This is a genomic window from uncultured Murdochiella sp. (assembly GCF_902488755.1).
Classification (GTDB): Bacteria; Bacillota; Clostridia; order Tissierellales; family Peptoniphilaceae; genus Murdochiella.
Genome location: NZ_CABTXF010000005.1, coordinates 1 through 57,671, shown reverse-complemented (window position 1 = coordinate 57,671; position 57,671 = coordinate 1). Strand labels below are relative to the sequence as shown.

The following is a 57,671-nucleotide window of genomic DNA, read 5'->3' as shown; positions in this document are numbered from 1 at the left end:
TTTGATGTTCGACCAGCAAGATGCGGTTGCAAACCTGATTTAGGAAATAACGGTCATGGGAAATGAGCAAAACCGTTCCGCGAAAGGCGCTAAGCATCTGCTCCAAATAGGCGGTGACCGCCATGTCAAGGTGGTTCGTCGGCTCGTCCAAAAGAAGAATGTCCGGTCTGCCACACAGCATGGTGGCAAGTTCTAAGCGCGATTTTTCGCCGCCGGAAAGCACATTAACGGGAGTAGAAAAACGGTCCTCTTCAAACCCCATTCCTTTGAGAATGCCGCGAATTTCCGAGTCGTAGGAAAGCCCCCCTTCGTCGACAAAACGCTCCGTAAGCAAACGGTGCCGCTCCATAACCGCTTCCAACTCTTTCGGTCGTTCTGCCAGCTCGCCCATCTCGCGCTCAAGCGCACGAAGTTTTTCTTCCAACATAAACGCCCGTGCATACCCTTTTTTACACTCTTCGTACAGACTCTCTTCGCTCTCGATATGCACATTTTGTCGAAGATAGCCCATACGCAGATCTTCGCGGTGATAGATTTTCCCCTGATCCGGTTCGATTTCATGAACCAAAAGACGCATCAGCGTCGTTTTGCCGGAACCGTTTACGCCAACGATGCCAATCTTCTCTCCCTTTTCCACCAAAAAGGAGACATCCTCCAGAATGGAACGCACGCCAAAATGCTTATGTAATTCTTGTACGTTCAATTCCGCCATGGTTATTCCTCGAAACCTTTATAATCCTTCCAGTTGCCCATATAGTAGACTAAGGTAAACAGACTCTCGTTCAAATAGACGTTTTCCAAAACGATACCATGCGGAAGATGCAGATCCGTTTGCGCATAATTCCATATTCCGCGAACACCGGCCTCCACTGCCCGATCCGCCAATTCCTGCGCCACATCGCGCGGTGTCGTTATCGTTAAAATTTCAATTTGTTTTTCCCGAAGGACGGTTTCCATTTCGGAAACAGAATAGACTTCTGCGCCGGCAATCTGCTTGCCGATACATTCCGGACGAATGTCAAAAAGGGCTTCAAGATGGAAGCGATTTTCGTTGAAAATATCGGCATTGGCAAGAGCAACACCCAAATGTCCGGCACCGGCAATGGCCACACGATGAGGACGATCCAGCCCGATAATATGTATAATCTGTTCACGCAGCGACTGCACATTATAGCCATACCCCTGCTGCCCGAATCCGCCAAAGTGATTGAGATCTTGACGAATCTGCGATGCGGTAAACCCGGTAATCACGCTTAGTTTTTGGGAGGAAATGCGCTCTTCGCCCTGCTCATGCAATGCCGTAAGATAACGCAAATATTTAGGCAATCGCCGGATTACAGCGCTTGAAATTGCTTTTTTCATCCGTTCCTCCTCCGCTTTATTCAACAGAACCGTCTTCGGTTATATTCTGAATGTCTTCCAGAGTCAACGGCGGTTGGGTCTCTTTCTTTAACCATTTCGGACCGACGAATTTGACCAGCAGCACAAAAAACGTCACCATGCGTGCCAACACCCAGAAACGGAAATACAACGGTTCGCGAAACAGTCCGAATAACAGGCTAGGATCCTTCGTAAACGCCTGCCAAGCCGTAAAGATTTCCGGAGTCATGCAGCAGAGAAGAATCGCTTCTGCCACGCCAATGAGTACATCGCCGCCGTCCGCCTCCCGACGCAGAAAAATCGCCGTCACATGTACGGCAAGCAGCGCCCAAATCACCGCGCTAAGCGGATAATTCAGCGAAAGCAACACAATGGACCACTGCGCATTGCCCCAGTTCATAAACACCAAAACAAGAATGCTGCCAAACAACAGCAAACTGACCAATAGCAAAAGAGAGAGCAGTTTTCCCAATCGGGTCGGTTCGTGTGCAGACATGATTTTCTCCTCCATTTCCGGTTATTCCTACAACAAGGGAGCAAACAGCCGACAAATCGGCTCTTTAATCTTGAGCATGATGCCGCGTGACGCATATACGCTTGGCGTAAGCAGGGTGCTTACTCGAATATCTTCCTGAAATGCTCGCTTGAGCGCGGCATTAATCTTTGGCGAATAAATTAGTTCTGACGCTTCGAAATTCAGCGAGAAAGAACGCTCATCCACATTGCACGAGCCAACCAAAGCGACATAATCGTCAATAATCATCACTTTGCTGTGCAAAAATCCCTTTTCATAGCGATAGACATTTGCGCCCGCGCGCAAAAGAGCACCGGCAAAAGACATGGTCGCCGGAAACACGACCGGATGATCCGGACGGTTGGGAATCATCAAATTGACTTCTACCCCTTGCTGCAAAGCAAGAACCAAAGCCTCAAAAATGGACTGGTCAGGAATAAAATACGGCGTTTGAATGTAAATCACGTCATCCGCAGAAGCAATCATTTTGAGCATGGAAAGTTTAATGTTCGCCAAAGGCGTATCCGGACCGCTGTACACCAGCTGGCAAAAAGCGTCTCCCTTTTCGCTCGGATGCGCGGTCACCTCGCATTGCGCCGATTCCGGCTCTCCCCGGACAAAGCTCCAGTCCTGCAAGAACCGCATTTTTAAGTCGGCGACAGCAGAGCCGACAATGCGCAAATGCGTATCCCTCCAATAACCGAAGCGGCTATAACGACCGATGTACTCGTCCCCCACATTAAAGCCGCCAATGTAGCCGATTCGTTCGTCAATGGTGACAATCTTACGGTGATTGCGATAGTTTAGACGCAAATTGATATAGCGCAGAAACGAAGGATAAAAGATGCCGATCTGGATGCCTACTTCCTGCATCATACGTCGCATCTCTTTGGACAAATCACGTCCTCCAACGCCATCGGTTAATACACGAACCGTCACGCCGCGTCGAGCAGCGCGCATCAGCGCCTCAATAACAATCGATCCCAGATTATCCGACTTCAGAATGTAATATTGAAAATTGATTTCTTCTTGTGCTTCATCAATATCGCGGATCAGACGCATAAACTTGGTTCGTCCGTCAAAAATGGCTTCTACCTCGTTATCACCCGACAAATTCGTCAATCCCGTGCGCACGTTAAGGCGGATTAATTCCAAATAATCCTGAAAGCGTCCCTCGTCTTCGAGTGGAACATGCGTAGTCGCTTCATCCCATTTGATAAGCGCATATTGCAAAACATCTACATCCAGCGACTCTTTCTGATGAAACAGCTTTCGACGACGCGTGTCTTGCCCCAATAATAGATAAGGAAAAAAACCGATGATGGGGAAAATAGCAATCATCATGACCCAAAGCATGGTGGAGCGTGGCGGACGACGACGATTGGAGTAAATAATAATCAACGCCAACACAATATTAATCCACAGCGAATTCTGTGCTATCCAGTTGAAGAGTATGCCGATATCCATTGCGTTCCCCTTCTTCTCTAAACGTCCACTCTATTTCTTGTATTTTGCTGCCTTATAACGTGCCTGACCGCTCAGCACTGCCTTACGCATACGATACGCCGCCGGTGTGACTTCAATGCGCTCATCGGCTTCGATAAATTCCATCATCTGCTCAAGACTCAGACGGTTGGGCGTCACGAGCTTTAAGGCATCATCTGCTGCCGCCGAGCGAATGTTGGTCAATGCCTTCTTTTTGCAGACATTCACTTCCAAATCTTCGCCCTTGGGATTCGATCCGATAATCTCGCCTTCGTAGACCTCTTCTCCGGCGCCGAGGAAAAGCACACCGCGTTGTTGCGCAGCAAATAGTCCGTACGTCGTTGTCGTGCCTGTTTCATAGACGATGAGAGAGCCGACGGCGCGCGTCGGAATCTCTCCTTTATACGGCTCATAGCCGGCAAATTCATTGTTTAGTACGCCCGTACCGCGCGTATCCGTCATCAGCTGCTGACGATACCCAATGAGTCCTCGCGCCGGAATCCGAAAGACGAGGCGTGTATAACCGGAAGGCGATGTTTTCATCTCCTGCAATTCGCCTTTACGCTGGCCGAGCGCTTGAATTACCGCCCCGGAATATTCTTGGTCAACATCTACTGTCGCCTCTTCCATCGGCTCAAGGCGATGTCCTGCCTCATCCTGACGATACAGAACCTCCGGTTTCGAAACCATGAACTCGTATCCCTCGCGGCGCATTTTTTCAATAAGCACCGACAGATGCAGTTCTCCGCGTCCACTGACGTAAAATGTATCGGTGGAATCGCCCGGATGCATCCGCAAGCTAACATCGGTGTGCAGTTCTTTTTCCAAGCGTGCGCGCAAGTGACGCGAGGTGACATACTGACCGCTGCGTCCGGCAAAAGGCGAATCGTTCACCGAAAAAGTCATCTGCAGCGTCGGCTCGGAAATTTTAATAAAGGGTAATGGCGTTACCTCTTCGGGAGAGCAGAGCGTATCCCCCACTTCAATGCCTTCCACACCGGAAACCGCCACGATGGATCCAACGCCGGATTCCGTTACCGGTACGCGTTTAAGACCGTCAAACTCAAAAATCGTCGTCACGCGAATCTTCATTTTCTTGTCGGGTTCATTATAATTCGCAATGACCGCTTCATCGTTGACGTGCACAACACCCTGTTCGACTTTGCCTATCCCGATGCGCCCGACATAATCGTTATAGTCGGCAGTCGAAATGAGCAGCTTAAACGGCACTTCTTTCTCTCCGCTTGGCGCCGGAATCGTTTCAATAATGCACTCTAAAAGCGGACGCATGTCTTCGCCGACGGCATCCGTGTTTTGCTCCTCCGCCTGTTGCCACGTCGCTTCATCCACTGCCCAACCATTTTTCGCGGAGGCAAAGACCACCGGACTGTCCAAATAGGACAGCGGCGCATCAATCGATAGAAACAGATCGTAGATTTCTTCACGCACTTCCGCAATTCGTGCATCAGGACGATCGGCTTTATTGATGCAAAGAATCGCCGGAAGGGAAAGCTCAATCGCTTTGCGCAGAACAAACTTCGTCTGCGGCATAGGCCCTTCAAAAGCGTCCACCACTAAAATGACCCCGTCACACATTTTCAGGACGCGCTCGACTTCGCCGCCGAAATCCGCATGTCCGGGGGTGTCAATGATATTAATTTTGGTTCCGTTATAACGAACGGCGGTATTTTTCGAAAGAATCGTGATGCCGCGTTCCCGTTCCAAATCGCCGGAATCCATTACGCGCTCCACCACGTCCTGATTTTTACGTATCATCCCGCCGGTGCGCAAAAGCGCGTCCACCAGCGTGGTTTTTCCATGATCAACGTGCGCCACAATGGCGACGTTGCGAATCGACTGCCTGTCTTGCATTCTTTACTACTCCTTTGATCACAATCGCTATTATTTTAACACATGGACTGCAACACCATAAAAAAATCAGGGCACGCCCTGATTTGTCTTTCGTATTTTTCTTGCTCTTTTCAACCCTACGAAGAAATGTACCTGCTGCGATGCAAAATGCAATCCACCTCATTTTGCCTGACGTCCATTTTATCCACTAATTTAGCGACAATCCGCAGTCCCCGTCCACCACAGTCCAGATGATGCGGCGCATTTTTTTCCAAATTGAGTTCGAAACCGCTGCCTTCATCACGCACGCGAATGTGAATAAGCGTATCGGTAACCGTAAGGTGCAGGTGCACCTGCTTATTATGCTCATTGCGGTTGCCGTGTTCACAACCGTTAATCATCAATTCGCTGAGAATCAGACGCAAATCCATCAACTGGTCATTATCTAACGCACACTGTTCTCGGATTTTTGCAATTTGTTCACGAACCGCCGCGCATACCGAAGCGATTTCGCTCGGTACGGCACAAGAATAATCATACAGCACGAAATCCTCCTTTCGCGTTTGCGTTCGACCGAAAAGTGCCTGCCCACAAGAAAAGACAACTCTCCGTTTTATTCCTTATGCTTTCTTCTTTGTCCCCTTCATACCCCAACAACCGACAATCGTAACGCCTTACACAACGCACATTGCGCATCGTCGCTTTTCTTCTCGATGAATCGAAATTCTTCTTTGTTTGAATTGTCGGAAGAATGGTATACATACAGTAACGCTGACAAACAGCGTGCGATAAGAATGGATGGAGGAAAAAACATGAAAAAATACGAATGCACCGCTTGCGGTCACATTTATGATCCCGAACTCGGCGATCCGGAAAACGGCATCAAGCCGGGCACCGCTTTTGAAGACCTGCCGGAAGATTGGGTCTGCCCCGTCTGCGGCGTAGGCAAAGACGAATTTGAACCGGTGGAATAAGTAACCAAACTGGAAATAAAGCGCGACCGCTCCCCTTTTGAGGAGCGGTCGCGCTTTATGTTTATCATAGAGACCGAATGCCATAAAATGCGCTGTTTACTTTATAAAACCACTCTTTAACCAACGCAGTACTTCACCGCCCTGCTTAAACGCATAATCCAAGAAGAACGTGTAGATGAAAAGTGCCGGAACCTTCGTCCACGCTAAATGCAGGGCAAACGTCTTAAACGACATATTGGTTAAACCCATCACCATACAGATGACGTCGTCCGGCATTCCAGGAAGCACCATCGTCCAAATAAAGAACTTTTTAATCTTCTCATCATTGGCATCCAGCCATTTGCTGTATTTCTCAAAAGTTTCCGGTTTTACCGCCGCATGAACAAAAGTCGGGCCGAAAAAGCGAGCCAGCAAAAACACGATCACTTCGCCGACACAAATGCCCAAATAATCGAGCAAAAAGCCCGGTAGCGGTCCAAAGAAGTAAATGCCGAAGAGCGAAGTCACATTGCCCGGAATGATGGGGATAATGCACTGAACAATCTGCAACAAAAAGAAAAAGAAAGCGCCCCAAACGCCGGAACGAGAGATGAACTCCTGCATCTTCTCGGTGCTGGTGAAAATGCCCAGCCGCCAGCCATAAAGTCCAAGAGCCACGCAAGCGAGAATGCCGATGATCGTGGCTATGGTCATCAGACGGCGAAGTTTAGCCGCCTTGACCGGATCCACGGGATGCTTCTTGCGCCATTCCGCCAATCGATGGGCTCTTTCCTTCTTCTCCTCTTTTTGTTCTTCGTTTATTTCTGGTATTTGGCTTGTCATCCATCCTCCTTCGAGGGGTTGTTTCCTATCGGATCGGACGCTATGCTTTCGACGAAACGTCGGTAAAACCGTTGCCTAACTGCTCACAATAGAGGGAAAATACCCGTTCGCCAAAGCGTTCTTTACTGAATTGTTCTCGACTTTCCCAAGCCCCGTTCTTCCATTGCTCATACAATTGCGCATCGGAAAATAGCTGCAAAAGCACACGCTCACATTCCTCCGGCGCATCGTATTGATAGCCGTTGACGCCGCTCTTTACCACGTGCGTAATCGCTTCATCCCGACGGGCAATTACCGGCCGACCGTTCGAAAGCGCTTCAATATACGTGAGACCCTGCGTTTCGGATACCGATGCCGAGATGAACACATCCAACAGTTGATAATACGAGCCCACTGTCTCTTTCGGCACCATGCCCGTCAAAAATACGCTGTCGTTTACGCCCCGTGCATCAATCTGTTTTTTTAGTTGCTTCATCCCTGCACCATCGCCGACGATGAGCAAGCCCAAATCATTACGCTTTTCCCGCACACGCTGATGAATCGCCAGAACTTCGTCCAAATTTTTTTCCTGCGCGACACGCCCCACACTGCCATATAGACGCCAATCTTTCGGAACACCCAGATGGTTGCGCAGCGCCACTCGTTCTTCCGGCGAACCGGCACGCGAAAACGAATCCAGATCAATACCGGTAGGAATCACCCGAACACAGGAACAAATGCCTTCGTTCAGCAAATAGCGCTCGGTTTTTTCCGTCGGCGCAATCACCACATCCGCAGAACGCAAGCGAAGCGCCATCACACGAGCCAACAGCCCATCCCAGTTTCCCGGCAAAACATACTTAGTATAGTACTCATATTGTGTGTGGTAAGTATGGATAATTGGGCAGGAGCAATGTTTCGCTATGCGCTGCACAAAAGAATAGGTGAAAAACTCGCATTGGGAATGGATAATGTCCGGTTTCCAAGCAATGAGTTCATCCACCAGCGAGCTGTGCGTATTAAGGGACGCACGCAAATCGGGATAGATTGCCCCCAACGGAATGGAACCGACATAATAGACATCCCCTTCGCGATACGTTTCGCGCGTGGAAGAGAGGGTGAGTAACTTGACTTCGCACCCATGCCGTTCCAACTCCTGCTTAAGCATGAGCACAGAAACGATAACGCCATTGACGGAGCCCGGATTCAAATCGCTGGTAAGTAATACCTTCATCATGTTCCCTTTCTTCTCTCTCCATGCAACAGCAATAACCGGAACGACCTTTGCCCAAAAAGAGAATGTAAATACTATAGACCAAGCAAACGGCTGTACTTAGCCAAGCAATTCGCAGAACAACGCCCGAATCGCTTCAATGCCAAACGATTTTTTCGCGACGCTTCCGGCATAAGGATAAATGTCCGCCGGGGGGATGGCTAAGACTTTCGCCATTGCGTTGCGCTGCGCAAGTACTTTCGTCGTGGGCAACTTATCCGCCTTGGTGGCAATCACTAAGCCCCGATATCCCTTTGCGCGAATCCAGTCTAACATCTGCACATCCTGCGCTGTCGGCGCATGACGCAAATCGCAGAGAAGAAGCACTTCCCTAAGACCCTTGCGTTCTTCAAGATACAAATTGATGCTTTTTGCCCATTCATCCTGCGCCTGACGGGCGACTTTGGCATAGCCGTAGCCGGGAAGATCCACTAAGCGAAACCGATGACGCTCCTCCGCCCACTCGGCTTCGACCCCATAAAAATTAACCGTGCGCGTTTTTCCGGGGGTGGCGGAAGTATACGCCAGCTTTTTGCGCTGGCAAAATGTATTGATTAACGTGGATTTGCCCACGTTCGACCGACCGGCAAAGGCAATCTCCGGCAACTCCTCTTTGGGATACTGCGCCGGCTGAACTGCCATAGCTTCTAATTCCGAAGTGATGACCTTCATCTCTATCTCCCGTCCGCAACACGAAAGCCGAGATCGTGCGTCTTTTCTTCCGCCTGAAATACGATGGGCTTTTTGCTTTCCATCGGTTCAAGCAACGCCGCCTGAAGGACTTCATCAACGTGAGAAATCTCCACGAATTGCAAGCCTTCTTTTACCTCGTCTTCCATTTCCATCAAATCGCGATGGTTCTCTTTTGGCAGAAAAATCGTCGAAATGTGATAGCGTCTTGCCGCCAGGATTTTTTCTTTCACGCCGCCGATGGCAAGCACTTGCCCCGTTAGGGTCATTTCGCCTGTCATGGCAATGTCGTTACGCACCGGACGCTTCGTTAACGCCGAAACCAATGCCGTAAGGATGGTCACGCCGGCGGAAGGTCCATCCTTCGGCACCGCACCCTCCGGCATGTGGATATGCGTATCATAGTAATTATAGAATCCCGGATCGATTCCGTAGCGTTTCGCATTGGCGCGCACAAACGACAGCGAAAGCTGCGCCGATTCGCGCATGACATCTCCAATGGATCCCGTCGTCAGTACGCCGCCATGACCGGTCATGAGATTGGCTTCCACCTTGAGGATTTCGCCACCCACCTCTGTCCACGCTAAACCGTTCACGACACCGATTTGCGGCGTTTTGGCTATGGGTTCATCCGCATACTTGGGCATTCCCAGAAAATCGGGTAATGTTCTCTTTCCGATATGCACCGTTTTTTCGCCCAACACAATGCGTTTCGCCGCACGACGGCAGACTTTTTCAATCTGACGCTCCAATTCACGCACACCTGCTTCACGGGTGTAAAAATGAAGCACATCCTCCAGAATAGCCGGTGGGAAGGAAATCTGTTTGGTGGTCAATCCACTTTCTTTGCGCGCTTTCGGAAGCAAATGGCGCTTGGCAATGACCATTTTTTCGCGGTCCGTATACCCCTCAATGCGAATGACTTCCATACGATCCAGCAACGGACGCGGAATGGTTTCCGTCGTATTGGCGGTTGTAATGAACATCACCTGCGATAAATCAAAGGGAATCTCCAAAAAGCGATCCTGAAACGCCGTATTTTGTTCCGGATCCAACACTTCCAGCAACGCGCTCGCAGGATCTCCGCGAAAATCGCTGCCAATCTTATCCACCTCATCCAACAAAAACACCGGATTCATGCTTTTCGCTTTAGTCATGTGATAAATAATGCGACCCGGCATAGCCCCCACATACGTCTTGCGGTGTCCGCGAATTTCTGCTTCATCGGAAACGCCACCTAAACGCATCGACACGAATTTTCGTCCGATGGCGGCGGCAATGCCACGCGCAATGGAGGTTTTGCCCACGCCCGGAGGCCCCACGAAACAAAGAATGGAGCCTTTGGAGTCCTTGCGCAGCTGTCTAACGGCAATAAACTCCAAAATGCGTTCTTTGACTTCTCGTAAACCGTAATGGTCTCGATCCAGTATTTTTCGACTGTAGGACAAATCTTCCACGTCTTCGGTATACTTGCCCCAGGGAAGGGCTGCCAACGTATCCAAATACGTGCGCGATACGTTCACATCCGGAGACATCGGCGACAGATACGCGAGTCTGTCCAATTCACTTTCGACCGCTGCCCGTGCTTCATCCGAAAGAGGGAGCTTGTCAAAGGTTTCCTTATACTCCTCCACCAACGAGTCCGGATCCCCTTCGGCTTCCCCCAACTCTTCACGCAAAATATTGATCTGCTCACGCAGAACAAATTCCTTTTGCGACTGCTGAAGGCGTTCCTGTGCCTTTTCATTGATTTCTTTATCCAAACGCGACAGCTTCGTCAGCAGAGAAATATCCGCCCGCAGTTTATACAGTCGCTCTTGTAAATCCAGTTCTTCCAATAAATCCAGTTCTTCGTCGTGACGAAGATCTAAATGAGAAGCCAATTCATCGCTGAGCATTCCCGGGTCTTCTGCGTCCAAAAGGGGGAAAAGAAAAACTTCCGGCACTTGCATGGATTCTTTCAGATAATTGACCGCGGCATTCGCCGTCAAGCGCATCACATTTTTCAGTTTCTCGTCCTGCTCGACGCGGTTCGGAGAATACGTGTATTCCAGCACTTCTCCTTCGATGTATGGATCGGTGCGCACAATGCGCGTGATTTTGGCGCGCGCATTCCCCTCGACGACAACCTTGCTCGGTCCACCGGGAAGACGGAAGGACTGGCGAATGGTCGAAATCGTGCCAAATTCGGCAAAATCGCCCAATTTTGGTTCCTCAATGGTGGGATCCAGCATCGAGACGACCACCACCGGCGAATGATTGCGCGTTGCCCACTCCAGAACGCTTTCCGCCTCTTCGCTCTCCAAATCAAAATGAATCACCTGATTCGGAAAGACCACGGAACCACGTGCCAGTAATATGGGCAATACCGTTTTTTTCGCTTCATAATATTGAGGTAACATGGTTTCTCCTAACAAAAACAGCCGGTTGCCCGGCTGTTCATCGCCGCTCAATTCTTCTATGCCTGTCGTTATTCTTTCGCATGGAGCGCCATTTTCTGCTGTCCCTGCATTTCAGTCTGCTTCAATAACGCAAGCGGCGTATCGTTTGTAATATTGTCCTCGTCCACCACAACCTGACGAATGCGATGATCGCCGGGAACGTGGTACATAGCGTCCATCAATACCGATTCCATTATGGAACGCAAGCCGCGTGCGCCCATCTTACGGGAAAAGCTCTTTTCCGCAATCGCATGAATCGCTTCGGGCGTAATGGTCAACTCGCAATCGTCCATGCGGAACAGTTCCTGATATTGCTTAATCAGGGCGTTCTTCGGTTCCGTTAATATACGCTCCAGCGTCTCCACCGATAACTCGTTAAGCGCCACCAATACCGGTACGCGCCCGATGAGTTCAGGAATCAATCCGAATTTCATAAGGTCTTCGGGGATAGCGTTGTGCAGCGTCTCCGAAACACTCTCGTCGGAATGGTTTACCACCGTTTGATTGAAACCAATAGGGTTCTTTTCACGACGATCCTTGATTACCCTCTCAATGCCGGCAAAAGCGCCTCCGACGATAAACAGAATATTGGAGGTATCGACATGGAGAAATTCCTGATTGGGATGTTTTCGTCCCCCTTGCGGTGGCACATTGGCAACCGTTCCTTCAATCAGCTTCAGTAGCGCCTGTTGCACACCTTCGCCGGAAACATCGCGCGTAATGGAAGGATTCTCGGACTTTCGGGCTATCTTATCAATTTCATCAATATAGATAATCCCCCGCTCGGCAAGTTCAATGTCATAATCCGCTGCTTGTACCAGTTTGAGGATAATATTTTCCACATCCTCACCAACATAGCCCGCTTCCGTCAGCGTAGTCGCATCGGCGATAGCAAACGGCACTTGCAGCGTTTTTGCCAGCGTCTGCGCAAGCAATGTTTTGCCCGAACCGGTTGGCCCGATCAAGCAAATGTTGGACTTTTGGATGTCCACCGCCGTCTCATCCTGACGATAGATGCGTTTATAGTGGTTATACACCGCTACCGAAAGCACCTTTTTCGCTTCTTCCTGCTCAATGACATAATCGTCCAGCGCCCGCTTAATTTCTTCGGGCGTAGGCAGCCTGCGCGTAGTCGCTTTCGCCTTTTTTGTCTGTTTCGCACGTTCCTGCGTCATTTCATGACACAGGTCAATGCACTCGTTGCAGATATAAACGCCCGGTCCGGCGACAATCTGTTCGACCTCATCCGCCGATTTTCCGCAGAATGAGCAGCGCACCGGATCTTCGTGAAAATCCGCCATTTCGCCTCCTTGTTCTCCTCACTTCATGGAGGTAATGACTTGATCTACGAGACCGTATTTCATCGCCTCTTCCGCATTCAGCCAACGGTCACGGTCGGTGTCCCGCTCAATGACTTTGAGCGTTTGCCCCGTCGCATCTGCCAGAATCCGATTTAGCTGTTTCTTGGTCTCGATAATCTTCTTTGCTGTAATTTCAATATCCGACGCCATACCTTGTGCGCCGCCGGACGGCTGGTGAATCATCACATCTGCGTTCGGCAGAGCAAAGCGCTTGCCCTTTGTGCCGGAGGCGAGCAATACTGCCGCCATGCTGGCTGCCATGCCGACGCAAATCGTCGAGACATCGCTTTTAATGTAGTTCATGGTGTCGTAAATCGCTAAACCCGCGGTTACTTCTCCGCCGGGTGAGTTGATATACAGCTGGATATCCTTGTTGGGCGCTTTATGTTCCAGGAACAAAAGCTGCCCAACAATCAAATTCGCCATTTGTGTTTCAATCGGACCGGTCACAAAAATAATACGTTCTTCCAGCAAACGCGAAAACAAATCGTAAGCACGTTCACCGCGTCCGGTCGTTTCAATCACCGTAGGAATTAAAGGCATATTTTCCTCTTTTCCGTTTGGATGCTTGGATCCGTTTTATTTCTCTTCTTTTTCTTCTTTCACCGATTTCTTCTTGCTGTCTTTTTTTGCGCCTTTTTTTGTTGCCTTCGGCTTTTCCGCTTCTGCCGATTCTTTTTTCTCTTCTTCCGGCGCATCTACCCACTTTACCTGCTCCAGCAAGTAATCGAGGGCTTTCTTCTTGCGAATATCATCGGCCACCAAGTCTTCTTGGTGCATTTCTTTCATGCGACGAAGGAAGTCTTCTGGGTCTTTCGCGCCGTAGGTTTCGGCAATTTCCTTCATCTCGTTTTCGATTTCTTCTTCGCTCGCTTCAAACTTCTGCTCTTCTACAAGGCTTGCCAAAACGAGATCCGCCTGAACGCGCGTACGAGCGGACGGCGTATAATTCGCACGCAGCATCTCGATGCTCTGTCCGCTGTATTGCATATACTGCTCGAAGGAAATGCCCATCTGCTGCATTTGATTCGCCATATTACGCAATTCCACATCCACCTGGTCATCAATCATGGATTGCGGTGCTTCGACATGCGAAAGCTCGGCGAGCTTTGCCAAGGCATCCGACTGACGACGGTTGAGATCCTGTTCCTCTGCCTTTTCCAGCAAATTCTTGCGTACCGATTCACGGTACTCTTTCATGGTGTCAAATTCAGAAACATCCTGGGCAAAGTCATCGTTCGCTTCCGGAATCTCTTTTTCCTGCACTTCATGCAGCGTAACCGCAAAAACTGCATCTTTTCCTGCTAAATCTTCGGCATGATATTTCTCCGGGAAGGTCACGTTCACATCGAACGATTCTCCGGCTTTGTGACCGACAATCTGGTCTTCAAATCCCGGAATGAAGGCGCCGGACCCCAGCTCCAACGTCTGCTTCTCGGCAGTACCGCCTTCAAAAGCAACGCCGTCGACGCTTCCGGCATAATCCATCTGCACGGTATCGCCCAACTTCGCTTCTCGTTCAACCGGACGAATCACCGCATTTTTCTCTTGTTCCGCATGAATCACGCGATCTACATCTGCCTCATCAACCGTTACAGGATGGCGTTCGACTTCCATTCCCTTATAGTCGGCAAGTTCGGGATGCGGCATGGTATCGGTGGATACTTCAATCACAACCGGCTGTTTCTTTTCAAGCGTTTTGACGTCCACATCCGGACGACCAATAGCCTCAATCTCCAGCTCTTTGGTCGCCTGCTCGATTTGTTCCGGCAAAAGGCTGTTGAGCGCATCTTCGTAGAACACGCCTTCACCATAATTCATTTCAATAACCTTGCGTGGTGCTTTGCCCTTGCGGAAGCCGTGGATGGGAAAACGGTGCTTATTCTTTTGATACGTTTTCTCGATCTCTGCATTAAAAGTGTCCCAAGCAATCTCCAACGTGTAGACGGCTCGATTGTTCTCTTGTGATACCAGTTTCGCCATTCCTCATTACTCCTTTACGCTTTGTTTTTCAATCAGATTTTCTCATTATAGCACAACGAGAAGGGGACGACTAAAAGCCAACCACGATGCCACCCCGGTTCGCATAACACGCATTGAGTCCTCCGCCTTCTACGATTTCCACCCGTCCAAAGGGCGCGCGGGCAAGAATTTCCCGTTTCACTTGTTCCGCTCTTTCCGCGTCCCGAATGTGGGTGATAAAGAGCGTTCGCTCGGCAAACGGAACCTCTTCTGCTGCAATGTGTTCCGCCATACGCATCACCGCGCGATCCATGCCACGCGCAATGGACTTTAAGCCAATGTCTCCATTTACGCCACAGCAAATCGGACGAACCGAAAGGGTGGTGAGAATGTTGCCGGCGAGGCGCAGCAAACGTCCCGATTTCATGAGCGTTCCATAATTGTTTAACACAAAATAGGTGTGGTTGGTTTGGGCAATCTCTTCTTCTTTCGCCAAAATTTCCTCGAAAGATAATTCTTGCTGTATCAATTGATGCAAGCGAAACAGATAGGCACTTTCGCCTGCCGCTGCCGCCTTGCTGTCGAAAACGTGGGCTTTTCTGCCCTCCTCACGCAATTCACGAGCGGCGATTTCAGCACTGTTATTTGCGCTACTCAATCTTCCGGAAATCGTTAAGAAAAACACTTCCTCGGCATCGCCTGCGGCATCCAGGAAATGCTGTGGAGACATGGCGGCACTTTGCGCGACCGTATCCGACGCATCCACATCCGCCAAAAACGCATCAATGTCCATGTTTCCGTCGTCGATATAATGATTACCGTTGCAGGTCAGCGCAAAGGGAACACGTTGAATCGCGATCTCTTTTGCTAAAGCGTCATTCATGTCGCAACTGGAATCCGTCACCACGATTCTTTTCATTCGCGCTCTCCTTCTTCCCTCTTCTGTCGAACCGCACCGGCTAATACAGAAGCCTCGTTTTTCACGTTTCCGTCAATTACCTGTTCTAAAAGCCACGATAGCATTTCGCCCACCGGCTTTCCGGGTTTCATCCCCATGGCAAGGAGATCCGCCCCGCCAAGGGCAAGATCCTTCTGCTCCACGGGCAAATGGTGTTCTTCAACAAAGTGTATTTCTTTCTCGACGCGCAAAACCGTCGAAAGACGCTTCTCTCTTTCCTGCGAGGATATAGGTAGCGTCTCGCTTGCGGCGTGAAGAAAAGTAAGAAGATCGTGGTGCAGTGGTTTTGTTCGCCCCATCAAACGTTTTGTATCCGCGAGCGTCTCCGGTAACGGACGATATGCCTCTCGAAGAAGAAGGCGTACTTCTTCCCGTAAACGAGTAGACGTTTTTAATCGGCGTAAAATGCCATCGATGCGCACCATTCGAAGTGCCGCTTCCTCGTCCGAGGAAGCAAAAGAGCAGCCGAAACCCAAGGCAGCCCAACGCAGGGCAGGAATGGGCGGCAAGGTGCAAAGAAAAGGCATGCATACCTCGTTTAGTGAAAGCGACATCTCTTTGCCCTTCTCCGATTGTTCGCCAAAAAGGGACACCCAAAGTTCCGTTTCTTCCAATAAAACAAGCGCCTGATCGGGATGTTTTCCCGTCAACATACGCTCCAACTCTTCATAGCAGCGTTCTATCGACACAAAGCGAATGCGTTCATGCTGCGCTTGAATAGTCTCCTTCAAAGAAGACTCCATTGTCCACTGAAAGCGAGACGCAAAACGCACGGCACGAAGCATACGCAAGGCATCTTCTGCAATACGTTCCTCGGCACAGCCGACCGCACGCAGAAGCCCCTGCCGCAAATCCCGCTCGCCACCAAAGGGATCGCGAAGCCCCCGTTTGGGATGCCACGCCATCGCATTCATCGTAAAATCACGCCGCTTCAAATCTTCTTCTAAATGCTGCGAATAGCGAACTTCCTGCGGATGACGACCGTCACGGTAGTCCCTTTCCGCCCGAAACGTCGTTACTTCGTATACTGCTTTGGGCATTACCACGCGAATGGTGCCAAACGATTTGCCCACATCCAGCGTGTGCTCGGCAAAAAATACGTTCTCAATCTGTTCCGGCGTCGCATTGGTCGCCAAATCGATATCGGAAGCGGTATTCCCCATCAGCCCATCGCGTACTGCGCCGCCTACGATCCAGGCTTCATAACCCGCATCCTCTAAACGGTGCAAGACGAGAAGTGCCTCGTCCGGAAAATTCATGCGGTGAACCCTTCATCGCGAAACGCCTGTACAATATGGTCTGCCATATCAACACACAAGTCATTATCAAGATGCTCCACCATCACGCGAATCAGCGGTTCTGTGCCCGAAGCGCGCACCACACTGCGTCCTTCTTCGCCCAAAACGCGATTTGCCTCAGCAATCGCACGCTGCACTTTTTCATTTGCCAGAGCGCCTTCTTTATCTTCCACCATTAGATTACGCAACACTTGCGGATAGTGAATCAAATCTTGATGCAACGAAGCAAGATCGGTTTTGTTTTCCACCATAATTTCCGCCAGACGAATCGCCGTTAATACACCGTCGCCAGTAGTGGCATATTTGGAAAAGATGATGTGTCCGGATTGCTCTCCACCGAGAGCATACCCGTGTTCAAACATTTCCGCAGCAACATTTTTATCGCCAACAGGCGTTTTGACATAGTCAATGCCTGCCCGTTCAAATGCTTTATACAAGCCAAAGTTGGACATAATGGTCGTCACAACGGTATTGCCCGGAAGCGCATCATTCGCCTTCATTTCTTTTCCGCAAATGTAAAGAATTGCGTCACCGTCCACCACTTTGCCGTGATTATCCACCGCAATACAGCGATCCGCGTCGCCATCGAAAGCAAAACCGCAATCAAGCTTTTGCGCCTTTACCAAATCGACCAGACTTTGCATGTGGGTGGATCCACAATCTAAGTTAATGTTGAGGCCGTTGGGATGGTCGTGAATCACATGCGTCTCTGCTCCAAGAGCGTCAAAGACGTTTTTGGCAACCGTAAAAGATGCGCCATTTGCGCAATCCAATCCTACGCGCATCCGCTTAAACGAACGACGCACCGTCTGAATCAGATAGCCGATATAGCGATTGCGTCCACGGGAATAATCCTCCACCATGCCGATTTCTCCACGCTCGGCAAGAGGCAAGTCGTCGGTTTCGGCGTCGATATACCGTTCGATTTCTTCTAACAGTTCCTCTTCCATTTTTCCGCCGGCGCTGTTGATGATTTTAATGCCATTGTCATAAAACGGATTATGGCTGGCGGAAATCATAATACCGCAGCAGAAATTATCCGCGCGCACCGCATAGGAAACGGAAGGCGTGGTCGTAACGTGCATGAGATTGACATCGCATCCACTGGATGTGATGCCGGCTGCCAAAGCATTTTCCAACATATAACTTGAGCGGCGCGTGTCTTTGCCTATCACAATGCACGGCCGTTTTTCTTCTGCCCATTCGGGCATATTATGCCCTGCGCCGAGAGATACGCGCATTTCTTTCTGTAATTTCAGAAAATGCGCACCGAGATATCGTCCAATTTTCATCGCGTGTATCGCGGTTAACGACTGATTCGCTTCTCCGCGAAAGCCGTCTGTTCCAAAGTATTTCATGGCTACCTCCCTTATCGCTTCATGATACCGATTTCGCAGTCGTGGTGTCAAGAACCGCCACGGGGAACGGAATGCGACGAGACACCGGCGACTGTCTGTGAACAGAGCACGACGGAGCGCATCGGATTGCCGAAGAAGCGAACGGAATCGGATGCGACTTCGGCAAGTCGAAAAAAGGCGTCCGACCCGTCCGCATTATATTTCTCAATTTCTTAATGGAAGGAAAGGCGCGATCGCACCTGCCAACCCCGAAATGGGCATCGTCTGGAGCCAGATTTTTCCGGGGCCCGTTAATACGGTATGGAAAAAGCCTTCTGCGCCCAACAGCTTATTCTTCATCCCCTTAACCTGTTGAATATCCAGCGAAACACTGCCTTCCATACCAAGAACATTGCCGGTGTCCACGATCATCTGCTGACCGCTCTGCAGTTCATATTCAATGTACTCGCCATCCACTTCAACAAAGAGCATACCGTTTCCGGAAACACGCTGCATAATAAAGCCCTCGCCGCCAAAAAAGCCGGCACCTAATTTTTGTTGAAAATGCATCGCCAGCTGCACGCCGCTTTCGGCAGCAAGAAATGCCCGTTTTTGCAAAATGATTTCTCTCCCATTTTCCATCGGAATGGCTAAGATTCTTCCCGGAAAACTGGAGCCGAATGCAATCATACCGTCTCCACGCGCCTTATAAATGTTTTGAAAAAGATTTTCACCCGACAGCGCACGGGAAAACATACTTCCTAAGCCGCCGCCACCGGACGTGGACATCTCCATGTTCGGCGTCATCCACACCATGGAGCCCGCTTCCGTGAACATCTGTTCGCCATTCGATAACTGACAAATGACCACGGGAAAATTATCCCCTTTTATTTCGTACTGCATACTTATCCCCCCTTTTTCCGGAAATGCCGATTTTTCTTTACCCATCGTACCATTTTTTCGCACAAAAAATCCCACCTTGTTTACAAGGTGGGAGTACGCTTCGTCTGCCAATTCCAGAACGATTCGCCGTTCAATACCGCTTATTGCACGTAAACATCCAGATGGTTACCACTCGTTCCACGGTCATAAATCTTTCCGTAATGACCGAACGGCGTGGGATATACCGTGCCGAGCGGAGCACTGCCTGCTAAGACGATGTAGCCGTCTCCATCGCAAACGTACCCGTTGGCGTTGACATGGCGACCGGGAATGGAAAGTCCACCGCCGGGCAATACGCTCTGGGAATAGTACGTGTATTTGTAATCGGAATAGTAAACAACCCCTTGGAATTGAAACTCGCCCAGCGTATACAGCATCGGGCTGGTCGGCGAAGGATCGTGCGTGCCCTTCAGTACGACTTCCTCTTCCGCTTTCTTGGTGACAGTGTCGGAAAGAACTACTTTTTCAACGGTCTTGCCATTTTTGAGCACCATCTTCGTCACTGTCTGCCGATTTCCGGCAACGCCGGCTTTCTTCACCTTGGTTTCACCGATGTTCATCTCGTCAGTTTCCTTGGTCTTCGTCTTGAACGGAATCGCTTGGTTGTCAATAATCATGCGCGTCTCAATGTGATCCACATGTACGGTATCGTCATTATGCAACGCTTCGGAACGCGCCGGAGAAATGACGTCATCCTGATCGACAGCAATGTCATTTTCTTCCAGAAAATCCCCCACCGTCGTCGCATAGGTGACCTTGGTCTGACGATTTTCGCCGTCATGGAGAGTAACGGTCTTTTTCGTCTTGATTTGTAAGTGCATTCCATCAAAGACATCATCGTCCATCTCTACGCTGAGCTTAGCATCTTCCAAGTCCGCCAACTGTGCATCGGCAAGCGCTTCTCTCAGCGTTTCTTTGTTGGTAACCAGCTCGATGGCTTCTCCATTATAATTGAGATGTACGGTTTTCGGACGCTGCGCGTAGACAATACCGCCGGTAATGGCGCTCAACGTCAAGACGCCCGCCAAAAAAAGCGCACGTCGCTTTGCTGCGTGTTTTTTGTTCATGTTGCCTCCCTCCTCGTGGTCAGCGAGGACGCTCGATACCACAGGATGGTCAGTCCTTTTCGGATGGTCGAGATCCGAAAATGGTAACGGCGCTGTTATCTTTGTAATCTTTTTGTTACTAAATTCTTTCCCATTATAGAGACGTTCTTATTTCTTTGCAAACGCAAACCCGTTTTTTGCGCAAAAAAGGGGCGATTTATTACAATAATGTAACAATTCGTCCCTTTTTCCACGATTATTTCCGTGCTAAAACGGTTATTCAAAAATAAACCTACCTATGAATGGCTGCCGCGCGACGCTTCCCGCAGCTGATAAACCTCGTTGCGGCTTCTGCCGGAAAGCGCGATCACCTCTTTCATCGCCGCTTTTGCGGAAAGTCCCTGTTCCTCTTTCTCCCTCAAGGCTTCGATGACCTCTTCATCCTTCCAAGAGGAAGGCTCTTCAGCAGGGGCAATCACTACGGCAAATTCGCCTTTTTCCGTTATCTCTGCCGTTTGCGCTTCTTCGCCGGTAAAATGCAGAATTTCTTCATACTGCTTGCTCCATTCCCGAAGAACGGCAAAAGATCGGTTTTTCCAGCGTCCGCCAAGTTCTGCCAATGTTTGACGAATGCGATGGGGCGATTCGTAGCAAATGGCGGCAAGAGGAAAAGTATCCAACAGCTTTAGCATCTCTTCACGCGCTTTGCCTTTTCGTGGCAAAAAACCGAAAAAAGCAAAACGTCCATCGCCGAGTCCGGCAGCCACCGCTGCCACCGGCACCGCCGATGCGCCCGGAAGTACCGTATAGGGAATGTCCTTGGCAATCGCCTTGCCCACCAATACACCACCCGGATCGGAAACGCCGGGCATACCAGCATCCGAAATCACCGCCACATGCTCCCCCTGCTGCACGCGCCTCAACAACTCCTCTGCGCGCGCCTGTTCATTATGTTGGTGGTAGGAAAGAAGCGGACGATGAATGGCGTAGGATTCGAGAAGCAAAACAGAATGGCGCGTATCTTCACACGCAATGACATCGGCCTTGCGCAGTACGTCCAAGGCACGAAGCGTCATGTCCCGTCGGTTGCCAATAGGGGTCGGCACAAGATAGAGCATTCCTGCTCCCTTTTTCGATACATGCACATCGGTCATCGTTTCCTCCTTTCCGGTAGAGATGGTCTACACGAAAAACGCACCCTGTTAAGGAAGCACAGAATGCGTTCCTCCTAAAACGCGGATTTGGGCATAAAAAAAGGAAGTGCTCATTGAGCACCTCCTGTCTGCGCTTAGGCTTCCGGTTCGATGGCGCCTGTCGGGCAAGCACCGGCGCAAGATCCGCAGTCAATGCAAGCATCTGCATCGATTACGTAGATATCGCCTTCGCTAATCGCGCTGACCGGGCACTCGCCAATGCAGGTGCCGCAAGCAATACACGTATCATGAATTACATAAGCCATGTTTCATCCTCCTCCAAGAAATTTACTCCATCGACAGCCTACGCTGTCACAAAATTATCATAGTCATTCCCCAAAGCCCTGTCAAGAATCAGCGCCGCCGTCCTCTTCGACGGGGACGCGCCTTGACGCGCCCTTTTTGGGCGTAACGCTCCGGAGAGGAAGATTCAGCGGTTGCCGCTGTATCCCCTTCCGATGTCATCACCACTACGGCATTGTTTTGGGACGAAGAAGCACAGTTTCCGCAGCAGCATGGCATCGGTGCTTCATTATTCTGCAGATTTTGGGAATCCGATTGCTCCGACGGCATCTTCTGCCCTTCGGGAATAAATTCATGTTCTTCCAAATCACGCTCATCGCGCAATTCGGGACGGGGCTGTCCTTTTTTACGCTTTGCCAGCACTTCAATGGCACTAACCGCATAATACTTCTCGTCTTCGGAACCATCCGCCTTGTATACATGCACGCGAACGCGCGTTTGCAAAACATCTCGATCGACCACATACCCCTGACCGTCTTCGGTCAAAACCAGTGTTCCCTTTGCCGGAACACGCTTGGTATTGCGCAGATAATGATCCTGTTCGTAGTTGAGGCAGCACATGAGTCGTCCGCAAACGCCCGAAATCTTCGTCGGATTCAGCGAAAGCCCCTGTGTTTTTGCCATTTTTATGGATACCGGCACAAAATCGCGCATGTAGCGACGACAGCACACCGGTTGTCCGCACTGTCCCAAACCGCCAATCATCTTTGCCTGATCTCGCACCCCAATCTGACGCAATTCTATGCGGGTATGAAAACTTTGGGCAAGATCGCGCACCAAGGAACGAAAATCTACACGGTCTTCTGCTGTGAAATAAAAAATCAGTTTATCACGGTCAAAGGTATACTCCGCATCTACGAGCTTCATTGCCAAACCGTGTTCCTCAATTTTTATGGCGCAAATTGCCAGCGCATCCTGGGCAAGACGGCCGTTTTCTGTCATGGTTTCCGCATCGGCTTCATTCGCTTTTCGCACGAGCGACGCCACTGCCGGCGGAAGCAACTCCTCCGGAAGCGTAATATTCTCTATACAAATCGTTCCGTATTCAACACCACGATCGGTTGCAACGATGACATTTTCATCCTTCGCGACGACTTCACCCTGCGGATTGGCATAGGTGATTATACCGGAGCGTTGAAAACGAACGCCGATCACTTCTGTCATTCGTTATTCCCCACTATCTATTTTTATTCTCTTCTCTACCGAGATGCAGAAAAAAGTGTTCCCAAGCCATCGTCGCATTGACGTTGCCTTCCAAAAGGCGACTAAGTTCTTCCCGTTGCATAAGGGCGATACTGATCGCTTCCGTGGTCACCTTTTCTGCACTTTCCCGGACGCGCGCACGGCGTCCCGGTGTCAAAAATGAATCGTTTCCTACGCTTTTATATTGTAGCATATCCGCCAAAAGGGCATGGAGCGCATCAAGAGAATCGTTCTTGCGTTCCACCAGCGAAAGAAGCGTGTCCCGACGATCAAATACCACGGCTCCCTGCCCGGCAAATCCGGCGCGAACCAGAGCAAATAACGCCTTTTCTTCCTCTTCGGTCAATAACGCGGACTTGGAAAGCTCTTCCGACAACGAAGGCGAGACTTCATCAGACAAAGCGTTCGCCATCGTTCTATGCGACGGAACAACGAGCACGCGACAACGGGAACGAACGGTGGCGAGCAGCTTTCGACTGTTTTGCGCCACCAAAATCCAAACCAGATAGGCAGGCGGTTCTTCCAGTGCCTTTAACAGTGCATTCTGCGCCTCTTGGCGCATATTGTCCGCATAATCCAACAAAAAAACACGATAGCGACTCGCTAACGGCTGTTGATACAACGAAGCCGTCAGCGCGCGCACCATCGCGATAGAGATTTTCTCTTCGATTTGCTCCGTCAAATCGCGAAACGCCAACGCTTGTTCGGTATCCACGGAGCCGTCCTTTGTCTCTTTCAACAGATGCCCTGCAAAAGCACGAGCAAATGCGATCGCTTCCTCTCGATTGCCTTCTATAAGATAAGCATGAGAAACCTCTTCGGAAGAAGAAGGAAACAACTGCCGCCAATCCGGCGGCAAAGAGGATGAAGCAAGTCTGCTCATAGTCGATACATCTGGTCAATATCCAATTGAAATACGGTGGCACCGCCCACCTCAATTTCAATCGGAATGGACGAATAGGAGCTGGGATCAATTTGCGGACTCATCATGGGCGCAATCGTCTTACGACGAGAGCAGTTTCGGCGAATGATATGCAATGCCTCTTCTACCTGCATCTCTTCCACGCCGAGAAGCAACGTTGTATTTCCGCTCTTAAGAAATCCGCCGGTAGAGGGCAGGCGTGTAACGCGGAACTGATTTTCCACAAGATCTTCGGTTAACGGTGCAGCATCGCTGTCCTGAACAATACAGACCAATAGTTTCATCGCGTGGCTCCTTTCTTGGTGCGTTATTGGTTTCGTCCGGTCGATAAAGCATCCTCAATAGCTTGCCATGCAGAAGAAATGACCACCTCCGCCGACTGAGACGCATCTACGACCACCACGTTTTCCATCGTGCGTAATGCCTGTTGGTAACCATTATAAACGTTTTGAAAAAATGCGTCACCCGCTTTCTCCAAGCGATCCTGTTCGACACGTCCGGCTTTTCGCCGCAGGACGGTCAAAGGATCCACATCCAAGAACAACGTTAAATCCGGCACTAAACCGCCTGTCGCATAGCGATTGATGGCAGAAACTTCTTCCAGACCAACCCCGCGCGCAATGCCCTGATAAACAAGAGAACTTAATACAAAGCGATCGCTAAGAAGAATCTTTCCTTCCTCCAACGCCGGCAAAATCACTTCGCGCACATGCTGCGAACGAGAAGCGGCATAGAGGAGCGCTTCCGTCATGGGTGCCATTTCCTGATGCGCAGGGTCTAACAAAATAGCGCGTATTTTTTCGGCAATGGGCGTTCCGCCCGGTTCGCGCGTGTACAGCACCGGAATCTCTTTCTGTGCAAAACGCGCTTTAATGCCCTTTAGCACCGTGGTCTTTCCCGACCCGTCAGAACCCTCGAGAGCGATGAAAAAACCGCGCATTACCATTCCCCCTCTTCCTCTAAACGATCCACCGCTGAAAGCCAAGCGGTCGCCTGCACATCGGAAGGCATACGCCATCCGCCGCGCGGAGAAAGCGAAATCGGTCCCACCGAAATGCCATCCACCATGACCGATCGCTTAAACTGACTGGCGAAGAAGCGCGACAGCATTTTACGCAAAACAAAGAGCAGGGTGGCGGTAGAATAGCCGTCCGCGAACGCTTTCTGCGCTAATGCCAGCAGCTTGTCAGGCGCATAGCGATAGCGCAGGAAATAATAGAGATAAAAATCATGAATGGCATAAGGACCGATGACTTCTTCCGTCTTTTGCGCAATCTCGCCTTCCTCGCCCGGTAACAGCTCCGGAGAAATCGGCGTTTGCAGTATATCTTCCAACACCGTCCGGAAAGCAGGAAGACGCTTTGCCTCATAGGCGACGAGTGCCTGCACCAGCGTTTTGGGAATGGATCCATTTACCGAGAACATCGCCATATGGTCGCCATTAAAGGTAGACCAGCCGAGCGCACTTTCCGAAAAATCACCGGTGCCGACGTGAAGTCCGCCGTGCAAATTCGCCAAATCCATGAGAATCTGGGTGCGTTCCCGCGCCTGTGCATTTTCAAAAGCAACCGAGCGGTCTCCTTCCGCAAGACCGATGTCCTGAAAATGACATTCCAACACCGGCGTAAGCGATATCTCCCGAAAATCGCAGCCGGAAAGCTCGCCCAACGCCGCCGCATTGCTTCGCGTGCGCTTACCCGTGCCAAAAGCCGGCATACTGATGAGATGAATGCCTTGTTTATCCCATCCGTCGAGGGCAAACGCGCGCAAAGTCACCAAGAATGCCAACGTGGAATCTAAACCGCCGGAAAGACCAATCCACGCCTGACGGGTCTTCACGTGCCGCATCCGCCGCGCCAGCGCACGAGCTTGTATCTGAAGAATTTCTTCGCATTCTTGTGCAGTATGCACCACAAACGGCGCGGAATCGACAACACACCATTCGGCGTGCCGACGTGGTGTCAAGGGCAGGGAAAGCGGATCTTCTTCTGCGTTTTCCGCCTCTTTGCGTATCGTTTCTCTTATTGTGCTGTCCATTCTTGTCGCTTCGCCATGCGTGGTAAATACGATGTCGGTATTTTCCTGTTCCGCACAGCTTGCCGCGATTTCATCCAAATCAAAATCATAATAAACGGCACTTTCCCCCAACACCGCATCGGGAAGCGGCTGTTTTGCGCCAAGACGAGACTTTGCGTCAAGATTTATCTCGTCAAGATTTGCCTCATCACGATGCGCCGCATCCTTAGCAAGAGGGGCTTGCGCAATGCGCTCCGTGCCGTAGAAAAACGGATCGCGTCCCAGTGTTCCGCCATCTGCCACCAATCGTCCGTTTTCCGCTAAAAGGCGATCCCCGGCGTATAGCGTATCTATGCCGGTTTCCTGTTCTCCTGCACCGGCAAGCGCCACGCCCAAACCACGAGCGGAAAATGCCGTAATCTGTTGCGCAAGGCGACTCGCCTGCCCTACCTGCGCAGGAATGGCTGCCGGAATCAGCAGCAGATGGGTCTCTTCTTGCAACACCTCGTCCATCTTGGCAGAGGGCAAAGAATACAGCGTAGACACCGCACAGCGACAGAGCAATGAACCGTCATAGCGATTTCGGAAGGAAAAACGATCCGTATTCCGACACATCCCGTTTTGCACCACCACAATTTGTTCCGTCCATTGGTTCTCTACAAGGCGAACAACGCTTGTCACCAACGTGGGATGGGTGTTTCGACTGGCTTCTACGATAGCGTCCAGCGCATCTTCCGTTGCTGTCTGCAGCGTCTGCAACGAAAAAAGATCGCCGAGGGTGGCTCCCGTGAAAGCACACGCCGGAAGCACAACAACATCCGCCCCTCGTTCGTCCGCTTCGCAAAGCACCTGCCGAATTTCTTCCGCATTCGCCTGCGGATCGGCAGGATGCAAAGGAGGCGTCGCCGCCGCTACTCGTATCCAACCTCGCATAATTCCTCCTCCATCGTATCCCTTACTGCGGCTTATTGCCGAGACAGTACGAGTAAATCCAGCCTTCCTGTTTTGTGCCGTCCTTTTTTACGGCAATGCCTTGCACCCAGGCCGCATCATCCACCATTTTTGCCTGTTTGACGATGAATTTTTCGCCCGGATTTACCGTAAAGAGAATGCTGTTCTGTGTACCGCCGTCACTGCGGACATTGGCATCATCTTCCACCAAGAACGTCTTTCCGATCCAGGTGTCCGGTTTCTGATAATCCGCGTCGCCTTCCGTAAGCGGCTTGATGCTTTCCTCTTCTTCGCTGGATTGTGCAGCGTCACTACTTTGCGCAGCCGAGGACTCTTGTGGGGCTTCCGTATCACTTTCCTGTATCGATGAGGATTCCCGAACGTCTCCGACCGTGTGATCGCTCATCGCATCAATAAAGAACGACGCAGCAAACCAAAGAATCAGCAACAAAAAGGCGACGCTCGCCACCGAAATCAGCATACGGGAAGATCCTGATTTTTCATCGGATGCGCCCTTTTTGGCATCCATTCGTTGGGACGGATGCCCATTCGGGGACTTGCCGACTTGGTTGGTTCGGCTCTTCGCCGCGCTCACGCCGGCTTGACGATGGCACTTTTCTGCCTCTTGACGGCGTTTTTCCGCTTCACGCCGCTTGCGCAGCTCTTCGGCTTCGGTTTTACGAATCAGCGCATCCATTGCCGGTGTATCGCTTTGCGAACCGCGCGGAAGAGGCTTGGGAGCAGCATTCTTTTTTGTGCCTGCCGCCGGTTTCTTCTTTGCCGCCGTCGTGCCCGGCGCATCCGGACGAATCGGTTTTATCTTTTGCAGATACGTTTTATTGCCTGCCGCCTTAACCGTCGGAGGACGTTCCATGCGTCTCGTTCGATCCTCTCTTGCGATGGGCTTATACTCTTCGTTTCGCAACCTCTTCCTCCTTTCGTTTTCGTTTTGCTTTGTTTACTCGTCGTCTTCCGACCCGAAGCTAATGCCCACCGATCGCGCTTCGCGAATGAGCGGATGATCCGTCGGCACCGCCTTTAATTTCCCTGCTGTCTCACTGAGCGGAATCGTGCTGGTTTCTCCCTTTTTGAACACTACGAGAACACCAAATTTTCCTTTCATGACAGCTTCTGCGCCTGCCGCGCCGCAGCGTGTCGCAACTAAGCGATCATACGGGGTCGGCGATCCGCCGCGCTGCATGTGCCCCGGAACGGTGACACGCACTTCCGCTTGAATATGCTTTTCAATCTCCTCTGCTAAATGATACGCCACAGAGGTCGTTGTTCGTTGCGAAAGAGTCTTTTTGTATTCCTTTTTGCTTAGCTGCGCCTCTTCCACTGATTTTGCGCCTTCCGCGACGGCAATGATGGTAAAACGATGATCCTGACTGCGGCGACGGGCAATGCCACGACAAATGGCATCTACGGAATACGGAATCTCCGGTAACAGGATGATGTCCGCTCCGCCCGCAATGCCGGCGTATAGCGTCAGCCAACCCACTTTATGCCCCATTATTTCGACGATAAAAACACGGCTGTGCGAGGCGGCAGTGGTATGCACGCAATCAATCGCATTGGTCGCCACTTCCAATGCGGAGTGGAAGCCGAAGGTCAGCTCTGTCCCGTATAAATCGTTGTCGATGGTCTTGGGCAAAGCAACGACATTTAAGCCGTTTTCGGATAGAAGCTGCGCCGACTTAATCGATCCGTTTCCGCCTAAAACAACCAGCGCATCCAACTTCAGACGAGCATACGTGCCTTTCATCAGCTCGATTTTATTCATGCCGTTTTCATCCGGATTGCCCATTTCCTTAAAACTCTGGCGGCTGGTACCCAATATCGTTCCGCCGCGCGTCAATAATCCGGAAAACTGATCGGCACTCATCTCTACATATTCGTTATACATCAGCCCCCAATAGCCGTTCACAAAACCATAAATGGTTGCGTCGGGGTTCAGGCGAAACAGCGCCTTGGCAAAGCCGCGCATGGTGGCATTGAGACTCTGGCAGTCGCCACCGCTGGTTAAAATTCCGATTCTTTTTTTCATAGCTTCCTCCGTGTTCCCTGCCCAATGATGCTGTTATTTTATCATAGCCCCCGCGTCGCCGCACCCTGCATACGCCGCAAGGGGAAGAGATTGCGCATCCCTCGGCAGGTCGAACTAACACGCCCCGTCTGCGCCCTTCGGCATAAAACGCAGAGCAGAGAGACGTGCTATACTGTGAAGAGACAAGAAAAGCACCAATCCGGAAGGGAGTAACGTATGGCGGCGAAAGATTTGCGTCACAAAGGATTTGAAGAGCGGCGTGAAGAAGCAATGGAAAAGATTCTTCATCTTGATCCATGGCTGAATACCTATCGGAATGACCTCAAGCTCCGCATGGATAACCTCGAAACCAAACGGCATCTTTTGTTGGGCGAGGACGGAAGCCTGCGTGAATTTGCTAACGGACATCATTATTACGGCTTTCATCGCACGGAAACCGGCTGGGTATACCGCGAATGGGCACCGGCTGCGCATCTCCTGTTTTTAGTAGGCGATTTCAATCAATGGCAGCGCTATACGCATCCCTTGCATCGCAATGAAAACGGCGACTGGGAAATCCGTCTTGAAGGGCATGATGCTCTCAAGCATGGACAGCGCATTAAAGTGATGGTGCAATACGATTACGAAGACCACTTTAAGATTCCGCTCTATTGCCGTCGCGTGGAACAGGAAGTTCATGCGGACGGTTCGGTTGACTGGATGGGCATTGTTTGGGCTCCCGAAGAAGAGTATGCCTGGGAAGACCAAGATTTCAAACCTGCCAAAGGCGCACCGCTCATCTATGAAGCGCACGTCGGTATTGCCCAGGAAGAGGGTGTAATCAGCTCTTTCCGTCAATTTGTGGAATTTACCCTGCCGAAAATTAAGCGTGCCGGATACACGGCTGTTCAGCTCATGGCAATCATGCAGCATCCTTATTACGGCAGCTTCGGTTATCACGTTTCCAATTTCTTTGCCGTTTCCAGCTGGTTCGGAACGCCGGACGACTTCAAGTATCTCGTAGACTCCGCGCATCAGCTCGGCTTGAGTGTTTATATGGATCTCGTCCATTCCCACGCGGTGAAAAATACGGTGGAAGGCATCAACCAATTTGACGGTACGCAGGAACAGTTTTTCCTTTCGGGCAATGCCGGCTTTCATCGCGCATGGGATTCCATGTGCTTTGATTACGGTAAACCGGAAGTGCTGCATTTCCTGCTTTCCAATCTAAAATACTGGATGGAAGAATACCATTTGGATGGTTTCCGCTTTGATGGGATTACCTCGATGCTTTTCCACGACCATGGGCTTGGCACGGCATTTGATACCTACGACAAATACTTTTCGCTCAATACCAACATTGACGCTGTTTCGTATCTGACCCTTGCCACCGAGCTTGTCCATGAAATCAATCGGGACGCGGTACTCATTGCGGAAGATATGAGTGGAATGCCGGGATTATGCCTGCCTCCGGAGAGCTGCGGCATCGGTTTTGATTATCGTCTTTCCCTCGGCATTCCCGATTTATGGGTCAAACTCATGCAGACCAATGATTATGACTGGTCCATGCACAAAATTTACTATGAGTTGACCACACGTCGTCCGAAAGAAAAGAAAATCGCCTATACCGAAAGCCATGATCAGGCGTTGGTAGGCGATAAAACGCTATTTTTCTGGTTGGCGGATGAGCAAGCCTACTGGCATATGCGTAAGGACGACGACAATTTCATCATTGATCGCGCCATTGCCTTGCACAAGATGATGCGCTTTATCACCCTGACGACCGGTCAGGACGGCTATCTCAATTTCATGGGCAATGAATTCGGGCATCCCGAATGGATTGATTTTCCGCGTGAAGGCAACGGCTGGAGTTTCCATTACGCGCGTCGCCAGTGGCATCTCATGCTTGATGAAGAGCTGAAATACGACTATCTTTCCACGTTTGACCGCGATATGCTTCGTTTTGCGAAAAAAGAGAAGGTCTTTAGTTCCCAGGGATTACAATACATCCGTATCTACGAAGACCGCAAAGTAATTGTCTACCGCAAGAACAACCTTCTCTTTGTCTACAATTTCCATCCTCAAAATTCGTACGAAAGCTTGCGTTTTCCGACGAACGAAGAAGGCACCTATCGCGTCGTCTTCACCAGTGACCGTAAAGACTATGGCGGTTATGATCGCATCGCCGAAAATGTACTTTACCACACAGAGCCGATGGATGATATTGACTGGGATCAGGGGCTCACCCTCTACTTGCCCAGTCGCACCTTAGTCGTGCTGAAAAAACTTCCTCCCGAAGAGGAACACATCGTTGACTTAGACGTCGATGAGCAGGAATCGCTTCCTGTGGATGAAAAAGAACAGCAAGCCATCGACCAGATGCGCCGTGCTGAAAAAATGGCACAGCAAGCGCTGCGCGCAGCAAAAGCGAAGAAGAAATAAAGACGCTGCATGATTCCGTTTCTGGCGGTGCATCTCGATGTGGTGCGCCGCTGGATGCAATGTTGGCGGCGCGGTTTCATGTGGTGCGCCGCTGGGCGCAATGTTGGCGGCGCGGTTCGATGCGGTGCGCCGCTGGGGCGACGGTGGCGGCGCGTGTTCATGCGGATTTAATTCCCAATCCCTGTTTTTGTTGTTTTCGTCTCAAGCTCATAACTTTTATAAGTTTTTTCTGAACCGATAGTATCTCCGACAATATCAGCAATTATACCTTTATCCCATTAGCCTCTATCATCCCCGCTTTTCCAAAAAAGTAAAAAAGCTCAGCCCTCTCTAATCTAAATTCACATTCATTTCAAGACGGTTATCGTTTAAAATAAAAAACTTGCAGGCGTCCCGTGTTTTCTACATAGTTCCCTGCTCCATGATATTTTGCTTCTGATTTCTTGTTATCCATCTTAAATAAATTTAGTTCATGCTTACTGATTTCATGAATATTAGAGATTCTAAACCAGTGCTTATTTTTATCCGTAGCAAATTGTTCCGGTGCAAACACGTCTACATCTGATGGGCTTCCTTTATATTCAAAATATAGATATTCTTCCAACTCGGCTAAATATGAAAATTTCTTATTCACTAATAGAACATAATCAACTGTAGACGCCTTTTTAGGTGAGATCCGATTATCTGTACTGAAGTACACACTCCCAGCTTCAATTGACTTTTTTAAATGTAATTCTAATACTTCAATAACATCATAAAACCCCCATTCTGTAACGGGTAAAGCTATTCCTACTTTCATGAAAAATTCTCCTCTTAAAATATATATTCCTTAACGAACACTAGCCGTTTCTAGTAACGCTAGTATATTCTAGTAAATTCCTTATGTCAAGCATTTTAAATCAACAAATACAAGTCATTTCGAACTTGTTAAATCTCATCAACGCCTTTGAAATACAGGTGTTTTACGTATGGACACTATATTACTACATTCTTTTGATAGTTAAGAGGTCGTTCACGTTCCATCCCCCTGGCATATCGCTAAAATGGTCATCTGCCAGGGTCACTCGCATCATATCGACCCTGGCATCCCCAACAAAAACACATCTGCCAGGGTCTCTCACATCACATCGACCCTGGCATTCCCAACAAAAGCGCATTTGCCAGGGTTTTTTCCACCTCATTCACCCCTGGCAAATCGTTAAAATGGTCGTTTACCAGGGTCGTTTTTCACTTCACAACCCTGGCATTTCCCAAAAAGTCTCATTTGCCAGGGTCGATTCCACGCCATCCACCCCTGGCATATCGCTAAAATCGTCATCTGCCAGGGTCGCTTTTCATTCCACACCCCTGGCATTCTTCAATAAATCTCATTTGCCAGGGTCGTTTTTCAATTTGTAACCCTGGCATTCTTCAATAAGTCTCATCTGCCAGGGTCTTTTCCACCTCATCCAACCCTGGCAAATCGTCAAAATGGTCATCTGCCAGGGGCATTTTTCATTTCACAACCCTGGCATTCTTCAATAAATCTCATTTGCCAGGGTCATTTCCATCTCATTCACCCCTGGCAAATCGTTAAAATGGTCATCTGCCAGGGGCATTGTTCATTTCACAACCCTGGCAAATCGTTAAAATGCCCGTTTGCCAGGGTCACTCACATCACATCAACCCTGGCATTTCCCAAAAAGCCTCATTTGCCAGGGTCGCTTTCAAAACAGAGAAGTATTTTGGAAACTGGAGTGATATTTTCGAAAAAAAAGCGCCCCTTCGGAGAACAGAGGGGTGCTTTCGAAAAAGAGGTGAACTTATGAAAAAGCGGCGCTTTTGTCAGATTTCTTCCATGGTTTTGGCAAAGCGAGGCTGATATTTACGGAAAAGCAGGGCAATGACAAGCCCTTTGGCGACGCTGGTTAGGCTCATCCCTGCCCAAATGCCATAGGCACCGAAAGGCTGCATCAAGAGCAATCCCAACGGAATACGCAGGAGATTAAATACTACGGAGTTTATCGCCGGAGGAAGGCTCTTTCCGAAGGCGTTGAAGCAGGCTGTCACCGCGGTTTCATACGCAATGAACGGCTCGGAGAGCGAGAAAAGCAAGAGATACATGCCACCCATAGCGACGGCATCCGCTTGACCGGGAAGAAAAAAGGAGAAAATGGAGCATCCGAAAAATAGGAAAAGCAACATAATAACGAAACCGATGGAAGTCATCAGGCGAATCCCTGTACGCATAATGGCATGAACACGCTCTTCTTGTTGCTTTCCTCCATGCGCTGTAGCCCCGATGTTTTGGGCGGTCATCGCCGTTAAGGCTGCCCCAAAACCATCGGCAGTCATCCAGTTCAGGCTTTCCAACTGGGAGCCGATGGTCGTAACGGCAACCGCAATCGCACCGATGCCGGCAAGCATACGGCTGAGCAGGATGTTAATGATGCAAAATGTTCCGACAAGGAGTGTCACGGGAATACCGATGCGCACCACTTCCGCTGCAACCGGGCGGTCCATGGGCGAAAAGAATCGCACACGGCGCAACACCGCGATGGGATTTTCGGAAAAAGAGGTTTGCTTTCCGATGTGCGAAGCGACGGCACGAAAGAGAAAAAACACGCCCACTTGAGCAAAAGTCGTTGCCCACGCCGCTCCCTCTGTACCAAGCGCCGGAAATGGCCCCACTCCTACGATGAGCAATGGATCCACGAGAACATTAAAGACCAGTCCGCAAAAATTGATCCAAAAGGCACTGCGAGAATCTCCGAAACTCTGAAAAGCCTGCGCATAGGAAAAATGTAACATCTTAAACAGCATCCCAATAAAAACGATGCGTCCATAGCGCAAAGCAACGGCAGAAATTTTCGAACCAAGATCGAAAAAATCAACAAAAGTAGAGAGTGTGGCTTGTGCGAATAAAAAGAATCCGACGGAGGCGATAAGAGCAACCTGAAATCCCGTGGAAAGCGTACGGGCTAAGGTATCTTCATCTTTTCCTGCGCCATAGCTCTTAGCGGTGACGACCCCTAAACCGGTGCGTGCGCCGGCAGCAATGGCGTCTGCCATCCACATCACAAAGCCAATTATGCCGATACCGGCGACGGCATCGCCGGAAGCGACCTGTCCCACCCAAAAAAGGTCGGTAAGCGTATAGACGGTCGTAAAGAGCGAGGTCATGACAAAAGGAGCCGCAAACCGCACAAGCAGCGGTAAAATCGGCCCCTCTAATAAATGTAACAGTTTTCGTTTTCTGCGTATCATGTGGTCACTTACAGAACATGGACATTCACACGGCGGCACGCCAACCCTAATACCGCCTCAACTTCCTGGCAGACCGCTTCCTGCACATCGCGTACAACCTGAACAATGATGCGATCCTTATTCACCATGATGGATAGTTCCGTCGCCAATTCCCCATTCTCTGTTTCGGTAACAATATAACGCTCGTATCCGCGACGAAGCGTTCCCGATTCTGCATCAAATCCGGCAACTGCCAGCACGCCATCCACCTCGGCAGCCCGAAGCGCAAGCATTTGGTCAATCACTCGATTGGACACCAGACAGCGTCCACCTTCAAACTCTTTCATCTCTCCTCCTCTCGTCTTTGGTTGTACACAGTGTATCTTCAAAACGCCTGTTCTTTCGCCCATTCCTCCGTTTGCCAATCGGCAAAGGAATATACAAATTCATCCGCCTCTAAACGAAGCGCGTCCTCATCCTGATCATAGCCTTCATCTTTGACCCCTACCGTATGACAACCGGCTTCCCGCGCTGCGCGTATCGCCAGCAAGGCATCATCAAAAACCACTACTTCTTCGGGACGAACGCCTAATCGCTCGGCGGCTGTGGTGAAAAAGCGTGTGCTGCTTTTGTCGATATTAATTGACGATGAGCTGAGGACAAAGGAAAAATACGATCGCAGCTTTGTCGTATCCAGCGCCAATTCACAGAGTTCCTTCGGCGTAGCTGAGCCAATCGCCATCGGAATGCCTAAGCCCTGCAGCACGTCAAGCATTTCCCGAACGCCTTCTTTAGGCATGACGGATGTCGCATAAAAATGTTCCATCGCATCCAACGCTGCCTGTCGAAGCGCTCCGGCATCTAAGTCCAGCTGCAGCCGGTCGTTCAGATACTCGACCACCCCCTGCGTTCCGGCGGTTAACAGTAATTCATAATCCACATCGTTTTCATCCACGCCCCGGTCACGCAAATAGCCCATTTCCGCTTCATACCAAGCTCTTTGCGAATCCAAAAGCGTGCCATCCATATCAAATAATATGGCTTTCATCCGTCCTCCTGTTATTGCACGTCGGCGCGATGTCTTCATCGCCTCGACGTTTATGTCCCATTGTGCGGATACTTCGTTCGTTGGCGCATCCGTTGCGCCGATTTTGCATTCTGTCAGCGTCTGGCACGACGCGCCGCATCCATTTGTTAGCATCGCAGGGAAACTTTTTTTCAGTATACCATAAGAAAAAAGCCCGCGCCGGTGTTGCGGCGCGGGTACCTTTTTGATTATTTTTTTCTGTTCGGCCATGGATTACAGCTTGATTTCGCCCACCAGTTCTTTGCCGTTGAAGAAGTTGATGATGTTTTCCGCAGCCATCGTGCAGACCGCCGATTCACATTCATTGGTCTTGACGGCAAAATGCGGTGTCAGGACAACGCGCTCATGCTTAAAGAGCGGACTTTCGGGATCGCACGGTTCCGCCTCGGTAACGTCGAGGCCTGCACCGAAGATCTTGTTCTCGTTCAAGGCACGAATAAGCGCTTCTTCATCCACGATGGGACCACGTGCGCAGTTCAGCAGCACTGCGGATTCCTTCATGATGTCAAATTCATGGTCGCTAATCATGTGGCGCGTTTCGTCCGTCAGCATTAAGTGCAGTGTGACAAAATCCGCTACTTTCAAGACTTCATCCACCGTATCCACATAGGTGACGCGATCATCGTTGCGTTTTACATACGGATCGTATACAACCACCTTCATGTCGAAACCATTCATGCAGATATCGCCAATGGCGCGACCGATGCGACCATAGCCCAAAATACCAAGGGTTTTTCCTTTAATCGAATAACCCATCGGCGTGTTGGCACGCGCTGCCCAGCTTTCCTTCTGATAACGGCGAGAAGACTGCGAAATCTGCAGTGCAACGGTCATCATTAATCCGACGGTAAATTCGGCAACGGCCTGACCATTCGCGCCCGGAGTCGTCGTCAGTTTGATTCCCTTTTCTTTCAGCAGCGGCAGCGGATAGTTATCATAGCCGACCCCGTGATTAGAAATAATCTTCAGATTTTTCGCTGCGTTGATGGCTTCTTTCGGAATTTCGGCAATGCGAATCAATGCGGCATCTACATCCGCAAATTCCTTCACCATCGTCTCGGTATCGGTCAGGTTCTTAATCTTGCTCCAAATTACTTCGTAGCCGGCATCTTCCAACTTCTTAATTCCGTCCGGATGGACTTTTTCCGTTACCAATACTTTCGTCATTTTGCTCCCCTTTCGTGCATACGTTGGCCTACATCTGCTTTTCTACTCATTTGCATTACTGCATCAATGCCTTTTTGTGTCTTTGGTTGCCCCGTAGCAGCATCCTGCGTTACCACGCCTATGCGTCCTTGTTGCGGCATTTCTGTGGAGTAGACAAGCTCCCTTTGTCTTCCGATTGGTGAGCCCGGCAGGTTATCATGCTAAGGTTCATCCGGGCGCAAAAAATCGCCCACGATCGGACGGTCTCTAACATCTTTAAGGTAGCATGACACGACACGAATGTCAAAGATTCTCCTCTGCCCTGCCATTCGGGGATGGGCGTGGGTCATTGTGGGTGGTAAGGTCCTTGCTGATGTGCGTGGGCATTTGTGCGTGGTAATGCCCTCACGGATGGGCGAATTTATGGGTTGGAAGGGGTGACTTGGAAGTTTGGGGTGGTTGGGTGGTTTGGAGGCTTGGAGTGCTTGGAGTGTTTGGAGGCTTAATGGGGTATGCGACCCTGGCTAATTACGTTTTTTGTGGTTTGCCAGGGGTAATGGAGTGTTCGGAGACCCTGGCTAATTGCGTTTTTTATGGTTTGCCAGGGTCTAATGCGAGGTGCGTACCCCTGGCTAACGCACTTTTTTCCGTTTTGCCAGGGGTGATGGAGAGCTGCACAACCCTGGCAAATGCGATTTTTTGCGGTTTGCCAGGGTTGATTGGGGTGTGCGTGACCCTGGCAAATACACTTTTCTCCATTTTGCCAGGGGTGATGGAGAGTTCGGAGACCCTGGCTAATTGCGTTTTTTATGGTTTGCCAGGGGTGGTTGGGGTGTGCATGACCCTGGCAAATGCACTTTTTTCCACTTTACCAGGGGTAATGGAGTGTTCGGAGACCCTGGCTAATTGCGTTTTTTATGGTTTGCCAGGATCGGCTCATGTTCACCAGGATTCCCTTCATCAACACACCCTCGGTTGACACAATGTGCTCTGCACAATTAGAGATATAAAGCATTACACTCTACAGCCGCGCCGCCAACCCCATTCCTAGCGGCGCTCCACTTTCAAACCGCGCCGCCAACACCATTTCCAGTGGCGATCCGACCGAGACGCCAATAACAAGCTGCGTGGCGATCGATATCTTGGCGCGTCCCTTCGACAAGTAGAGAAAACGCCGCCGCCCTCCTCATAGAGGAGGGCGGCGGCGTTCGTGTGAGATAGGATTATTGATCGTCATTCTTGCGCTTGCTACGGAATAAGAGGAGAAGGGCAAGGAAGGCGAGAAGCCCGGTGCCTGCCCAGATTCCTAAACGAATCTTGTCACCGGTTCCCGGTGTAGGGGTTGGTTTCGGGGTGGACGGCTTCGGCGGTTTAGGCGGTGTTTCCGGCGGAGTCGATGAAGACTCTTCCGGCTTTTCGGGCGAATACTTGGGATTCGCGACGACATCGTACAACCAGCCTGCGCCCGTTTCCGTCTTTAAGTATTGCGGAACAAAGAACAGCACCGGAGAAAGCGGCGTAAATTCTTTTGCTGTACCTTCTCTGCCTTCCTGCGTAATCAGGTACACGCCGTGAACAAGATGATCGAAGGAAACTTGTCCCTGCGCATTCGAAGTGGCTCGACGAACTGCTTTATAGGCAGCGTTCGGCTCAGGCTTTACAGTGGCATTCTGCTCTTGTTCCAACGCTTTAAGGGCTTCCGGATGCTCGGAAAGATAAGAGGCTATCTCCGTTGACGCGTTATGGAGCTCGCTGGAAGTCATCTTGGTAAAGTCGTAGCGGTAATCGGGAAGACCCGCACGAAGCGTAAAATGCGCGCCCGTGGAATCGATGGAAAGATCCGCCACACGAACCAATCGAAGGTCGGCGCCATCTAAAGGCGTGGGTGTCTCCCCTTCCTCTTTGGTATAAGTGAGCTTGAGCGTAAGGGAAGCCCACTGTGTCGCATCATAGGCGTTGACCATGGTTTGCGTATCCCCATTTTGCGCCAGCGCATCCGAAGGAAAGAGGGCAGAAAGGCAAAAGAGGAAAGCGGCTGCAAATGCGAAGAGCTTGTAGCCTACGCCGGAACGCTGTTTTTTCTGAAATGGATTGTGCATGATCTACTCCTTTTTTTCCTTGTTTCGTTCCGCAACTTCGCGGTCATGCTTCTTCTTTCGTCTGCTCCGGAAAAGGAGAATGAAGAGGAATACCAGTAATACGCCTATTCCAACTAACGTAATCTTCCAGTTCGCGATGACGGTTTCCAATACCGCCACGTCCTTTTCCTCTACCGGCGTTTCTTCTTCGGGAATGTATGCCGTCCGCTCGCCGGTCACGAGCAAACGGTGACTGTTCACGCCATAGGGCGTACAGGTAAGCAGCGTACATAAGTCGCGATCCGGCTGAATCGCCAGAAACGTCGATTGATGGGGCAATACCGTTTGAATGTCCACCACGCGGTAGGCGAAGACCTCCTCCATAATGTGCAGATAGAAGAGATCGCCTTTCGCCAGTTGGTCGAGATCCGTGAAGAGAATCGCCGAAGGCAGCCCGCGATGCGCGGAAATGACAGAGTGGGTGGATTCTCCCCCTATCGGCAGGGACGTTCCTTCGAGATGTCCTGCTCCTCGCTGCAGCGATTGCTCACCTACCCCATGAAAGATGGGCAACTTCACATGGATTTTCGGAATTTCAATCCGCCCCATGATATTGTCTCCGGAGGGATTGAGCAGCTTATCGTAGGGCGCGGTCAGCACATACTCTTCTTCCTCCTTGAAGGCATCCACGATGGAATTGGTCGTGTGCTTCGCATTGTATTCGCGCGCCTTCTGCCAAATCGCATCGGCTTCGTCCTGCGGAAGGTCGTTTACTACCTGCGTATAAACGTCTACCAGCTTGCTGTTTCGGTAGCGATTCCAAAGGTCGGATGCCGGAGGATACAGGAGAAACCCCAAGCCTCCGAGAATCATCAGGATGACCAGGAAAATCAACACCCCTCTGCTGCGTGATTTTTTCATGAACGCGCAGCCTCCTCATCCCGTTTTTTCCGTTTCTTCCATATCCAGTAGGGAACCATCCCCAGCGATGCGCCGACGACCGCGGCTAAAATATGAAAGCTCAGGCGTGACTTATCAATACGAATGTCGCGCTCTTCTTCAAACGCTTTTTCTATCTCTTCCGGCGTATAGTCCACGCGATGCCCACGAACCAAAAGGCGTTGCGAATTGACACCATACGGCGTACAGGTGAACAGCGTGCACAAATCCTTGTCTCGATCTATCGCCAACGATGCGGTTTCCGTCGGCTCTACCTCAATCATCTGATCCACTTCATAGGCGAAAACCTGATTCAACACCCGAAGAAAGAAGAGATCGCCTTTTTTCAGGAGATTCAGGTCGGTAAACAACTTTGCCGAAGGCAACCCACGGTGTGCAGAAAGCACGGTGTGCGTTCCCTTTCCGCCAACGGGAAGCGATGAGCCGGCAAGATGTCCCACATTTTGTTGAAGGACTTGATCCGTTGTGTAGTGGAAAATCGGTATTTTGACATGGATTGCCGGAATCTCCACTTCGCCCATCATACCATTGCCGGTTACGTTCAACAGGGCATCGTATACGGGGTCGTTATGCTCTTTCCGTAGAGCAAACACATCCGGCACACTTTCGCCTGCCAATTTTTGATTGTATTCTTTTGCCTTTTCTATCTCTTTTTCAAAACGGTCATCACTAATCTCTTTAACCGTCACCTGATAGACGGTACTCAAACGCTCTGCCCGCCACTGGTTAAAGCGATTACTGATGGTCGGATAGAGGAGTACTAACACGCCGGTTAGCAAAAGAAAAATGGCAGCGATTCGAAGTCGCAGATCCTTTTTTTCTTTCGTCTCTTGTTGAGGACGTTCTGTGTTCATGTTCATCCTTTCAACGGAAAACCACGAAACACTGTTTCCCACGGAACTTGCCCATCAGGAATGGCGCGTAGAACCGTTTCAAACAAAAGTTATGGTTTTCTCTATCCGCACTGTTTGCATAATAAGGGAAGGCGAAGAACGTTCCTCGCATGAAATCCCCATTCAGGAAGATGCGCCGCCCCGAAGCCTCTTCGGGGCGACACCTTCCCACATCAATTCGTCAATCGATGGATCCTTATTCCGTCTATTGCGCAGCCTGGGCGTTCTTCTTGCGAAGGACCGTAACCATCACCGCGGCGCCAGCCAAGAGGGCAACGCCAATGCCGGTGAAGAGGTACGTACCCATACCACCGGTGCTGGGCAGTTCCGAAAGCGGTGTGTTCTTGATCAACGTTGCTTGGTCTTCCCTTGTATCAACGGTTTTCACGTTCTTAGCATCATCGTAGGTCGCTTCAAACGTCGTCTGTTTGTCGTTGATCATAATCGAGTAGGATTTCAGCGTACCATCCGTATTGTACTGTGCCGTAATCTCTACCTTGTAAATCGTCTGGTTCAAGCTATAGCCGGCAGGTGCTTTGGTTTCTTTGATGTAGTAGACACCCTCATCCAACTTCTTGAAATTCATGCGACCGGTAGCGTCCGTAGTCACCGTCTGCATTTCCAATACTTCATTAGGTTTAAGATCGTCTACTTCTTTGTTCTTGACAATCGTCTTTCCGGTCGGATCCGCATTGTACAAGCCAAATACAGCGCCGGGCAGCGGATCTTTTGTCCAAGGATCTCCTTCGATGATATTCTCGCCGTGCTTGGTGATTTCATGTGTCTGATCTGAACCCGTTCCATTGATCAAACCGTCAATGTCAAAGGTGTAGTGATACGTCGTATCCTTCTTCTTCGAGGTTCCACCATTCATCGGGTCATTGGTGTATTCCACTTCTACGTTGTTCTTATTGGCGGCGAAGTTCACCGTGGCTTGATCATTCAGCGTCGCGCTGTACTTTACAACAACTTCTGCCGATTTTCCATTAAGACCCTTGAGATACGCATCGCTGAAGGTGATGGTGATAACTTGTCCTTGAACGTCAATCTTCGCATCCGTAGCACCAACAGCAGCGCCATCCACCTCAAGGGTGACATCCTTTGCTTTCGGAGCTGTTAAACCGGGATCCAACGTATCGGTAATCTTGAACTTCAGCTCTTTATCCGTTGTCGGATAGGAAGGAATTTCGGTCGTGATGGTGAAGGACGGCTTTTCATTCAACGCCAAACCGTTACCATGATCTGAATCCGGATTCGACTGATCTTCGTTGGTCGGGTCTGTCGTCGTTTTCGTTAAAGGTACTTCGCTCTTTTTGGCATACAACTCAATCTTAGCATCGCCTTCGCTAGGTAAGGAAAAGGATGACGGTACATTGATCGTGGCTTCTTTCACTGCATTGCCCGCACCATCTTTCGTAAGCGAAAGACCAACCAGCATCGGGTTATAGACAAGACCTTCTTTGGAGGTAACCAAAATCATGTATAAACCGGCTTCATTCCCTGCTCTTTCGTAAGATTTTTTTGCAGCATTCCAAGTCAAATCAACTGCTGCACCAAGCTGATCCACCGGCTTTTTAATCAGCTCTAACCACTCATCATTGGTCGGTTTGGTCGTGTCCGCAAATGCGCCGGCTCCCATATTGTCATAGCGCAGGAAGTTTCCGTCTGCATCAAATACCGCTTTTGTTAAACGGTACGCTTTTACCGTGGCGCCTTCTTCAACGCCTTTGACAATCATCTTCCCTGTCGGTTGTACAAATTCGGCTTTGGAATGGAGCGGGACGAGCGTCATCACCATCACGAAGGCTAATAACAGCGCTGCCCATTTTTTCAACTGTTTCATATTCGTTTCCTTTCTTGTCAGGTTCATGGCAGTTGCCTGCCGGTTGCGGATGGACGGGTGAGACAGGTGTCTCAAGGATCTATCGACAAAGGGAATCATTCCAACTGTCTCCGAAGAAAGAGGAGACGTTTTCGGGACCGACCGGCGTTGCCTTTGGACTTTCGGAATAAACCGAACGCCAGACTCAGGAGGAAGGCACCTGCCAAAGTGAAGAGGAAGGTGCCGGGTCCTGCGGTGGTCGGCAGGGTGTAGTACAGGTGATTGACAACCTGTAGCTTGACTTGATCGACCATCTTGTCTGCATAGAGGTCAATCGGCTTCTGACTTAATAGACCGCGGTCAAGATACGGAATTTCTGTACCCTGATCGTTTGTCACTTTCGTGAGTCGGACGGTTCGATTCGCGCGGTCAATCGTAATGTGATAGCGATTGGTCGTCTTGACGTAACCGGTTGGCGGAGTTACTTCGCTTAACAGGTATTCGCCGTCCAAATTGTCCGGAATTTCCAATAGGTAGGGCTCGCCCTTGGTCAAATTCAGCGTGATGCGCTGCTGTTTCGGATCGACCTTGTTCGGGTTGTTCTCGGCAGCATCGAGACGGAACGTCACCGTACCCTCTCCAATGGCACGCAGTTTCTCATCCACCTTCGACAGCTCAATCTTCATCGACGGTCGGTTATGGATATTGTTTTCGCCAACCGGGTCACGTCCTTCAATCTGCAGATGGACGATCTTGCCGGTCGCTTTATCGACCTCAAACGTTGCTACTTCTTTATCTGGCTTGACGTAGCCTTCCGGCACCGTTGTCTCCCACACTTGATAGAAGCCCGGTGTGAGGTTACTCCAGGAGAACTTACCGTCTTTTCCGGAGGTCTTGGGACCGGAGGTGGTTCCTGTCAGTGTCTTATAGGTGCCATCCGCCGTGTCTGCCCTGCGTAGCTCAAAGACGGCGCCTTCCAACGTTTTTTCACTCTCCCCTAACTTCGTAAACTCTATACGGTTGGGGATGTTCGGGAACTGCAGAACCGGTTTGTCAATCTTGGTCTTGATGTTCCAAACCGCAAGACTGTTCTTTCCGCCTTTGATGAGACTGTCGGCTCCTTGGTCAGCAATCGTAACCGTGCCATCCTCTGCGACGTGAATATCCCAAACCACGTAAGGCGGTGTATAGCCCTTTGGCGTGAGGACCTCTTCAAGGAAATAGTCGCCCGGTTTCAGTCGGCTAAAGGTCAGCTTTCCATCTTCATCGGTCACCGCATAATCCTTATACCCTTGGTTATTGGTGAGCTTAAAGCCTGCTCCGGGAAGGAGCTTCGCCGCATACTTGTTTTCGCCCTTCACGCCGCTCAGTCCCCGTTTGGTGAGCGTTATCGTCATGAGGTCGGTGCTTTCGACATCATCCGTAGACTCATGCCGGCTGAGATAGTTCCAGTACTTAACACCTCCGCCCACATACGGTCCAATGGGTTCTCGCCCATCATAGAAGTACGTCTCTTCTTGCAGTTTTCCAAACGTCCAAAGCTCTACGTCGTCCTTATTGGCAAAGGGGGCTGTCACCTTCACGATATAACCGAAACGTCCTTCCGGATAGTCGTTCATGACGTCGAGCGGAATGGTAATCTTCCCATTCTCCGCCGTAAATTCCTTATCTTTCATAATCCGGTTCTCCTCGCGGAGATCCATGGACGCTACGCCATAGCTGGGCGGCATGGTCTGTGTGTTATAGTCGATTGCCGGAGTATACGCATCAACTTTGTACACCGAAACCTTCACCGGATTCTGCGGATCATTAAAGATGACATCCGAGTGTTGTCCTTCGTTGCCTTTCGCTTCTAATTCCAACCTATAGGTGGTTTCCCAGCTGTTATTGTAGCCAAAGGCATAGTAGTAGAGCTCGATTTGGTGCTTGTCGCGATCCTCATAGAAGCGTCCGCCCAAGTAGTTGCGGTAGTGCTGTACCTGGTTGTTCAGCGTCCATCCCGTACTACTCTTTATATAATAACCCGACCCAAAGTAGGGGTTATACGTCACTTGAATCGTTTCGGAGGTTCTCTTCTCGTTTCCGATGAAGTTGACAAACCGCAACGCTTGGTCGGTCTTCACCTGATCCGGATCCACGAATACCGGAATCTGCTGTTTGATGACGATATCCGTACGACTGTCAACGTATTCCGTCATGGTATAGGTTATCTTGTGCACCGAGCCGTTCTTGTCAATCGTCTTATCGGTCGTGTTCGCAACAACATGCCCGTTTTCACTGAGAATGTCCTGTAACTCCTCCGGGTCAATACGAATGCCATGGAAATTCAGGTTCTTGTCCAGCGTAATGGTGAAGGTATCGCCCTTTATCACGTCTTCCGGCAGCTGTATGGTGTATTCCAAATACAGTCGCTGATCATCCAGAGGACGAACAATCCCCGCCTCATGCGATGGCGACAAACGATAGTCTTTCACCATGATTTCGGCATCCAGCGATTTCGGCTCGGTTCGCTTCTGCGGCAGATCCGGATTCTCGCCCGGATTCTGTTCCTGCTCGACTTCAATCGGATACTTCTCCGGATCATATCCTTCTTCCGGAACGATAATGGTATTACCGATTTCGTTGACAACGACCACATATTTCGTCGGGTTCGCGAGATAGCCGCCTGGCGGTGTCTGTTCAACCAAGTCGTAAACACCCGGTTGCAAGTGGTTCAAAAACAGTTTTCCGTCTGCATCCGTCTTGAAACAGCCGGAATCGACATCCCAATACGGATTGCTGTATTGTTTCGCGTACTCTGCCGCATCGAACGTGAGAGGTAGCTTCGCGCCATCACGCTTCGAGAACTTGAAGAAGGTGTTGCCCAGTTTTACACGGTTTCCCCCATCCACTTTGTGGAATTTATCCAGGGTGAACTCGCCTTCAAAATCCTTCTTTATATTCGTGACCGTCAACTCGTTCAATGTGCCGGGATCCGGTGCTTCCGTCCAGGTCGCGACCAGCGTGATGTTCTTGTTCACCGGCTTGGTGAAATCGTACGACTCACCGTCTAACGTCCAGCCGGCAAAAGTCCATCCGACTTTCTTTGGCTCTGGCGGAGCCATTGCTGTCGTTCCCTGATCGATAATCTGGTTGGGCACAGTACTTCCGCCCTTCGTATCAAACGAGACAACGACCTGATTTGCTTGAATCTTTTTCCACGCTGCCTTGTACGTTGCGCTTGCCGTGACCGGCTTAGCAGCATCAAAGAATGTACCGTCTTCGCTCTTCCAGCCGAGGAAGGTATACCCCTCACGCGCAGCAACGCCAGGGGCGTTAATATAGGTTCCGTGGTCAATGTCTTGGACGGTCTTGACGAGCGCGCCTTTCTCATCCAAGAAGGTTACCTGGTACTTGTTGGCGACCCAATCCCCATAGAAGTTTTGCCCTCTCGTAAAGCTTGCGTTCTCCCAATCCACATCTTGAAGACCATAGTACGAATCATAGGCCTTCCAGCCAGAGAACGTGTACCCTTCTTTCGTTGCGGGAATGGGCGACGGAATCTGTGCCTTGGGAAGCACGTGATTACGCTCTACTTCTCGCACCTGGAGTGTATCCGGCAGGTAGTATCCGCTGCTGTTGAGCATGTAGAAGTTGAGCACAACCGTATCTTTCTTCTCCCAAACCGGACGCAGGCTCCTGTCTCTGGTGACGGGGTCATTCTCCGTAAATGGCTTATCGAAATAATCTATCCACCCCTTAAAGGTGTAGCCCGCACGCACGTTCGGAACCGGATCCGGCATACCGCCGTACACTTCACGGAAGGTCTTGCCGTTGGGAATGGTCTTGTTGAACTTATATTGACCATTGTGGTCAAAGAAGTCTACCCTCCAGACGTTCGCTTCCCAAACCGGATAGAGGGAAAGATTCTCGGTGATGGGGCTTTGCTCGTCGTAGGAAACGCCCGTCGCATCTGCCCATCCGGCAAAACGGAATCCCTTTGCCTTTTGCTCCTCTACCACATCGCTATCAATATCGTCCTCGGTGGGCAACTGACCAAGCAACTGCCCATCATTGACCTCTTTCTGGAAGAAGGAGTAGGAAATCCCCTTCTTGTCGTAGAAGGATACCGTCCACGACGACTTATTCCACTCCGCAACCAAATCATGATCTGCGGTAACCCGCTGATACGGCGACGTCTGAAGATTGACCGGGACACCATTTTCTGACCAGCCGTTAAATTGGTAACCGGTCTTTTGCGGCGTCGGCGCATTTACGCTGCGCTGATGGCGCACGGTCTCCCGTTTGATCTCTTGGTTGTCACTCTTATAGGTCACCAGGTAGCGGTCATAGTGATAGACCTGGCTGGTGGCTTGGGCTTGGCTGCTTCTTTCGGGAAAGCTCTTTTCTACAATTCCCCACTGGTTCTTGATATCCGGCTTCTTAACACGCCCTTCATATTTAGCCGTCAGCCTCAGCGGATCTAAAGAAGCATTCTGGTAGGTTCCTTTCACAACGATTAAATATCTCGTGTTATTGGGATTCACGTCAAGCGCATAGCGATTCGACACATTGACCGAAATCTCCCTGCGCGCTCCCGTACCTAGCATATTGCCTTTAATCTTGCTGACATCCGTGTTGAAGTTCACCGAAGTGAATTTTTTGTTGTTTAAGGCGTATTGCGTTATTCCCGTCAATGTCACGTTGGACTTCGGCTCCAATACGAGGGTGCGGTCACCGCTACCGTAGAGTTCCGTATCTTGGGGATCAATGTAGATACGCGCTTCGAACGTACCCTTACCGCTATCCACATTGACATCCCAGATGGAGGTGAACTTGATGCCTAAATCCACTTGTTCATTCGCTCGATAGATTTGCTGATTCTTCGTGCTATCGATATTCCGGTTATCGTCTTCATAAAACTCGCCTGCGCCACGCACCGGTTCCGCCATCGGACTCGCCAAAGGCGCTGCCTTGGCTGCGATTTTAAGCAACTCTTGGTAATGCAGAGGCTGCAGGTTCTTGCCTTCTGCAGAAAGCGGACTGGCGGCTAAGCGCAGCGCAACCGGCGTAAGCAAGGATGTCTCCTCGCTTGCCAGCATTCCCTGTGGTGGCAGCGGTGCAAGCTGTGCAGGGGCTTGAGCCGGACGCCGTGCCGGACTCTTTTGTGGCACAGCGAGCTTCTCTTCCTTCTTCGTCACCGCTCCCTTTGCATCAACGGTAATTTCCCAATACGTTGTCGGCTTTTGATAGCCTTCCGGTATCTTGGTTTCACGCAGACGGTACGTACCGGCAGTCAATCCATCAAAGATAAACTGATTCTTCGCAGTGCGAGTAGGCTTAATGCCCGGCTCTATCTCGTTACCGGCATCGTCCAACTTGAAGAGCATGAAGTCTGCGCCTTCAAGAGGTTCTCCTTTTTCGTTCACCTTATTGATGAAGAATTCCGTACGTGCATTGGTAATGCCCAAAACACTGGGGATGGTCTGCCCCTTGATGGTCAAATCACGAGCAGGCAATATGCGCTCTCTAAATTTCTTGACCAGCGCATCATACTGCGCAGAGTGTGGGAATTCCGGATCGGCTTGATGCGCATCAAAATCACGCGCCGTCTGAATCCAGTCTTTCACAATCAACGGACGGATGGTCGCGCCGGAAACACCGTCAAGGGTCTCACCCAGCCAACCGCGGTTCGGATCGGTCCACGCCTTTTGAATCGGCTGACCGTATTCATTAATCGGCATCATCTGCCCTTTTGGCTCGGTGGCAGGCTGCGGACTGTACGCCACCCAACCTTTGCGATACCACATTCCTTTAATAGTGGGATGGTCGCCGTAGGATTGTTCCGCAATGACGTCGTCGTATTTATCCTTCTTATAGTCTTTGGGATCCGTGTTCGCCGGTAAATCCTTACCTTGCTCATTCTTCGGGTGGACAATCAGCGGTTTTCGACCGTCCGTTTGGTATACGAAGACTTTGAATCCGCGCTCTTTGGCAATCTTATCGATGGCTTCCTGTGCCATGCCATCGGCATCTTGCGTATACGGACCACCGTAGGGATACAGCATCTGGTTATAGGCAACCGAAGCGGCATCTGCCTGCGCCTTCGCTTTTTCCGCCTCGGTAGCCGTCGCTTCGGTCTTACCGTCCGGCAAATACTGACGCCAGTCTCTTGGCTTCGCCTGCAGCGATTCGAGGGTGGCAACAGGACGAATTTGAACAATCCACAGATAATCCGGCAGGGCGAAGCCCGGTGCCGTTTCCGTTTCTTCCAGATAGAAGTTATAGTTCGTCGGCAGGTTGTCGAACGTAATGATACCGTTCTCGTCCGTGATTTCCTCAGCGCCGGTCGTTACCTGCGTCGTATGCTCGGTTTCGACAATCTCAAAGTTCTTGCCCAATGCTGCCCACAGCTTAAACTTGGCTCCGGCCAGAGGTGCGTCGTCTTCTTCTCTCGTCTTTTGCACCGAGAAATAGGTGGAACCACGATAGTTCTTGACCAGATAGGCGCCCGTCTCGGGATCTTTGGAAGCATCGACCATGATGTCGGCATCGTCACCCTGTTGCCCTTTACGGAAACCGGTAATGATGGTTCCATCATCCGAAGGCTTAAAGCCGGGGATGCCATGCGTACTACCTTCGCCGTGTCCTTCGGTCGCCGAGATAAAGAAATTCAGCTTGCTGGTGAACTTCTCATCGTGGATTTCCAGCTTACCTTTAACTTCAATGAGATAGAAAGCATTGCTGGGCAAATTATCGATGGTAATCTTTGACAGGTTCGCGGGGGGATCCACCTCTTTCACCAACTCGATATCATAATTTTTCGTGTCCAGAGGCTTGTTAAAGTCCATCGGATCCGGTTTCCTCGGGCCCGTGACCTTCCAAACCTTATATGAACCGTTGACAATCGGGTTGTCCGCCGCGGCGGAGAACACCGAGAAATTGGCTTCGGTCATACGTTCTTCATTGCGGTTCACATAAATGCGCTGCGTATAGAGCATCTTGCGGTTGCCCTGGTTGTGGTCGGTTGCCTCGACCTGGGTAATCGCGGTTTCTACAGAAACATTGTTCAGAAGTGTCTTCTGGATACCAAGGATATAGTCGCCATCCTTATTCGTTCTGTCTTTGAAGGACTTGACGTTGATCGGTTTTCCGTTGGCATCGATGGTAAAGGTCGCCACCGCCTGTACCGGCAACTCATAGCCCAAAACCGGCTTCTTCTCGTAGACGCCGTAATCTCCCGGCGGCAGGTTCTTAAAACTGAACTCGCCATTCGGCCCGGAGAGAATCTTTTCGTACCCTTCTACGGTATAGGAGTTTCCGCCGACTTCACGACGAAGCTCAAACTCGGTGCCTGCCAGAGGCACTTCACTGATGATCGGCTTTCCATCCGGTCCAACGATGGGGTTGCCGTGCTCATCTTTTTGCTGTCCGCTCTCGCCCACCTTCTTAAATTCCAATTTGTTGGTGGTATTGATGACGGTCAGAACAGGAAGCTCGGTTTCTTCAATCTGAATCAAATCCTCGTCCGGACGATAGTTTGTCACGGTCTCCTCGCGGATGAGCTTAATATTGTTACCTTGATCCTGCTCACCGGAGGTAGAAGCCACCTCGTATACAATTTCCTTGCCATTCCATTGCAACGGCAAACCTTCATACACGGTTTCGTAGACACCTGCAACCGGCTGACCATTGGCGCTGGTCTTCTGCGACAATGTACGTGTAGCCGGCTGGTTATAGCCTAAGGTCGCCAAATCCACCTTTTGTCCATCCACCTTGGCAAGCAAAGTCACGTCAAGCGATTCGCCCGGCTGCGGTACACGGTTGTTATAGACCTTACGCACAGTAAGGTTCAGTTTTTTGCGTTCATAAAGAACACGCAGAATCGGATAGTCCGATTTGTCAATTTTCGGTCCTTGATAGTTGCCGTTCGGCGCCGGATCCGCGGTCAAGATAACGACATTCTTTCCTTGCGTGTTGCCGTTGGCATCGAAAGTCAAAATGGTCTTTGATGCGGACTCATTATTCTTTAAGGAGAACGTTTCGGTTTCTGCCGGTCTTTGCGTCGTGACCTTTACTTCAACCGGATTCGGATAGCCCTCCAAACCACGCACATCAATCTGCAGATTCTGTCCGGGGTCGCTAACATACGCCGCCTTAATGCCGGCATCTTTTGTCGAGCCGGGTTTTTGCCATTCTACTGCGCCGGTCGCGTATACCGGATAAGAGATCGCACGCTTATAATCCCCCTTCAAGGTCACCGAATAATCGACCAGCAAATGCTGCCCGGATCGAAGCGTGATTCTCTCACTGCGCAGTGTCGTAAGACCGGACACCGGATCGGTAGTCGCATCGATACGAACGTCTCGGATGAGGTCGCCTCGATCGTTGACAATTTTCGCGGTCTGCGTTCCCCCTACCAAACGGATATTTTCCGCCAGAGGGATGACCAAACTCTCGTTACTTACCGTGTTGTCCTCGGTAAATTGACCGTATACTCTCTTAATTCTGCTCTCAAATTGTGCCGCAGACTCGCCGGAAACCAGATTCGAATCCAGTTTCTCCCTCATTTTCCGGCGATCCGCCTCCGGAAGAGGACTGGAGTTGTCATTTAAGTAGCTTAACAGCTCTCCTCGATTGGCCGGATTGGTCACCAGGTTGATGTAGCGCGAAACCGCATTGGGCTCAATCATCGTCTTGAGATTGTCCGTATAATACATTTCTTCACGGGCAAAATCGCGTCCGCTGGAGAGGAAGGTCACGAACTTAACCGTATCGCCATTCAGGTGACGATAGAGAATATCGTTCGCCGTAAAGATCGCACGATCCATCCAAGCGCCTTCCGGCGTTCTGCCGACCGGAACGTTGGTCAGCAGATCCGGCGCGTTGCCGATTCGCCAGTAGGTGTACTGTGTGGACGGTTCATCATAACCGCCGTAAATCACGTTGATAATGCCCTGATAACCGTGTTGTGCCAGATAATCGTTGTAATCGCGAATGCGATTATTGAAGGTCGTAAGATCTTGCTGCGATTCCGGTACTAACAGGAAATAGAGATCCAATTCCTTCAAGATGGTTTTACCGGTTGATTCGTGATGAACGGTAAACATCTTGTTGTTCGGGTCCGCATCGTTAAATTCCGTCTTTGCCGTAATCTTATAGCGGCTCAGTTGCGGCGCACGAGCGCGTACCGCAGCCAGTCCCATACGGGGACCCATCTCCAGCAAGTCGCCCATCGCTTCGGCATCTGCCGAACGTGCAGCAGGCGCTTTTTGCGGGACATTTTCCTTTTGTGTAATCGTCGTCTTGCCTTTTGCATCCACCGTGATTGTCCAGGTGAGTCCAGAAACAACATATCCGGCAGGCGCTTCGACTTCTTCTAAGGTGTATGTGCCTTGCGGCAGATTGTTGACGTTAATCGTACCGTCTTTTCCGGACGGCTGGATCATGACTTCTTCTTGCGTGGCGTTGTTGCGCAGCACAAAATACGCACCTGCCAAAGGTTTATTATTTTCGTCCTTTTTGATGATGCGGAATCGTCCATTGCTTGTATACGCCTGGTTTTTGACTTTCAGCGACGAGACTTCCGACCGATCACGAATCGCAGGAATCGGGAAATCATCGGTTCTTTCTCCGTTTTGGATGGTGGTGCGCTTATTGGTATCAACGAAATTGCCGTCACGGTATTCTTCTTTCAGGCGCACGGAATAATAGAGGGAAACCGACTCGCCTTTGCCAAGCGTCAGTCCCTTCATGGTAAATTGACGGGTATTCTGGTCGTATTCCAGCGTAACGTCTTTCAGTAATCCTTCCTTCGGGGCGATGCCATTCTTATAGATGGAACCGTCGGAAGCGACGAGAACATAGTCCTTCTCGTTGAAAACACCGTCCTCGCCGACGTAAAGTTCCACGCCTTCGCCCATCGGGTCTGTGACGGTCGCCTTGTTAATCGTCGGTGTGGTCGAGTTCTGCTGGCTCAAGTAAAACTGTTTAGAGACCTCGTCGTAAATGCGGTTAACCGCATTATCTGCGTCGTTGACATCGCTGATACCGGAATAATCTTTCGGCGTAGATGCCATCAGCGGGAAGAAATATTTTTCCTGTCCGTTAAACCAGCCGGCATTGTTGAGGGTTACCAAGTTATAACCAACCGTGGTAACGCGCACATTCTGCTCGGTCAGGTCGCGGACGGTCGAAATGGTCGCAAAGACGTTGTCCAGAATCGTGTCGTTGCCCGCCCGATAAGACGAATACGCCAACTGATCAGTATAGTTTTTGGATGTGCCGAATTGATAGTACAGGCCATCCCCACGGAGGGTATCGTAACGGAACCCGGAGGCTCTGCCGTTATAGGTATCGCCACTGTAGGTCGGTGCATAATCGTTCGGAATGTTGGGGTTCGGTTTGTAGATCGGTTCCCATGCCGTTCCGTCCGGTCGTGTTCCGTTCGGTTTTGATCCGGTCGCACTAAAGGACATCGTCGGACCACCGTCGGTGATCAAAATGATATGCTTGTTCTTTGCATTGCCTTTATCGAGAATCTCCTTGGCACGTAAAAGAGCGCGCTGGGTAAACGTACCGCCGTCAAAACGATTGGTATTGAATTTCGGGTCGGCAGCGAGTTGTCCGGGAGTCGTCAGCTCGACGCTGGAGCGAACCGCCGGATCTCTCGTGTACGTATCGTTGGATTCATACGAATTCCAATAGTTATAATCGCTAAAGTTATCGTCGCGCGGCTGCAGTCTCTTGCCAATGTCCGCTGCGATACCGGCGTACTCTACATACCCCATGCGCACGTTGCTGAAGTTGGAGAACGCCGAAACAATATTGCGCACCTGGCTGCGTACCTGATCTTCGTTACGTGATTTTTTAATCGAAGCCGAGTGGTCAACAACTAAGACGATATCTGTGGTTTCGCCGCCCGCAAAAGACGAACGACCACGTCCCTCGACCGTAAGCTCTACCTGATACTCATTGAGATTCTTGTCCACGGTATTGAGGATGCGCTTGGAAATATCCCCAACCTGGTTTTTATCTTCGGCTTGTTCCGCCTGCGTAAGATTGTCTTGCGTATAAATGGTTTTTTTGAACGGAACGGGGTTACGCGCTTTTTCGTTTTCGATGGTTCTTGCGTTCGATCCTTCGCCGTCCTTGACAAATTCCTGATTCGCCTGCAACTGTTCCGGGAATGCGCCCTGTGTGGCGTTCTTTATCTCGCCGTTACCGACCAGAATGGTCTGACCGTCGTCAAAGACTTGTACCTGCCATGTTTCCGTAGAAGGCTCGTAGCGGTCAGGCGCTAAGGTCTCTTTTAAGGTATACGTACCCGAGGGCAGGTCTTTGAATGTTAGCTTGCCCTTGGCATCCGTCTTCAGGGAACGCGGAGTCAATTCTTTCCCATTGTCCATCGTGCCCGACAGCGTAAACTGCGCGCCTTCGAGCCCATTGCCTTTTTCATCGGTCTTTTCGAGCGTAAACTCTCCGCCGATTTTACTGTGATCAATCTTGGTGTTTAAGACGTTCTTTCCGAGAATCGTCTCGTCCATACGATAGCCGGCAATCGCGCCACCTTCCGCCATCTGTACTTCTTTAACGGTATAGACAATTTCTTTACCGGCTTTGTCAAAGCGCGGCAAATTCGTAAAGCTGTATTTCCAATCCGTCGCTTCGGAAACCGTAGCTCTGTAGCGAGTTTCTACGCCGTTTTCCAAAAGCACCACATGCACCGTCGCCGGACGCTTGAGAAGATCTTTGCTGTCGTTGTACCAGACTTTGTTACCGGTTACCGTAACCGTTCCACCTGGTCCTTCCGGCGTCGAAATTTCATGCACTTCAATATTCACCACGCCGTTCACGACATTGTAGGTGGCGTAGTATTCCGGATGGTCTTTCAGTTCAATGCGATACGAAATCTGTTCGTGATTTTCGTCGTACTTGGGCAAATTGCTGAATCGATAGACTTGCCCTATCTGTTGCGGCGTTATGTCCGTTTCTTCTCCGTTTCGCTTGAGAATAATCTTCGCGTCCGGATCGGGAGGGACTGCGCCCCAATTAATCACCGCATCCATGTTATACGTAACCGACCCGATATCCTTCAACGGATTCGGAATCAAATAGACGTCTTCAACAGGGTCGTGCGGAATGGGCTGCACGACGATGGGGGTCTTGTCGTTCGGAATCAAGTGATCGCGATCGGTCGTCAGCTGCTGAATAGTATATTGTCCGGGACGGAGCATAAAAGAAATCTTGCCTTGCCCGTCGGTGCGAAGAACGCCGATTTCCTTAATGACTTCTCCGCGTTCGTCCAAAACTTGGAAAGCCGAGCCAACGATGGACACCTGCTGGTCGCCCGTCTCATGGTTGAAGACAACCACTTCCGCGCGGTTTGAGGTACTCTTCGACAGATAGATTGGCAACGTTTCCTTGTACTTTACGCCATCGCCTTCGACAATCGGCTGTCCTTCGGCATCGACAAATTTAATATCGGTTTTGATTCGCCCGTTTTCCACGGTCGGTTTGCTGTTCGGTGCGAAAGAATACGTGTAAGGCGCGTTCACAATGACGACTTCATAGATATACTGGGGCAGCAAATCGTTGAAGACAAATTTTCCCTCGTCATTCGTATACGCCGTGCGGTTCATGGACGAAACACGGTTGCCTTTTACGCCGTGGTTGTTCTCGTAAGCACGAAGCTCCAGTTCCACACCGGCGATAAATTGATTATGGTCTTTTTCATCCGCAACGGTGCCCTCGATAAAGTAGAGCTTGGTACCATAGTTTTTCGCATTGTCGATACGAACATACTTTGTCGTCTCAATCGCGGAGAAATGAAACGCAATCTTGGTCTGATTCGGGAAATAGCCTTCCGGAGCGGAAACCTGAACGACTTCGTAGTAGCCAACGTTGGCTTTCTCCAGCACAGCCCGCCCGTCTTCGCCGGTCGTCAATTCCTTAATCATTCCCGGACCAGTAACACGCACCACAGCGCCCGGAATTTTTACACCCTTGTTGTCGCGGTCAACCACTTCAATAATAATCGGCCGATTCGCCACAAACGGATTGAGGGGTGCGCCCATCGGTTGCATCAGGTCGCTGATTTTTCCACCCTGCAACTTCTTGCGCAAACTGCCGTTTTCCGCCAGCGTTTTGCCCAACGGAAGAATTTCCTTGCTCTTTGCTGCACCTTCTCTGGTTTCTTTATCGCGCGCTTCATCCGTCACCCAAGGTGCTTTTTCCCCTTCGGCGGGCGCATCTTGTTTTTTGTCGTTTTCTTCTTGCTTATTGTCTTGAGCACCTTGCTGTTCGGATGATGCGCTCTTCTGCTCTTCTTGCGGCTTCTTTTCTTCTTGTGGTTTCTGCTCTTCTTGCGCAGCAGAGGATTCCTCTTTATTTGCCGCTGACGTATTCGGCTTTTGACTTTCCTCTGAAGAGGCTTCTTCTGTCTTTACCAGCTTGCTGGTCAATGTCAACGCAAACTGACCGGACTGCACCATGAGCGTTGCGTCTTTTCGTGCGTTTTGCAGTTCGTCGCCGGTCAATCCTTTTTCTTCCACTTCTTGCAACTGCTTTTCATATTGCGCAAGAGAACGACGTTCTACCTCAAGGAAATCGTAGAATCCGTCTTCGGTCAAAACAAAATCATAAATAAGTATCTCTGCCTCATTTTTGGCATTGGCATCTACCGACGAGAAAGCAGGTATCTTATAGAAGGTTTCTTTTTCTTCCTGGTTCGGCTCAACAAAGAGAACGCGATTCTCTTTGTCTTTCTGCACTGCAAAATCATGACGAAGGGGAAGCGCATTGGCGTCGGTCGCCGTAAGATCGCCTTTCCCGTTAATTTGCACACGTCTTGTCTGCTTCTGTGCGCCAAAGAGGGAAATCATATCCAACGTATAAATGCGCCCTTCCAGTTCGGTGTTGACCTCTGCAAGCGCGTTTTGATCCACATCTTTTTTGGCTTTCGCCGCATTGATTTTTGCGACGATGGTTTCGTCGCGATGAATCGGGGTTGTTACCGTCGTCAGGAAGTACCCGTTCTGATCGGCTTCCTTGGTTTCGGTTTCATACAGAAAGAGGGGGGGTGCCTGTTCTGCCTGTTTTTTGCGCGCGGCTTCGCGTGCTTTCATGGCAGCTTCTTCGCCGGAGGTATAGGTTCTCTCAGCGATCGTCGGCTGTTCTAAATGGTCACCGTTCGTTACAACGAATGCGTTATGTACGTTCTTTTCTTTCGGGGCAAAATAGGTTAAAACCCAGGTGATGGATTGGGGAAGACCATCCTGGTCACGATTCACGACATAATTGATGCGGGACAACGCCTTATTGCCGTTCAAAACAAGATCTTGCACAGGAAGCACTTTGCCGTCGGCAAACGGATTCTTTTCCAGCTCGCGACGAACCGCTTCCAGCATTTCTTTTTCTTGCGCCTCCGGCGTTTGGGTTTCTTCCGGAGAGATGGTTTCCGGCGATTGCGAATCGCGTTCTTCCGCCTCGTTTGCCGGTTCGGCTAACGAAGAGCTGGAGGTGATATCCGACCCCGTCACCACCGTCTGCGATTCCTGTCCTGCGGACGCGGAATCCTCTGTCTCTGCTCCAAACCAAGGTTGGATAAGCGACGGCAATGTTCTCGATCCGTCTTCGTTAAAAAGACGAACTTGTCCATTGCTCCTGCTGCTCGCCGGTTCGGCATAACTGGTGCTGCCAAAAGCGCCCACCGGTACGCCGGTAAGGATCATTAGTATGGCGAGCAATAACGATAATACTCTCTCTCCCTTTTTCATGATTGTCCCCTTTGCCCTATTTTTGCCTTGTTAACGCATTCGCCGATTTCTTTTCGGCTGATGAAGGTAATAAACGTATTGGTTTGCTTCTCCTCTGCGCAGGATTGCCGCGGGTTCATTGTGTTGCGTTTCTTGTCTGTCTCTCGTTTTTGCACCGTGCAACTCTCTTGCGCCATGCTATTTTTTGCTGCGCATCGTACGCTTTTCGCCGCGCACCATGCGCTTTTCGCTGCGCACCGTACAGCGTCACGTACCGTACGTCGCTGCACAGAAAAACAGACAATTTCGGAAAATAATGTATATAAAAATTATAGTAGATGAAAAGGCTCGTGTTT

Annotated in this window: 41 protein-coding genes; 4 read left to right on the top strand and 37 right to left on the bottom strand. The window is 50.4% G+C overall.

Annotated features, from left to right (window positions below):
• Positions 1-714 precede the first annotated feature (714 nt).
• From RDL68_RS01255 to RDL68_RS01235, 5 genes are all read right to left on the bottom strand, one after another.
• Positions 715-1,362, bottom strand: a complete 648-nt coding sequence (locus RDL68_RS01255) for a redox-sensing transcriptional repressor Rex (protein ID WP_308539853.1) — start codon at positions 1,360-1,362, stop codon at positions 715-717.
• 16 nt (positions 1,363-1,378) lie between these two features.
• Entirely contained in the window at positions 1,379-1,876 is a 498-nt protein-coding gene (locus tag RDL68_RS01250; protein WP_308539852.1) for a hypothetical protein, read from the bottom strand.
• A gap of 27 nt (positions 1,877-1,903) precedes the next feature.
• On the bottom strand, positions 1,904-3,361 hold the full coding sequence (cls, locus tag RDL68_RS01245) for a cardiolipin synthase (RefSeq protein ID WP_308539851.1): 1,458 nt from the start codon (positions 3,359-3,361) through the stop codon (positions 1,904-1,906).
• Positions 3,362-3,391: 30 nt separating this feature from the next.
• Positions 3,392-5,251 carry a translational GTPase TypA gene (gene typA / locus RDL68_RS01240; RefSeq protein ID WP_308539850.1) on the bottom strand — a complete coding sequence of 620 codons (1,860 nt, stop codon included), beginning with the start codon at positions 5,249-5,251 and terminating at the stop codon, positions 3,392-3,394.
• Between the two features lie 116 nt (positions 5,252-5,367).
• On the bottom strand, positions 5,368-5,775 hold the full coding sequence (locus RDL68_RS01235) for an ATP-binding protein (RefSeq protein WP_308539849.1): 408 nt from the start codon (positions 5,773-5,775) through the stop codon (positions 5,368-5,370).
• 267 nt (positions 5,776-6,042) lie between these two features.
• Between RDL68_RS01235 and rd the strand changes: the two genes are divergently transcribed.
• The gene (gene rd, locus RDL68_RS01230) at positions 6,043-6,204 is read left to right on the top strand and encodes a rubredoxin (RefSeq protein ID WP_308539848.1); all 162 of its coding nucleotides are present in this window, start codon (positions 6,043-6,045) and stop codon (positions 6,202-6,204) included.
• Positions 6,205-6,300: 96 nt separating this feature from the next.
• Here the strand turns inward: rd and RDL68_RS01225 are convergent, their stop codons facing one another.
• From RDL68_RS01225 to RDL68_RS01125, 21 genes are all read right to left on the bottom strand, one after another.
• Entirely contained in the window at positions 6,301-7,026 is a 726-nt protein-coding gene (locus RDL68_RS01225; RefSeq protein ID WP_308539847.1) for a TVP38/TMEM64 family protein, read from the bottom strand.
• A 40-nt stretch (positions 7,027-7,066) separates the two neighbouring features.
• Positions 7,067-8,242 (bottom strand): glycosyltransferase, encoded by a 1,176-nt coding sequence (locus RDL68_RS01220; protein ID WP_308539846.1) that lies wholly within the window; start codon positions 8,240-8,242, stop codon positions 7,067-7,069.
• Between the two features lie 96 nt (positions 8,243-8,338).
• Positions 8,339-8,950: a ribosome biogenesis GTP-binding protein YihA/YsxC gene (gene yihA, locus RDL68_RS01215; RefSeq protein WP_308539845.1), complete on the bottom strand. Its 612-nt coding sequence runs from the start codon at positions 8,948-8,950 to the stop codon at positions 8,339-8,341.
• 2 nt (positions 8,951-8,952) lie between these two features.
• Positions 8,953-11,370: an endopeptidase La gene (gene lon, locus RDL68_RS01210; RefSeq protein WP_308539844.1), complete on the bottom strand. Its 2,418-nt coding sequence runs from the start codon at positions 11,368-11,370 to the stop codon at positions 8,953-8,955.
• A gap of 68 nt (positions 11,371-11,438) precedes the next feature.
• Positions 11,439-12,710, bottom strand: coding sequence for an ATP-dependent Clp protease ATP-binding subunit ClpX (gene clpX, locus RDL68_RS01205; protein WP_308539843.1), 1,272 nt, complete (start codon positions 12,708-12,710; stop codon positions 11,439-11,441).
• A gap of 18 nt (positions 12,711-12,728) precedes the next feature.
• Positions 12,729-13,313: an ATP-dependent Clp protease proteolytic subunit gene (locus tag RDL68_RS01200; RefSeq protein WP_308539842.1), complete on the bottom strand. Its 585-nt coding sequence runs from the start codon at positions 13,311-13,313 to the stop codon at positions 12,729-12,731.
• A gap of 36 nt (positions 13,314-13,349) precedes the next feature.
• A complete protein-coding gene (tig, locus tag RDL68_RS01195; RefSeq protein ID WP_308539841.1) occupies positions 13,350-14,753 on the bottom strand; it encodes a trigger factor in 1,404 nt (467 codons plus the stop codon).
• Positions 14,754-14,823: 70 nt separating this feature from the next.
• On the bottom strand, positions 14,824-15,651 hold the full coding sequence (locus RDL68_RS01190; RefSeq protein WP_308539840.1) for a DegV family protein: 828 nt from the start codon (positions 15,649-15,651) through the stop codon (positions 14,824-14,826).
• Positions 15,648-16,949 (bottom strand): CCA tRNA nucleotidyltransferase, encoded by a 1,302-nt coding sequence (locus RDL68_RS01185; protein ID WP_308539839.1) that lies wholly within the window; start codon positions 16,947-16,949, stop codon positions 15,648-15,650. The genes RDL68_RS01190 and RDL68_RS01185 overlap by 4 nt, the downstream gene beginning before the upstream one ends.
• On the bottom strand, positions 16,946-18,346 hold the full coding sequence (gene glmM / locus RDL68_RS01180) for a phosphoglucosamine mutase (protein WP_308539838.1): 1,401 nt from the start codon (positions 18,344-18,346) through the stop codon (positions 16,946-16,948). The genes RDL68_RS01185 and glmM overlap by 4 nt, the downstream gene beginning before the upstream one ends.
• Before the next feature lie 204 nt (positions 18,347-18,550).
• The gene (locus tag RDL68_RS01175; protein ID WP_308539837.1) at positions 18,551-19,228 is read right to left on the bottom strand and encodes a TIGR00266 family protein; all 678 of its coding nucleotides are present in this window, start codon (positions 19,226-19,228) and stop codon (positions 18,551-18,553) included.
• A gap of 140 nt (positions 19,229-19,368) precedes the next feature.
• Complete coding sequence (locus tag RDL68_RS01170; RefSeq protein WP_308539836.1) at positions 19,369-20,334, bottom strand: G5 domain-containing protein; 966 nt, start codon at positions 20,332-20,334, stop codon at positions 19,369-19,371.
• 275 nt (positions 20,335-20,609) lie between these two features.
• Complete coding sequence (gene rsmI, locus RDL68_RS01165; protein ID WP_308539835.1) at positions 20,610-21,467, bottom strand: 16S rRNA (cytidine(1402)-2'-O)-methyltransferase; 858 nt, start codon at positions 21,465-21,467, stop codon at positions 20,610-20,612.
• Positions 21,468-21,601: 134 nt separating this feature from the next.
• Positions 21,602-21,772 (bottom strand): 4Fe-4S binding protein, encoded by a 171-nt coding sequence (locus RDL68_RS01160; RefSeq protein WP_308539834.1) that lies wholly within the window; start codon positions 21,770-21,772, stop codon positions 21,602-21,604.
• A gap of 88 nt (positions 21,773-21,860) precedes the next feature.
• Positions 21,861-22,973, bottom strand: coding sequence for a stage 0 sporulation family protein (locus RDL68_RS01155; RefSeq protein WP_308539833.1), 1,113 nt, complete (start codon positions 22,971-22,973; stop codon positions 21,861-21,863).
• Positions 22,974-22,986: 13 nt separating this feature from the next.
• The gene (locus RDL68_RS01150; RefSeq protein WP_308539832.1) at positions 22,987-23,895 is read right to left on the bottom strand and encodes a hypothetical protein; all 909 of its coding nucleotides are present in this window, start codon (positions 23,893-23,895) and stop codon (positions 22,987-22,989) included.
• Positions 23,892-24,218: a cyclic-di-AMP receptor gene (locus tag RDL68_RS01145; protein WP_308539831.1), complete on the bottom strand. Its 327-nt coding sequence runs from the start codon at positions 24,216-24,218 to the stop codon at positions 23,892-23,894. Before RDL68_RS01145 ends, RDL68_RS01150 begins: the two co-directional genes overlap by 4 nt.
• A 23-nt stretch (positions 24,219-24,241) precedes the next feature.
• Entirely contained in the window at positions 24,242-24,874 is a 633-nt protein-coding gene (tmk, locus tag RDL68_RS01140) for a dTMP kinase (RefSeq protein WP_308539830.1), read from the bottom strand.
• On the bottom strand, positions 24,874-26,883 hold the full coding sequence (gene nadE, locus RDL68_RS01135) for an NAD(+) synthase (RefSeq protein ID WP_308539829.1): 2,010 nt from the start codon (positions 26,881-26,883) through the stop codon (positions 24,874-24,876). The genes tmk and nadE overlap by 1 nt, the downstream gene beginning before the upstream one ends.
• A 22-nt stretch (positions 26,884-26,905) precedes the next feature.
• Entirely contained in the window at positions 26,906-27,826 is a 921-nt protein-coding gene (locus RDL68_RS01130; RefSeq protein WP_308539828.1) for an SH3 domain-containing protein, read from the bottom strand.
• A 33-nt stretch (positions 27,827-27,859) separates the two neighbouring features.
• A complete protein-coding gene (locus tag RDL68_RS01125; protein ID WP_308539827.1) occupies positions 27,860-28,948 on the bottom strand; it encodes an ATP-dependent 6-phosphofructokinase in 1,089 nt (362 codons plus the stop codon).
• 216 nt (positions 28,949-29,164) lie between these two features.
• Between RDL68_RS01125 and RDL68_RS01120 the strand changes: the two genes are divergently transcribed.
• A complete protein-coding gene (locus tag RDL68_RS01120) occupies positions 29,165-31,369 on the top strand; it encodes an alpha-amylase family glycosyl hydrolase (protein ID WP_308539826.1) in 2,205 nt (734 codons plus the stop codon).
• A 9-nt stretch (positions 31,370-31,378) separates the two neighbouring features.
• Positions 31,379-31,540 carry a hypothetical protein gene (locus RDL68_RS01115; RefSeq protein WP_308539825.1) on the top strand — a complete coding sequence of 54 codons (162 nt, stop codon included), beginning with the start codon at positions 31,379-31,381 and terminating at the stop codon, positions 31,538-31,540.
• A gap of 190 nt (positions 31,541-31,730) precedes the next feature.
• Here the strand turns inward: RDL68_RS01115 and RDL68_RS01110 are convergent, their stop codons facing one another.
• The 6 genes from RDL68_RS01110 to RDL68_RS01085 form a co-directional block, all read right to left on the bottom strand.
• The gene (locus RDL68_RS01110; protein ID WP_308539824.1) at positions 31,731-32,168 is read right to left on the bottom strand and encodes a hypothetical protein; all 438 of its coding nucleotides are present in this window, start codon (positions 32,166-32,168) and stop codon (positions 31,731-31,733) included.
• Positions 32,169-33,193: 1,025 nt separating this feature from the next.
• Positions 33,194-34,615, bottom strand: coding sequence for an MATE family efflux transporter (locus RDL68_RS01105; protein WP_308539823.1), 1,422 nt, complete (start codon positions 34,613-34,615; stop codon positions 33,194-33,196).
• A gap of 8 nt (positions 34,616-34,623) precedes the next feature.
• Positions 34,624-34,941 carry an Asp23/Gls24 family envelope stress response protein gene (locus RDL68_RS01100; RefSeq protein WP_308539822.1) on the bottom strand — a complete coding sequence of 106 codons (318 nt, stop codon included), beginning with the start codon at positions 34,939-34,941 and terminating at the stop codon, positions 34,624-34,626.
• Positions 34,942-34,979: 38 nt separating this feature from the next.
• The gene (locus RDL68_RS01095) at positions 34,980-35,642 is read right to left on the bottom strand and encodes an HAD family phosphatase (RefSeq protein ID WP_308539821.1); all 663 of its coding nucleotides are present in this window, start codon (positions 35,640-35,642) and stop codon (positions 34,980-34,982) included.
• A 252-nt stretch (positions 35,643-35,894) separates the two neighbouring features.
• Complete coding sequence (locus tag RDL68_RS01090; protein ID WP_308539820.1) at positions 35,895-36,848, bottom strand: hydroxyacid dehydrogenase; 954 nt, start codon at positions 36,846-36,848, stop codon at positions 35,895-35,897.
• The gene (locus tag RDL68_RS01085; protein WP_308539819.1) at positions 36,845-36,988 is read right to left on the bottom strand and encodes a hypothetical protein; all 144 of its coding nucleotides are present in this window, start codon (positions 36,986-36,988) and stop codon (positions 36,845-36,847) included. The genes RDL68_RS01090 and RDL68_RS01085 overlap by 4 nt, the downstream gene beginning before the upstream one ends.
• 344 nt (positions 36,989-37,332) lie before the next feature.
• On the opposite strand from RDL68_RS01085, the gene RDL68_RS01080 reads away from it, so the two are divergent.
• On the top strand, positions 37,333-37,806 hold the full coding sequence (locus RDL68_RS01080; RefSeq protein WP_308539818.1) for a hypothetical protein: 474 nt from the start codon (positions 37,333-37,335) through the stop codon (positions 37,804-37,806).
• 244 nt (positions 37,807-38,050) lie between these two features.
• Here the strand turns inward: RDL68_RS01080 and RDL68_RS01075 are convergent, their stop codons facing one another.
• The 5 genes from RDL68_RS01075 to RDL68_RS01055 all read right to left on the bottom strand — a co-directional run bounded on the left by RDL68_RS01075 (position 38,051) and on the right by RDL68_RS01055 (position 57,336).
• Positions 38,051-38,926 carry a hypothetical protein gene (locus RDL68_RS01075; protein WP_308539817.1) on the bottom strand — a complete coding sequence of 292 codons (876 nt, stop codon included), beginning with the start codon at positions 38,924-38,926 and terminating at the stop codon, positions 38,051-38,053.
• 3 nt (positions 38,927-38,929) lie between these two features.
• On the bottom strand, positions 38,930-39,826 hold the full coding sequence (locus tag RDL68_RS01070) for a class C sortase (RefSeq protein WP_308539816.1): 897 nt from the start codon (positions 39,824-39,826) through the stop codon (positions 38,930-38,932).
• Positions 39,823-40,719 (bottom strand): class C sortase, encoded by an 897-nt coding sequence (locus RDL68_RS01065; protein ID WP_308539815.1) that lies wholly within the window; start codon positions 40,717-40,719, stop codon positions 39,823-39,825. Before RDL68_RS01065 ends, RDL68_RS01070 begins: the two co-directional genes overlap by 4 nt.
• Before the next feature lie 244 nt (positions 40,720-40,963).
• Complete coding sequence (locus RDL68_RS01060; RefSeq protein ID WP_308539814.1) at positions 40,964-42,601, bottom strand: SpaH/EbpB family LPXTG-anchored major pilin; 1,638 nt, start codon at positions 42,599-42,601, stop codon at positions 40,964-40,966.
• A gap of 95 nt (positions 42,602-42,696) precedes the next feature.
• A complete protein-coding gene (locus RDL68_RS01055) occupies positions 42,697-57,336 on the bottom strand; it encodes a SpaA isopeptide-forming pilin-related protein (protein ID WP_308539813.1) in 14,640 nt (4,879 codons plus the stop codon).
• Positions 57,337-57,671: the final 335 nt, after the last annotated feature.

Coding starts and splice junctions, on each gene's coding strand:
- RDL68_RS01255 (WP_308539853.1), bottom strand. CDS start 1,362: ATGAAAAAAGCAATTTCAAGCGCTGTAATCCGGCGATTGCCTAAATAT.
- RDL68_RS01250 (WP_308539852.1), bottom strand. CDS start 1,876: ATGTCTGCACACGAACCGACCCGATTGGGAAAACTGCTCTCTCTTTTG.
- cls (WP_308539851.1), bottom strand. CDS start 3,361: ATGGATATCGGCATACTCTTCAACTGGATAGCACAGAATTCGCTGTGG.
- typA (WP_308539850.1), bottom strand. CDS start 5,251: ATGCAAGACAGGCAGTCGATTCGCAACGTCGCCATTGTGGCGCACGTT.
- rd (WP_308539848.1), top strand. CDS start 6,043: ATGAAAAAATACGAATGCACCGCTTGCGGTCACATTTATGATCCCGAA.
- RDL68_RS01225 (WP_308539847.1), bottom strand. CDS start 7,026: ATGACAAGCCAAATACCAGAAATAAACGAAGAACAAAAAGAGGAGAAG.
- RDL68_RS01220 (WP_308539846.1), bottom strand. CDS start 8,242: ATGATGAAGGTATTACTTACCAGCGATTTGAATCCGGGCTCCGTCAAT.
- yihA (WP_308539845.1), bottom strand. CDS start 8,950: ATGAAGGTCATCACTTCGGAATTAGAAGCTATGGCAGTTCAGCCGGCG.
- lon (WP_308539844.1), bottom strand. CDS start 11,370: ATGTTACCTCAATATTATGAAGCGAAAAAAACGGTATTGCCCATATTA.
- clpX (WP_308539843.1), bottom strand. CDS start 12,710: ATGGCGGATTTTCACGAAGATCCGGTGCGCTGCTCATTCTGCGGAAAA.
- RDL68_RS01200 (WP_308539842.1), bottom strand. CDS start 13,313: ATGCCTTTAATTCCTACGGTGATTGAAACGACCGGACGCGGTGAACGT.
- tig (WP_308539841.1), bottom strand. CDS start 14,753: ATGGCGAAACTGGTATCACAAGAGAACAATCGAGCCGTCTACACGTTG.
- RDL68_RS01190 (WP_308539840.1), bottom strand. CDS start 15,651: ATGAAAAGAATCGTGGTGACGGATTCCAGTTGCGACATGAATGACGCT.
- RDL68_RS01185 (WP_308539839.1), bottom strand. CDS start 16,949: ATGAATTTTCCGGACGAGGCACTTCTCGTCTTGCACCGTTTAGAGGAT.
- glmM (WP_308539838.1), bottom strand. CDS start 18,346: ATGAAATACTTTGGAACAGACGGCTTTCGCGGAGAAGCGAATCAGTCG.
- RDL68_RS01175 (WP_308539837.1), bottom strand. CDS start 19,228: ATGCAGTACGAAATAAAAGGGGATAATTTTCCCGTGGTCATTTGTCAG.
- RDL68_RS01170 (WP_308539836.1), bottom strand. CDS start 20,334: ATGAACAAAAAACACGCAGCAAAGCGACGTGCGCTTTTTTTGGCGGGC.
- rsmI (WP_308539835.1), bottom strand. CDS start 21,467: ATGACCGATGTGCATGTATCGAAAAAGGGAGCAGGAATGCTCTATCTT.
- RDL68_RS01160 (WP_308539834.1), bottom strand. CDS start 21,772: ATGGCTTATGTAATTCATGATACGTGTATTGCTTGCGGCACCTGCATT.
- RDL68_RS01155 (WP_308539833.1), bottom strand. CDS start 22,973: ATGACAGAAGTGATCGGCGTTCGTTTTCAACGCTCCGGTATAATCACC.
- RDL68_RS01150 (WP_308539832.1), bottom strand. CDS start 23,895: ATGAGCAGACTTGCTTCATCCTCTTTGCCGCCGGATTGGCGGCAGTTG.
- RDL68_RS01145 (WP_308539831.1), bottom strand. CDS start 24,218: ATGAAACTATTGGTCTGTATTGTTCAGGACAGCGATGCTGCACCGTTA.
- tmk (WP_308539830.1), bottom strand. CDS start 24,874: ATGCGCGGTTTTTTCATCGCTCTCGAGGGTTCTGACGGGTCGGGAAAG.
- nadE (WP_308539829.1), bottom strand. CDS start 26,883: ATGCGAGGTTGGATACGAGTAGCGGCGGCGACGCCTCCTTTGCATCCT.
- RDL68_RS01125 (WP_308539827.1), bottom strand. CDS start 28,948: ATGAAAAAAAGAATCGGAATTTTAACCAGCGGTGGCGACTGCCAGAGT.
- RDL68_RS01120 (WP_308539826.1), top strand. CDS start 29,165: ATGGCGGCGAAAGATTTGCGTCACAAAGGATTTGAAGAGCGGCGTGAA.
- RDL68_RS01115 (WP_308539825.1), top strand. CDS start 31,379: ATGATTCCGTTTCTGGCGGTGCATCTCGATGTGGTGCGCCGCTGGATG.
- RDL68_RS01110 (WP_308539824.1), bottom strand. CDS start 32,168: ATGAAAGTAGGAATAGCTTTACCCGTTACAGAATGGGGGTTTTATGAT.
- RDL68_RS01105 (WP_308539823.1), bottom strand. CDS start 34,615: ATGATACGCAGAAAACGAAAACTGTTACATTTATTAGAGGGGCCGATT.
- RDL68_RS01100 (WP_308539822.1), bottom strand. CDS start 34,941: ATGAAAGAGTTTGAAGGTGGACGCTGTCTGGTGTCCAATCGAGTGATT.
- RDL68_RS01095 (WP_308539821.1), bottom strand. CDS start 35,642: ATGAAAGCCATATTATTTGATATGGATGGCACGCTTTTGGATTCGCAA.
- RDL68_RS01090 (WP_308539820.1), bottom strand. CDS start 36,848: ATGACGAAAGTATTGGTAACGGAAAAAGTCCATCCGGACGGAATTAAG.
- RDL68_RS01085 (WP_308539819.1), bottom strand. CDS start 36,988: ATGCCGCAACAAGGACGCATAGGCGTGGTAACGCAGGATGCTGCTACG.
- RDL68_RS01080 (WP_308539818.1), top strand. CDS start 37,333: ATGGGGTATGCGACCCTGGCTAATTACGTTTTTTGTGGTTTGCCAGGG.
- RDL68_RS01075 (WP_308539817.1), bottom strand. CDS start 38,926: ATGCACAATCCATTTCAGAAAAAACAGCGTTCCGGCGTAGGCTACAAG.
- RDL68_RS01070 (WP_308539816.1), bottom strand. CDS start 39,826: ATGAAAAAATCACGCAGCAGAGGGGTGTTGATTTTCCTGGTCATCCTG.
- RDL68_RS01065 (WP_308539815.1), bottom strand. CDS start 40,719: ATGAACACAGAACGTCCTCAACAAGAGACGAAAGAAAAAAAGGATCTG.
- RDL68_RS01060 (WP_308539814.1), bottom strand. CDS start 42,601: ATGAAACAGTTGAAAAAATGGGCAGCGCTGTTATTAGCCTTCGTGATG.
- RDL68_RS01055 (WP_308539813.1), bottom strand. CDS start 57,336: ATGAAAAAGGGAGAGAGAGTATTATCGTTATTGCTCGCCATACTAATG.